Source organism: Halomonas lysinitropha, from assembly GCF_902500215.1.
Taxonomy (GTDB): domain Bacteria; phylum Pseudomonadota; class Gammaproteobacteria; order Pseudomonadales; family Halomonadaceae; genus Halomonas; species Halomonas lysinitropha.
Map to the genome: position 1 here is coordinate 1 of NZ_CABVOU010000046.1, position 56,544 is coordinate 56,544.

At 62.6% G+C, this 56,544-nt stretch carries 56 protein-coding genes and 1 riboswitch (1 of these 57 only partly in view); of the genes, 27 read left to right on the forward strand and 29 right to left on the reverse strand.

The window, feature by feature from the left end:
- The 11 genes from HALO32_RS15970 to HALO32_RS16020 form a co-directional block, all read left to right on the forward strand.
- On the forward strand, positions 1-455 hold a 455-nt coding region (locus tag HALO32_RS15970; protein ID WP_192576534.1), incomplete at its 5' end, for a class I SAM-dependent methyltransferase.
- Between the two features lie 44 nt (positions 456-499).
- A complete protein-coding gene (locus HALO32_RS15975) occupies positions 500-1,753 on the forward strand; it encodes a polysaccharide pyruvyl transferase family protein (protein ID WP_151444891.1) in 1,254 nt (417 codons plus the stop codon).
- Between the two features lie 5 nt (positions 1,754-1,758).
- Positions 1,759-2,736: a methionyl-tRNA formyltransferase gene (locus tag HALO32_RS15980; RefSeq protein WP_151444892.1), complete on the forward strand. Its 978-nt coding sequence runs from the start codon at positions 1,759-1,761 to the stop codon at positions 2,734-2,736.
- A 28-nt stretch (positions 2,737-2,764) separates the two neighbouring features.
- The gene (locus HALO32_RS15985; protein WP_151444893.1) at positions 2,765-3,745 is read left to right on the forward strand and encodes a GNAT family N-acetyltransferase; all 981 of its coding nucleotides are present in this window, start codon (positions 2,765-2,767) and stop codon (positions 3,743-3,745) included.
- Positions 3,742-5,130 (forward strand): polysaccharide deacetylase family protein, encoded by a 1,389-nt coding sequence (locus HALO32_RS15990; protein ID WP_151444894.1) that lies wholly within the window; start codon positions 3,742-3,744, stop codon positions 5,128-5,130. Before HALO32_RS15985 ends, HALO32_RS15990 begins: the two co-directional genes overlap by 4 nt.
- Positions 5,131-5,242: 112 nt before the next feature.
- On the forward strand, positions 5,243-6,262 hold the full coding sequence (locus tag HALO32_RS15995; protein ID WP_192576535.1) for a glycosyltransferase: 1,020 nt from the start codon (positions 5,243-5,245) through the stop codon (positions 6,260-6,262).
- Entirely contained in the window at positions 6,259-7,371 is a 1,113-nt protein-coding gene (locus HALO32_RS16000) for a glycosyltransferase (protein ID WP_225810101.1), read from the forward strand. Before HALO32_RS15995 ends, HALO32_RS16000 begins: the two co-directional genes overlap by 4 nt.
- Positions 7,371-8,444: a non-hydrolyzing UDP-N-acetylglucosamine 2-epimerase gene (gene wecB / locus HALO32_RS16005; RefSeq protein WP_151444897.1), complete on the forward strand. Its 1,074-nt coding sequence runs from the start codon at positions 7,371-7,373 to the stop codon at positions 8,442-8,444. Before HALO32_RS16000 ends, wecB begins: the two co-directional genes overlap by 1 nt.
- A complete protein-coding gene (locus tag HALO32_RS16010) occupies positions 8,419-8,799 on the forward strand; it encodes a glycosyltransferase (RefSeq protein WP_225810103.1) in 381 nt (126 codons plus the stop codon). Before wecB ends, HALO32_RS16010 begins: the two co-directional genes overlap by 26 nt.
- 2 nt (positions 8,800-8,801) lie before the next feature.
- Positions 8,802-9,563 (forward strand): glycosyltransferase family 2 protein, encoded by a 762-nt coding sequence (locus tag HALO32_RS16015; RefSeq protein ID WP_151444899.1) that lies wholly within the window; start codon positions 8,802-8,804, stop codon positions 9,561-9,563.
- Entirely contained in the window at positions 9,560-10,525 is a 966-nt protein-coding gene (locus tag HALO32_RS16020) for an NAD-dependent epimerase/dehydratase family protein (RefSeq protein WP_225810105.1), read from the forward strand. The genes HALO32_RS16015 and HALO32_RS16020 overlap by 4 nt, the downstream gene beginning before the upstream one ends.
- A 78-nt stretch (positions 10,526-10,603) precedes the next feature.
- Here the strand turns inward: HALO32_RS16020 and HALO32_RS16025 are convergent.
- Positions 10,604-11,793 (reverse strand): IS3 family transposase gene (locus HALO32_RS16025; RefSeq protein ID WP_407646891.1). Its coding sequence is split into 2 segments (ribosomal slippage): positions 10,604-11,544 and positions 11,544-11,793, totalling 1,191 coding nucleotides; the frame shifts between segments, so codons are not numbered across the junction.
- A gap of 204 nt (positions 11,794-11,997) precedes the next feature.
- On the opposite strand from HALO32_RS16025, the gene HALO32_RS18330 reads away from it, so the two are divergent.
- On the forward strand, positions 11,998-12,189 hold the full coding sequence (locus HALO32_RS18330; RefSeq protein WP_151445160.1) for an addiction module protein: 192 nt from the start codon (positions 11,998-12,000) through the stop codon (positions 12,187-12,189).
- A gap of 149 nt (positions 12,190-12,338) precedes the next feature.
- On the forward strand, positions 12,339-12,890 hold the full coding sequence (locus HALO32_RS16035) for a sugar transferase (protein WP_151444901.1): 552 nt from the start codon (positions 12,339-12,341) through the stop codon (positions 12,888-12,890).
- A 120-nt stretch (positions 12,891-13,010) separates the two neighbouring features.
- Here HALO32_RS16035 and HALO32_RS16040 read toward each other — a convergent pair whose 3' ends face one another.
- Genes HALO32_RS16040 through HALO32_RS16060 form a run of 5 tightly spaced genes read right to left on the reverse strand, consistent with a single transcriptional unit; the run spans position 13,011 to position 16,525 of the window.
- Entirely contained in the window at positions 13,011-13,421 is a 411-nt protein-coding gene (locus tag HALO32_RS16040) for a DUF2442 domain-containing protein (protein ID WP_151444902.1), read from the reverse strand.
- A complete protein-coding gene (locus HALO32_RS18335; protein WP_407646892.1) occupies positions 13,408-13,773 on the reverse strand; it encodes a DUF4160 domain-containing protein in 366 nt (121 codons plus the stop codon). Before HALO32_RS18335 ends, HALO32_RS16040 begins: the two co-directional genes overlap by 14 nt.
- Positions 13,773-14,195, reverse strand: a complete 423-nt coding sequence (hepT, locus tag HALO32_RS16050) for a type VII toxin-antitoxin system HepT family RNase toxin (RefSeq protein WP_151444903.1) — start codon at positions 14,193-14,195, stop codon at positions 13,773-13,775. The genes HALO32_RS18335 and hepT overlap by 1 nt, the downstream gene beginning before the upstream one ends.
- Positions 14,196-14,215: 20 nt before the next feature.
- On the reverse strand, positions 14,216-14,617 hold the full coding sequence (mntA, locus tag HALO32_RS16055; RefSeq protein WP_151444904.1) for a type VII toxin-antitoxin system MntA family adenylyltransferase antitoxin: 402 nt from the start codon (positions 14,615-14,617) through the stop codon (positions 14,216-14,218).
- A 42-nt stretch (positions 14,618-14,659) separates the two neighbouring features.
- Positions 14,660-16,525, reverse strand: a complete 1,866-nt coding sequence (locus HALO32_RS16060) for an SEC-C domain-containing protein (protein ID WP_151444905.1) — start codon at positions 16,523-16,525, stop codon at positions 14,660-14,662.
- 615 nt (positions 16,526-17,140) lie between these two features.
- On the opposite strand from HALO32_RS16060, the gene HALO32_RS16065 reads away from it, so the two are divergent.
- The 4 genes from HALO32_RS16065 (at position 17,141) to HALO32_RS16080 (ending at position 25,420) form a co-directional block, all read left to right on the forward strand.
- Positions 17,141-18,307, forward strand: a complete 1,167-nt coding sequence (locus HALO32_RS16065) for a nucleotide sugar dehydrogenase (RefSeq protein WP_151444906.1) — start codon at positions 17,141-17,143, stop codon at positions 18,305-18,307.
- Positions 18,308-18,603: 296 nt separating this feature from the next.
- A complete protein-coding gene (locus tag HALO32_RS16070; RefSeq protein ID WP_151444907.1) occupies positions 18,604-20,577 on the forward strand; it encodes a polysaccharide biosynthesis protein in 1,974 nt (657 codons plus the stop codon).
- Between the two features lie 136 nt (positions 20,578-20,713).
- The gene (locus HALO32_RS16075; protein ID WP_151444908.1) at positions 20,714-24,232 is read left to right on the forward strand and encodes a DEAD/DEAH box helicase; all 3,519 of its coding nucleotides are present in this window, start codon (positions 20,714-20,716) and stop codon (positions 24,230-24,232) included.
- 84 nt (positions 24,233-24,316) lie between these two features.
- Complete coding sequence (locus HALO32_RS16080; protein ID WP_151444909.1) at positions 24,317-25,420, forward strand: DUF4236 domain-containing protein; 1,104 nt, start codon at positions 24,317-24,319, stop codon at positions 25,418-25,420.
- 45 nt (positions 25,421-25,465) lie between these two features.
- Here HALO32_RS16080 and HALO32_RS16085 read toward each other — a convergent pair whose 3' ends face one another.
- The 9 genes from HALO32_RS16085 to argF form a co-directional block, all read right to left on the reverse strand.
- On the reverse strand, positions 25,466-26,515 hold the full coding sequence (locus HALO32_RS16085) for a proline racemase family protein (RefSeq protein WP_151444910.1): 1,050 nt from the start codon (positions 26,513-26,515) through the stop codon (positions 25,466-25,468).
- The gene (locus HALO32_RS16090; RefSeq protein ID WP_151445162.1) at positions 26,515-27,645 is read right to left on the reverse strand and encodes a zinc-binding dehydrogenase; all 1,131 of its coding nucleotides are present in this window, start codon (positions 27,643-27,645) and stop codon (positions 26,515-26,517) included. The genes HALO32_RS16085 and HALO32_RS16090 overlap by 1 nt, the downstream gene beginning before the upstream one ends.
- 329 nt (positions 27,646-27,974) lie before the next feature.
- A complete protein-coding gene (locus HALO32_RS16095) occupies positions 27,975-28,268 on the reverse strand; it encodes a helix-turn-helix domain-containing protein (protein WP_151444911.1) in 294 nt (97 codons plus the stop codon).
- Positions 28,269-28,294: 26 nt separating this feature from the next.
- Positions 28,295-28,618 (reverse strand): type II toxin-antitoxin system RelE/ParE family toxin, encoded by a 324-nt coding sequence (locus HALO32_RS16100; protein WP_151444912.1) that lies wholly within the window; start codon positions 28,616-28,618, stop codon positions 28,295-28,297.
- Positions 28,619-29,007: 389 nt separating this feature from the next.
- A complete protein-coding gene (locus HALO32_RS16105) occupies positions 29,008-29,811 on the reverse strand; it encodes a thiazole synthase (RefSeq protein ID WP_151444913.1) in 804 nt (267 codons plus the stop codon).
- A complete protein-coding gene (thiS, locus tag HALO32_RS16110; RefSeq protein ID WP_151444914.1) occupies positions 29,811-30,020 on the reverse strand; it encodes a sulfur carrier protein ThiS in 210 nt (69 codons plus the stop codon). Before thiS ends, HALO32_RS16105 begins: the two co-directional genes overlap by 1 nt.
- Positions 30,017-31,114, reverse strand: coding sequence for a glycine oxidase ThiO (gene thiO, locus HALO32_RS16115; RefSeq protein WP_225810107.1), 1,098 nt, complete (start codon positions 31,112-31,114; stop codon positions 30,017-30,019). The genes thiS and thiO overlap by 4 nt, the downstream gene beginning before the upstream one ends.
- Positions 31,115-31,176: 62 nt before the next feature.
- Positions 31,177-31,298, reverse strand: a riboswitch (TPP riboswitch).
- Positions 31,299-31,374: 76 nt separating this feature from the next.
- Complete coding sequence (locus HALO32_RS16120; protein ID WP_151444916.1) at positions 31,375-31,680, reverse strand: hypothetical protein; 306 nt, start codon at positions 31,678-31,680, stop codon at positions 31,375-31,377.
- 242 nt (positions 31,681-31,922) lie between these two features.
- Positions 31,923-32,843, reverse strand: a complete 921-nt coding sequence (gene argF, locus HALO32_RS16125) for an ornithine carbamoyltransferase (protein ID WP_151444917.1) — start codon at positions 32,841-32,843, stop codon at positions 31,923-31,925.
- A 192-nt stretch (positions 32,844-33,035) separates the two neighbouring features.
- Here argF and HALO32_RS16130 point away from each other — a divergent pair, with 192 nt between their 5' ends.
- A complete protein-coding gene (locus HALO32_RS16130) occupies positions 33,036-33,371 on the forward strand; it encodes a Grx4 family monothiol glutaredoxin (RefSeq protein ID WP_151444918.1) in 336 nt (111 codons plus the stop codon).
- Between the two features lie 211 nt (positions 33,372-33,582).
- Here the strand turns inward: HALO32_RS16130 and rnt are convergent, their stop codons facing one another.
- Positions 33,583-34,251, reverse strand: coding sequence for a ribonuclease T (rnt, locus tag HALO32_RS16135; protein ID WP_151444919.1), 669 nt, complete (start codon positions 34,249-34,251; stop codon positions 33,583-33,585).
- A gap of 142 nt (positions 34,252-34,393) precedes the next feature.
- Between rnt and HALO32_RS16140 the strand changes: the two genes are divergently transcribed.
- The 3 genes from HALO32_RS16140 (at position 34,394) to HALO32_RS16150 (ending at position 37,188) form a co-directional block, all read left to right on the forward strand.
- Positions 34,394-35,611 (forward strand): argininosuccinate synthase, encoded by a 1,218-nt coding sequence (locus tag HALO32_RS16140; protein WP_151444920.1) that lies wholly within the window; start codon positions 34,394-34,396, stop codon positions 35,609-35,611.
- Positions 35,612-35,692: 81 nt separating this feature from the next.
- Complete coding sequence (locus HALO32_RS16145) at positions 35,693-36,007, forward strand: HlyU family transcriptional regulator (protein ID WP_151444921.1); 315 nt, start codon at positions 35,693-35,695, stop codon at positions 36,005-36,007.
- Positions 36,008-36,060: 53 nt separating this feature from the next.
- A complete protein-coding gene (locus HALO32_RS16150) occupies positions 36,061-37,188 on the forward strand; it encodes a DUF294 nucleotidyltransferase-like domain-containing protein (protein WP_151444922.1) in 1,128 nt (375 codons plus the stop codon).
- A 3-nt stretch (positions 37,189-37,191) separates the two neighbouring features.
- On the opposite strand, the gene HALO32_RS16155 is transcribed toward HALO32_RS16150, so the two are convergent.
- Genes HALO32_RS16155 through HALO32_RS16170 form a run of 4 tightly spaced genes read right to left on the reverse strand, consistent with a single transcriptional unit; the run spans position 37,192 to position 42,588 of the window.
- Positions 37,192-39,933 (reverse strand): ATP-binding protein, encoded by a 2,742-nt coding sequence (locus tag HALO32_RS16155; RefSeq protein ID WP_151444923.1) that lies wholly within the window; start codon positions 39,931-39,933, stop codon positions 37,192-37,194.
- A gap of 23 nt (positions 39,934-39,956) precedes the next feature.
- Entirely contained in the window at positions 39,957-40,151 is a 195-nt protein-coding gene (locus HALO32_RS16160; RefSeq protein ID WP_151444924.1) for a hypothetical protein, read from the reverse strand.
- A complete protein-coding gene (locus HALO32_RS16165) occupies positions 40,148-42,217 on the reverse strand; it encodes a 3'-5' exonuclease (RefSeq protein ID WP_151444925.1) in 2,070 nt (689 codons plus the stop codon). The genes HALO32_RS16160 and HALO32_RS16165 overlap by 4 nt, the downstream gene beginning before the upstream one ends.
- On the reverse strand, positions 42,217-42,588 hold the full coding sequence (locus HALO32_RS16170; protein WP_151444926.1) for a response regulator transcription factor: 372 nt from the start codon (positions 42,586-42,588) through the stop codon (positions 42,217-42,219). Before HALO32_RS16170 ends, HALO32_RS16165 begins: the two co-directional genes overlap by 1 nt.
- 161 nt (positions 42,589-42,749) lie before the next feature.
- Here HALO32_RS16170 and HALO32_RS16175 point away from each other — a divergent pair, with 161 nt between their 5' ends.
- Positions 42,750-43,427 (forward strand): glutathione S-transferase family protein, encoded by a 678-nt coding sequence (locus HALO32_RS16175; protein ID WP_151444927.1) that lies wholly within the window; start codon positions 42,750-42,752, stop codon positions 43,425-43,427.
- 13 nt (positions 43,428-43,440) lie between these two features.
- Here HALO32_RS16175 and HALO32_RS16180 read toward each other — a convergent pair whose 3' ends face one another.
- The 5 genes from HALO32_RS16180 to metG all read right to left on the reverse strand — a co-directional run bounded on the left by HALO32_RS16180 (position 43,441) and on the right by metG (position 48,339).
- Positions 43,441-43,713 carry a hypothetical protein gene (locus HALO32_RS16180; protein ID WP_151444928.1) on the reverse strand — a complete coding sequence of 91 codons (273 nt, stop codon included), beginning with the start codon at positions 43,711-43,713 and terminating at the stop codon, positions 43,441-43,443.
- A gap of 80 nt (positions 43,714-43,793) precedes the next feature.
- Complete coding sequence (locus HALO32_RS16185; RefSeq protein WP_151444929.1) at positions 43,794-44,549, reverse strand: YdcF family protein; 756 nt, start codon at positions 44,547-44,549, stop codon at positions 43,794-43,796.
- A gap of 113 nt (positions 44,550-44,662) precedes the next feature.
- The gene (gene nth, locus HALO32_RS16190) at positions 44,663-45,298 is read right to left on the reverse strand and encodes an endonuclease III (protein ID WP_151444930.1); all 636 of its coding nucleotides are present in this window, start codon (positions 45,296-45,298) and stop codon (positions 44,663-44,665) included.
- A gap of 176 nt (positions 45,299-45,474) precedes the next feature.
- Entirely contained in the window at positions 45,475-46,287 is an 813-nt protein-coding gene (locus tag HALO32_RS16195) for an RnfABCDGE type electron transport complex subunit B (protein WP_267902501.1), read from the reverse strand.
- A gap of 9 nt (positions 46,288-46,296) precedes the next feature.
- On the reverse strand, positions 46,297-48,339 hold the full coding sequence (gene metG / locus HALO32_RS16200; protein WP_151444931.1) for a methionine--tRNA ligase: 2,043 nt from the start codon (positions 48,337-48,339) through the stop codon (positions 46,297-46,299).
- Positions 48,340-48,357: 18 nt separating this feature from the next.
- Here metG and HALO32_RS18020 point away from each other — a divergent pair, with 18 nt between their 5' ends.
- Positions 48,358-48,510, forward strand: a complete 153-nt coding sequence (locus HALO32_RS18020; RefSeq protein ID WP_192576536.1) for a hypothetical protein — start codon at positions 48,358-48,360, stop codon at positions 48,508-48,510.
- A 31-nt stretch (positions 48,511-48,541) separates the two neighbouring features.
- On the opposite strand, the gene HALO32_RS16205 is transcribed toward HALO32_RS18020, so the two are convergent.
- Together HALO32_RS16205 and HALO32_RS16210 are read right to left on the reverse strand one after the other, a co-directional pair.
- On the reverse strand, positions 48,542-49,285 hold the full coding sequence (locus HALO32_RS16205) for a Crp/Fnr family transcriptional regulator (RefSeq protein ID WP_151444932.1): 744 nt from the start codon (positions 49,283-49,285) through the stop codon (positions 48,542-48,544).
- Positions 49,286-49,510: 225 nt separating this feature from the next.
- Entirely contained in the window at positions 49,511-50,083 is a 573-nt protein-coding gene (locus HALO32_RS16210) for a hypothetical protein (protein WP_151444933.1), read from the reverse strand.
- Positions 50,084-50,589: 506 nt separating this feature from the next.
- On the opposite strand from HALO32_RS16210, the gene HALO32_RS16215 reads away from it, so the two are divergent.
- Positions 50,590-51,102, forward strand: a complete 513-nt coding sequence (locus tag HALO32_RS16215) for a hypothetical protein (protein ID WP_151444934.1) — start codon at positions 50,590-50,592, stop codon at positions 51,100-51,102.
- An 80-nt stretch (positions 51,103-51,182) separates the two neighbouring features.
- On the opposite strand, the gene thiI is transcribed toward HALO32_RS16215, so the two are convergent.
- Together thiI and HALO32_RS16225 are read right to left on the reverse strand one after the other, a co-directional pair.
- Positions 51,183-52,658: a tRNA uracil 4-sulfurtransferase ThiI gene (gene thiI, locus HALO32_RS16220; RefSeq protein WP_151444935.1), complete on the reverse strand. Its 1,476-nt coding sequence runs from the start codon at positions 52,656-52,658 to the stop codon at positions 51,183-51,185.
- A gap of 174 nt (positions 52,659-52,832) precedes the next feature.
- A complete protein-coding gene (locus HALO32_RS16225) occupies positions 52,833-53,111 on the reverse strand; it encodes a hypothetical protein (RefSeq protein WP_151444936.1) in 279 nt (92 codons plus the stop codon).
- A 431-nt stretch (positions 53,112-53,542) separates the two neighbouring features.
- Here HALO32_RS16225 and HALO32_RS16230 point away from each other — a divergent pair, with 431 nt between their 5' ends.
- From HALO32_RS16230 to HALO32_RS16240, 3 genes are all read left to right on the forward strand, one after another.
- A complete protein-coding gene (locus tag HALO32_RS16230) occupies positions 53,543-55,585 on the forward strand; it encodes a TolC family outer membrane protein (protein ID WP_151444937.1) in 2,043 nt (680 codons plus the stop codon).
- 63 nt (positions 55,586-55,648) lie between these two features.
- Positions 55,649-55,774 (forward strand): SPOR domain-containing protein, encoded by a 126-nt coding sequence (locus tag HALO32_RS16235; RefSeq protein ID WP_192576537.1) that lies wholly within the window; start codon positions 55,649-55,651, stop codon positions 55,772-55,774.
- A gap of 89 nt (positions 55,775-55,863) precedes the next feature.
- Positions 55,864-56,544: the beginning of a type I secretion system permease/ATPase gene (locus HALO32_RS16240; RefSeq protein ID WP_151444938.1), read on the forward strand. It continues 1,491 nt past the right edge of the window; only the first 681 of its 2,172 coding nucleotides appear in the window; it begins with the start codon at positions 55,864-55,866; its stop codon lies beyond the right edge, outside the window.

Sequence of the window (56,544 nt, forward strand, 5' to 3'; positions counted from 1 at the left end):
CTATAGGAGATGTTGGGTGCGGTACAGGAGTGCTGGTATCCAAGTTTAAAGATGCATTCCCTAACTCTACAATCAAGGGGTACGATTTTTCTGGTAATAAGATTCAACAATGTAATAAGTACTATAATATAGGGGAGAATGTTTTTTACATTCATAACATTTATTCCGAACTTCCACAACGATTCGATATTTTGGTGGCTACAGAAGTTCTGGAGCATTTGGAGTATCCAGAGGTGGCATTAGATAACCTGCTGTCCGGGCTTAATTATAAAGGGCGTTTATTTATAACTGTACCGAACGGAAGAGAAGATACCTTTAGTGGTCACATCCATTTCTGGAGCCCGGAAAGCTGGCGATTATTCATAAAGAAAAATATTAAAAATCCTTTCGATGTGGAAGTTGGCAATGTATTTAATAACAATTATGCATTAATTACTAGAGTGGATGTTGAGTAGTGAAGATACTAGTTATAGGTTTAACTTCCTCTAAGTGGGGAGGTATGGAGTTTCACAATCTAGGTAATTACGTCATCGCCGAGCCTTTTTTTGCCCACTTACGTGAGACATTCCCTGATGCGGAAATAGATACTTCCCTTCAAATGAGTGAAGAGTTTTATACGCGGCATCGTTTGAGAGGTCTGAATCATAATCGTTTCTGGATGTATGGGTACAGAACAGCTTTTGAAACAGCCATGGATAGCGTTCGTGTTTTGCTCTACAAGACATTTCGATCGACATGGTTTCTTAAAGGGAAATTGCTTAATGAGATCAAGAATTCTGACCTTGTGATTGATTTTAGCGGGGATATATACGGAGATAATGCAGGATGGAATAAATTTTTGGAAACAAATGCCCGTTTAATGTTTTGCTTAAGTTTAGGCAAACCAGTTGCTATGCTCATTGGCAGTCCCGGGCCATTTCAGTCATTTTGGAGACAATGGCTGGCAAAAAAAGTTCTCCCGAGATTGTCTTTGGTTACAAATCGGGAGCCATTGAGTACGGCCATGTTGGCTTATATTGGAATTAAGGGCAGCAATATAATATCCACAGCTTGTCCGTCAGTTTTGTTTAAAAAAAAGCCTTTTATGCACGATAGATCTCCAGAAGATTACGATAAAATATTTGGTTATTCACGCCCAATTGTTGGATTTATACTGTGTGGCTGGAATATGCCTTCTGGCCCTTATAATAAATGGCCAAGAGAGGATTCTGAGTTTAGGACATTTATCAAACTCATAGAGTATCTTCTACGGACTACGAATTATAGAATTTGTATCATGACGCACCAGAATGCAACGAATGCCGAAGGTGGTCTAGAAAAAGGAAACGATCATAGAATTATTGACAAGCTTTTCGAATTGTTGGGAGAGAAAGTCGATGGAGATAGAGTTTTTACACTGAAAGGTCTCTATGACGCGGGAGAAACTAAATTTATCATTTCGCATTTTGATATTCTGATTTCAGGTCGTATTCATGGTGCTGTACAAGGGCTCTCGCAGGGAGTGCCTACCGTGGTCATCGACTATGGGCATGAGCCAAAAGCCCACAAGATAGCTGGATTTGCGAGAGTCTATGGTGTGGATGATTTTGTTGCTGACCCTTTAGATTCAGACTCATTGATTAATGTCACTATGGATCTCATAAGTGAAAAAGATCGCACAAGAGAATATTTACAAGCGCGAGTCCCTAAGATTAAAGAAATGGCTCTCTTAAATTTCAGGCTCATACAAAAATTTGAGGTGGTAGATAAATAAGTAACATGCGTATTCTGATAATTACTCAAGGAGTATCGAGAATTGTTGCACCGCTTCTAAACAGCTCGCATGATGTTGTTGGTATCGTTGAATCAGCTCCTCGTGGTATAGATGAGTATAGTGTATCAATCCGTAGTAAAGTAAAATTAAGAGAGTTATTTTCTTCGATTGGTATAGTGCCTGCTTCCTTAGTTTCTTTGTGTAAGTATAATCAGATACCATATTTTCTGATGGGCTCTAGAAGTGGTCATGCTCTTAGAGAATGGGTGTCTGCATTATCGCCAGATATAATAGTCGTATACTCCATGTCCCAGTTATTGAAAAAGGAAATATTTTCCCTTCCAAAGTTTGGTGCTATAAACTTACATCCATCATATCTTCCTAAATATCGCGGCCCAAATCCAAATTTCTGGCAGTATTACTTTATGGAAATGGAGCCTGGTGTGAGTGTGCACTATATAGATGAATCGGAGGATGCGGGCGATATATTGTATCAAAAAAAGGTTCGTTTACCGCTAGGTATACGGTCTCATGACAAGCAAAATATACTGGTATCAGAACACGGAATTACGCTAATTTTAAAAGCGCTTGAAGTAATAGAAAATGGTACCGTAGACCGACTGCCTCAGCCTAAGAATAGTCCCACACCCCGCGCGAGGAACATCTCGAAGTCAGAACATAGTCAAATAGTGAAGTGGGAAGAGTGGCCCATCGAAAGGATTTGGCATTTAATGCGTGGGACAGAGCCTTGGCTAAATTGTATTCAACAACCTTCTGGTGTATTTAAAGGGCACCGTTGGATAATATCCAGATATGAAAAAGATTTTTCATCTAAAGTTAATATGGAAATGCATTTCGGGCAGGTTTTTAAAGATTGTACGGGATACTTTGTACTTTGTCGAGACGGAAAAATCCGACTGGAAAGAAGCTTTTCTCTTAAAGTCATTTTGAAAATATTAGCAAGGATGGTCTTTCGAATTTAGTACTTTAATCTACGTATTGGTAGGTATCATGAGTTGTAGGATTGTTGAGTCAAAAAGTGAATACCAAAGTTTCTGCCAGCGTGAGACTGGAATTCCGCTGTTTTCTCAGGATTGGTGGTTAAATGCAGTTGCTGGTCCAGATAATTGGAATGCATTGCTCGCGTTACAGGGTGATACAGTAGTCGGAACTTTGCCATTCGTTATAAATCGACGTCTGAATAGTATCTTACTTACTCAGCCTAAATTGACTCAGTCACTAGGACCGTGGGTTCGACCCAGCAGTGCAAAGTATTCGAACGCAATGGCAAAAGAGAAAGATATTCTGGGCGCTTTGGCAGATGGTCTCCCAAAATTTGATATATATCGTCAAAACTGGGACACGGCAAGAACAAATTGGTTACCCTTTTATTGGCGTGGATTCGAGCAGACTACTCGTTACACTTATGTGTTGACTGATCTCTCTGATCTGGACGCCGTTTGGCAAGGAACGCAGAGCGATATAAAGAGTAATATAAGAAAAGCTAAAAATCGGTTCGGCATCCGCATACGTTTTACAGAAGATATGGGCGAGCTTATTCCACTCATACGGAAGACTTTTGAACGGCAGAATATAAGACTTCCTTTTTCAGAACAATTTCTTCACCACGTTGACGAAGCCGCCGCTAGTAAAGGTAATAGGGCAATAATACTAGGGGAGGATGTTGGGGGGAGGCTGCACGCAGGTACCTATATCGTTTGGGAAGCTGATACGGCCTATCAACTTTTAAATGGATACGACCCCGACCTTCGCGAAAGCGGTGCTGGCAGTCTCTGTGTCTGGTCAGCGATACTAAAAGCAGCTCAACACGTTAATCGCTATGACTTCGAAGGTTCAATGTTGGAGCCGGTTGAACGTTTCTTTCGGGCCTTTGGAGCCAAACAAGTTCCATATTTTCAGGTATCACGCACACAGTCCCGACTATTGAAAACTGCAATCTGTTTGCGGTCATTAATTCGGTCAGGGAAATGACTTTCTTAGTCGAAACACCCGTTACCTTTGCGCCGGAGCGCGATTTTATCCTTGAGGTACTCTTTGGTGAATTTCTTGGGCTTTCCTGGCGCCGAGTTTCCAATGACAGAAAAGATATAAGCGTTATCCTGGGGGGGCAGCCTGGTGAGATTCGCCTGCCGGATGGGCTCTTTTCCTCTCAAGAGGCGGATTGGCTTACAGTCGGCTCTATGCCTGAGTCGCCACTCTCGCAGTGGGATACGCGTGACCTTGCTCAGGACATTACACTGGTTGATCCGATATTGCCGGTGATCTACGGCGACCGCTCACCTGTAGCCCATAGGGAAGGCGACACTATCAGGCTGCCACTGGATATCTTCGGTTCGGCCTTTTTCATGCTATCTCGCTATGAAGAGGCTGTCCGACCGGATCGGGACGTCCACGACCGATTTCCTGCAACAGCCTCGTTGGCCTACCAGGCGGCATTTTTGAAGCGGCCCATCATTGATGAGTACGTTGAGATTCTATGGGCTGCCATGCAGCGTCTTTGGCCCGGTCTGGAACGCAAGCCCACCAAGGCTCGAACAAGGGTCAGCTGCGATGTCGACAACCCCTTTTCCTTTACAGGTTCGCTGCCTCGAACGGGGCGCCGCTTGCTTGGAGACGTACTGAAGCGACGGGCTCTTAAATTAGCCATTCGCAACCTGCGTGGTAACTGGGCTGCCAGGCGTGGCAACCATGATCTCGATGCCAATTGGAATTCCCTTGACTGGATCATGGACGTCAATGAAGAGGCCGGACGGTCAGTGGCCTTCTATTTCATTCCCGAGCCTTCCGACCCGCGCTTCGACCGAAGTACCAGTCTCGACGATCCTCGGATGCGGGGACTGCTGCGTCGCATTCATGACCGTGGCCATGAGATCGGTGTTCATCCAGGCTATTCTAGCTACACAGATCCCTCGGTTATGGCGCGGTCGGTCGCGACTCTGCGACGAGTCCTAGGCGAGATGGACATCGAACAGGCACAGCTTGGGGGTCGACAGCATTTCCTTCGCTGGCAGACGCCAACCACAGCCCGCCTCTGGGAAGACAACAGACTCGACTACGACTCAACCCTGGGTTTCGCGGAACAGCCAGGCTTTCGCTGCGGTACCTGTAGGGAGTATCCCCTGTACGACCTCGAGGCACGTTGCCCCCTTCGTCTACGCGAACGACCACTGATTCTGATGGAGTGCTCCGTCATAGCCGAACGTTATTTAGATCTAGGGTATTCTGACGAAGCGCTGAAAATGATGCATGAATTGAGGGAAACTTGTTATTTAATGCGTGGGAATTTCACAATGCTCTGGCATAATTCGCACTTTGATAATGAAGCTGATAAAAAATTTTATTTGTCACTTTTGTAAATCCGGCCCCTCGATTTTCCGAATAAATCAATAAAGCATGCATATTATTTTTCATCACCCCCTCCCTCTTGATAAAAACTCCAAGTCCGCGAGTGGCATACGCCCACTCCGAATGCTGGAAGCATTTGAGAAACTTGGCTGTGATGTCGATCTCGTCACCGGCTACTCTGCTGAACGCAAGTGCTGTATTTTAAAAGTCAAGGAAAAAATTGGAAAAGGCAAAGTGTATGATTTCGTTTATTCGGAATCATCGACCATGCCTACCATTTTGACTGATCAACATCACTTTCCTTTGCATCCCATGATCGATTGGATGTTCTTTCGATTTTGCAACAAATCCAATATCCCCATTGGCCTTTTTTACCGCGACATCTACTGGCATTTCGATAGTTATGGCGAGGGTTTGAGTCCAATAAAGGTTGCCGTGGCGAAGATGGCTTATCGTTTTGATCTTTGGGTCTACCAAAAGACTCTTTCAAGGCTCTATCTTCCTTCCATGGAGATGGGGGCTTATGTGCCGAAGGTGGATGCTGAGATTATGGCGGCTCTTCCCCCCGGGCATACTTCGCCAAAATTATCAGACTCCAATAAAGTTAAACTTAGAGATGGAAATCTAAAACTTTTCTACGTGGGGGGGATGTCTAACCACTATCAGCTTCACAAGCTATTCCGGATCGTCGGAAAGATGCCGGATGTTGACCTTACCGTTTGTACTCGGGAGGCTGAGTGGCGAGCGGTACGGAATGGTTATCCTGAACTGACACCTAATATCCATATCATCCATGAAACAGGGGAGAGGATGGAAGCCCACTTGAAGGAATGCGATATTGCCGTTCTCTTCGTGCAGCCTCAGGAGTACAGGGAATTTGCGTCCCCGGTCAAGCTCTATGAATATCTTGGCTTCCACAAGCCGGTGCTGGCCAGCAAGGGAACCTTGGCTGGAAAGTTTGTTCATAATAACCAGGTAGGCTGGACACTTCCCTACGACGAAACGGCGCTTGGTCAGTTGTTGCGCCGCTTGATGGAGGATCCGTCCGAGATAATGCAAATTCGCGAGACTATTGGCGCTGTCGCCGAGCACCATACATGGCAGGCCCGTGCTCGACAGGTGATCAAGGATCTTGCACAGTGAGGATTGTCTTGCTCTCCGGCGCTTCGTCCATCCACACCATTCGGTGGGCCAACGGTCTGTGTGGCGCCGGTCATGAAATTCATGTCATTACCCAGCATTCGCAGGTGGACCCGTTTGATGACAACGTGGTGGTGCATCCTTTTCCTTTCCGCGGCGTCCCGGGTTACTTCACCATGGTGCCGAAGGTTCGCAGGCTGCTGAAGCAGATTAAGCCGGACCTGGTCAATGCCCATTATGCCAGCGGCTACGGGACGACGGCCCGATTGGTCAATTTTCACCCTTGGTTACTGTCGGTCTGGGGAAGCGATGTGTATGACTTTCCGCACAAATCGCCTTTGCATAAGTGGCTGGTGAAGAAAAATCTGCGCGCGGCGGATCATGTGGCCTCGACCAGTCATTGCATGGCAGAGGAAGTACGAAAACTGGCGCCTGAACTCGACGATATTGCCATCACTCCCTTTGGTATTGACCTGGAGGCTTATGCAGGGCTATATCCCGAGCCGCCAGTTCAAAAAAGCAAATTGGTGATTGGTACCGTTAAAACCATGAAACCAAAATACGGTATCGATACCCTTATCGAAGCCTATGCACTGGTGGTGAAAGCGCTACAGGCCAAGCCTGAGCTGAAAGCCCCTGTACTCGAATTGCGTCTGGTCGGTGGTGGCGAGCATACGCCTGAATTGCAAGCCCTTGCCGAGCGATTGGGCATTGCTGATAGTGTCACATTCGTTGGGCGTGTGCCTCATGCTCAGGTACCACAAGAGCTGGCGAAGCTGGATATCTATGTCGCTCTCAGCCGGTTGGACAGCGAAAGCTTCGGGGTGGCGATCATCGAGGCCGGTGCGGCAGGCCGCCCTGTGGTGGTTTCGGATGCGGGTGGCTTGCCGGAAGTGACCGTCGAGGGTGAAACGGGTTTCATCGTTCCACGTGAGAATCCTCAAGCTGCCGCCGATGCCATCGAGAAGTTGGTGATGGACGCTGAGTTGCGGTGCCGTATGGGGAGGGCGGCTCAGGCGCATGCGGCCAAGTACTACTCTTGGGATGCCTGCATCCAGACCATGCTGGGGGTCTATGACAACACCATTCGGAAACATCGATTGAGAGCATAATGCAACGCATCCTCACCATCATTGGCGCACGCCCACAGTTTATCAAGGCCAGCGTGGTCTCCCGGGCCATTAAGCAAACCAGCGGTATCGAAGAGGTCCTGCTGCATACCGGCCAGCACTTCGATGCCAATATGTCGGCGGTTTTCTTCGATCAGCTGGGTATTCCGCGCCCCGACATCCAGTTGGATATCCATGGGGGAAGCCACGGCGCGATGACCGGCCGCATGCTGGCCGAGATCGAACAGGTGATAATAGACCAAAAGCCTGATCGGGTGATGGTCTATGGCGATACCAACTCCACCCTGGCGGGCGCCCTGGCGGCGGCCAAGCTGCATGTACCGGTCGCGCACGTGGAGGCGGGGCTGCGCAGCTTCAACATGGCCATGCCGGAGGAGATCAACCGCATCCTGACCGATCAGATCAGTGACCTGCTGTTCTGCCCGACGGCAACCGCCGTTCGCAACCTGGAGAATGAGGGTTTCGCTCACAAACCGGCCCAGGTTCTCCAGGTAGGCGACGTGATGCAGGATGCGGCCCTGTTCTTTGCCAGGCGCGCCGAAGCGCCGGTCGGGCTCGATGTGCCGGATGCCTTCATCCTGGCCACCCTGCACCGTGCCGAGAATACCGACGATCCTCAACGGCTTGCTGCCATCGTGGAAGGGCTGAACCGCGTCCACCGTCAGGTGGCACCGGTGGTGCTGCCCTTGCATCCTCGTACCCGCGCCGCCATTGAGCGCAATGGCCTCAAGCTCGAAGTGACTACCATCGATCCGGTCGGGTATTTCGAGATGGTGTGGCTGCTCGACCACTGTGGCCTGGTACTGACCGACAGCGGTGGCGTGCAGAAGGAGGCGTTTTTCTTCGGCAAGGCCTGCGTGACGATGCGCGACCAGACCGAATGGGTTGAGTTGGTAGAGGCGGGCGTCAATGAACTGGTGGGTGCTGACCAGGAGAAGATTGCAGCGGCTGCCGAGCGCCATATCGGGCGCAAGGTGAAGGACAATGCCCATCTGTACGGCGGCGGGCAAGCCGCGCAGCGGATCGTGGATGAGCTGGTCAAGGCCGATTTATGATGCGAAGGTCCCGGAGGAAATGAATGAGTTCGATATCTATGTGGCGCTAAGTCGACTCGATAGTGAGAGTTTTGGCGTTGCTGTCCTGGAAGCGGGAGCCGCTGGACTTCCTGTCGTGGTCTCTGACGCGGGAGGCTTGCCCGAAGTTACCCTGGATGGTGTCACGGGGGTTGTGGTTCCCAGGGAGAATGCTCAGGCGGCGTCGGAGGCTATAGAAAAATTAGTTTACGACCCTGAGCTTCGTTTGCGCATGGGGCAGGCAGCGAGAGACCATGTGAAGCGTCATTACAGCTGGGATGTATGTGTATCCACCATGACGGACCTGTACGCTTCTGTTATCAAGAGCCAGCGATAACCATGGGGGACCACGATAAATCTCCAGATGTATCAATCATCACCCCCGTATTCAATGCCACCCCGCATCTTGAAGAAACCCTAAACAGCGTACTGGCCCAGAGCTCCCCCGACTGGGAGCATATTCTTATCGATGATGGCTCTCAGGACGGCTCGGCCGCCATAATCAAGCGCTATGCCGCTTCGGATTCGAGAATCACGCTGATCCGGCTTGAGAAGAACGCGGGAGCCGCGGTTGCCAGGAACGCGGGGATCGAGGCGGCGAAAGGGCGGTTCATCGCCTTTCTCGATAGCGATGACCTCTGGCTGCCTGAAAAGCTGTCGGCTCAGGTGGCATTCATGGAATCGACCGGCGCGGCGCTTTCGTATACCGGCTACGAGGTAATGAAAGAGGATGGCGAACGTACGGGAGAGGTAAGCACAGCGGCAGCGTCCTTAAGCTATCGGGATATGCTTCGCTACAACCAAATTGGCTGCCTGACGGCCATGTACGATACTCGGCAAGTGGGCAAGGTATACATGCCCGAGCTTAGGAAACGGCAGGACTATGCCTTGTGGCTCAGGATTCTCAGGCAGACGGGCACCGCGAGAGGCCTGGATCAGGTGCTGGCGCTTTATCGCCAGCGTTCCGGGTCCATCTCCCGCAACAAGCTGGATCTGATTCGCTACCATTGGCGCCTGTTCAGGGAGTTCGAGGAGCTGTCGGTGGCCCGGTCCGCCTACTACCTCGCGTGGAATATCCTCGGCAGGCTGGTGAAGAAATGAGCGATACGGAGTCGGTTGGCATCATGACGGTTCTGGTGACCGGCGCCAGCGGCTTCATCGGCAGTGCCGTGGTCGCGAGGCTGGAGGAAACGCCGGCGATGCGGGTCGTGGGGTGTTCACGGGCCGGAGGGAGGGTCCTTTGGGCCTCACCCGAGCTTTCGGATAGCGCGGATTGGTCGGGCCTCCTTGCGGGGGTCGACTGCGTGATTCATACGGCGGGTCGTGCCCATGTGTTGGCCGAGGAGGCGCAAGACTCACTCGCCGAGTTTCGCCGGGTCAATGTACTGGGGACCCTGCGCCTGGCTGGCCAGGCCGCTGCGGCGGGTGTGAAGCGCTTTCTGTTCATCAGCTCGATCGGCGTCAACGGCAACTGCAATACCCGCCCCTATACCGAGAGCGATACCCCGCAGCCCGCCGAGCCCTATGCGCAGTCCAAGTGGGAGGCCGAGCAGGGGTTGTGGGAGATCCAGCGGGAAACCGGCATGGAGGTGGTGATTATCCGCCCACCGCTGGTGTATGGGCCGGATGCGCCCGGTAACTTCGGCCTGCTCAGCAAGGTGGCGACCAAGGGCCTGCCCTTGCCCCTGGCGGGGATTCGCAACCGGCGTTCCTTCGTGTCCGTCTGGAACCTCGTGGATTTCATTGTGCTGTGTATCGATCATCCCAGGGCGGCAGGGCAGACCTTCCTGGTGGCGGATGGTGAGGATGTCTCCACGTCCGAATTGTTGCGCAAGCTGGCCCGTGCGGCCGTCAGGCCATCCCGCTTGTTCTGGTTGCCCGCCCCCTTGCTGAAGGCGGGAGCCACGGCGCTGGGCAAGCGGGGTATCTACGATCGCCTTTTCGATTCCCTGCAGGTGGATGCCCGCCATGCACGACGCACGCTGGGTTGGGTGCCGCCACTGAGCCTCGACGAGGGGCTGGCGCGCTGTTTTCGCCAGGCAGATGAAGGCCCTGTTTCGTGATTTGTGATCTTATGAACAAGCCAAACCCTCGCTCGGCATAGTCGGAACGTCGAACAGGCCTCCTGGAGTTATCCCGTTTCAGTGGAGAGGTAGCGGCTTATAAGAAACCGGTTCTCCAAAGAATCTCCTCTCGTAGTTGAGTGGTGATTGGTGGCCGATGCCGGAGTGGCGACGATGCGGGTTATACCACCCTTCGATGAATTCGAAAATTGCCTGTCGAGCCTCAGCATGATCCCGCAGGGAGCGGCGCTCAATGAGCTCACATTCGAGTGTGGCGAAAAAGCTCTCCGCCATGGCGTTATCATAGCAGTCGCCGACCGAGCCCATCGACGTCGCGATACCCGCTTCTCGACAACGCTCACTGAAGGCCAGCGAGGTATATTGCGCCCCTTGATCCGAGTGGTGGATTGCGCCGCGAGGCTTGCGTTGTGCCAGGGCCATCTCCAGCGCGTCCACCACCAGGCTGGCCCGCATGTGACTGGCCATTGCCCAGCCGACCACACGGCGACTGAACACGTCGATGACAACGGCCAGGAACAGAAACCCGGCCCACGTCGGCACATAGGTGATATCGGCCACATAAAGCTCGTCAGGCCGCTGTGCAGTGAACGTGCGATCCACCCGATCAGGTGCCGGCCGCCGGCGTTCATCGCGCTCAGTGGTCGTCATGAACCGCCTGCGGTGTACCCCCCGAAGCCCTGCCTCGCGCATCAGGCGGGCCACCCGTTTTTGGGCGACCTGCTCATGGGCTTCCTCACGCAGATCCTGCAGGATGCGTGGCGCTCCATAGGTGCCATGAGACCGCTCATGGAAGCGCCGAATCTTTGCCATCAACTCGGCGTCTCGCCGCGCTTGTGGCGATGGTGCGCGCTTGCGCCACGCGTAGTACCCGCTCGGGGAGACCTCGAGCACTCGGCACAGGGTGGCAACACTGTGATCGGCCCGGTTCATCTCGACGAACGCGTAGATTTCGGCGGCACGGCGTCGGTCTCCCGAGCGAACCAGGCCGCGGCCTTTGACAAGATCTCGCGCTCTTCGCGCAGGCGCTTGATTTCCCGGCGGAGATGGGACAGTTCCTCGCGTTCAGCGCTGGTAATGCCATCGCTGCGGCCACCATCATCGCGGTCGGCCTGGGCTACCCAGTTGCGGATGGTCTGGTCCGACGGTTCGAACTCGCGAGCCAGGTCTCGTGGATCCCGACCGCTGCGTACCAGGTCGATCATCTGTTGCCGAAACTCCGGCGTATACGGTGGGCGTGTTCTAGGCATGGTGGAAACCTCCTGCTATCAAAGCGTCAAGGTCTCCACTGATCCGGGTCAACCCCACTCCCACGAAGGGCGATATGGGTGGCGGGTGGTCTCCGGCATGGCCAAGCAGTGTAGCCAGACCTTCCTCTTTGGGGCTACCCTGAGACGGGTTCTTGCATTATGGCGATTTCTTGGAGATAGACCATGGTGACGGCATTAGGAGATATGAGTACACGAGAGAAGCTTCGTGCCATGGAAGCGCTTTGGGATGACCTGACTCGAGATCCGGAATCCGTCCCCGTCCCTGACTGGCATCGAGAGGAACTCGAAATAAGGTCAGCACGAGCGGAGGCTGATGGTGATGCTTTTAGTGAATGGGAAGCAGCGAAGCGGCGATTGAGAGAATCCTCGCGTTGAAAATCGAGATACTGGAAGAAGCAAACCCCTTGTCCGGCAGAGTCGGCCCCTTCTCGGGCTGTCGAGCGTTTTTTTGGCTCTTCGTCGAAGGAATGATTCGAGAAAAAGCTCGCGCGCTGTTTTCGCCACGCCGATGAAGGCCGTATGACGTGATTCGCTTCCTCGATGTGGTGTTTTCCGCCATCGGCTTGCTGATCGGACTTCCGGTATTGCTGCTGCTCACCGGTATCGGCTATTTCGATACCGGCTCGCCGCTGTTTCGCCAGGCGCGGGTGGGGCGCCATCGGCGGCCCTTCGTGCTGGTGAAGTTCCGCACCATGACGCCCGATACCGCATCAATGGCGACGCATCTGGCCGATTCCGCGTCGATCACCCCTTTCGGGCGCTTCCTGCGCCGCACCAAGCTCGACGAGCTCCCGCAGCTGTGGAACGTGCTCAAGGGTGAGATGAGCCTGGTCGGGCCGCGGCCCTGCCTGTACAACCAGGAGGAACTGATCGCCGAGCGTGCCAGCCGCGGGGTGTTCGAGGCCCGCCCGGGGATCACTGGCCTGGCCCAGGTCAACGACATCGATATGTCCACTCCGCGGCGGCTGGCGGAGATGGATCGGAAAATGCTCGATGGGCTGACGGTGGCGGCGTATTTTCGCTATCTCCTGCTCACCATGGCGGGCAAGGGGACGGGGGATCGGGTTAGGTCGTGAGGGTCGGTGTCAGTGGCTGCTACGCCTGGTGCGCTGTCGCTTACCAGGCCTACTGGCTGGAGTAGAAACGTCGAATCGGGCTTCTCATGAAATGCGGCTCTATCTTTACAGTGGGTTTCGCTATGCTTGCGTCTTGCGTGGTCGTCCCCCTTTCGCGCCATTGGCTCTGGAGGCATTGGACTTGGCACTGCTACGGCTACGGCCACCCGCGGCACCCATTTGACGGGCCATCCATTGATGGGAGCCAAACTGGCCTTCCAGCAGGGCGGGAACGTAAAGGTCAGCGTCGAGCTGAGGCCAGTGAAGTCCCAGGCCGGATGGCGAGATCTCGATCTCGGAGAGTGCCTCCGGCGTCGCTTGCGAGAGACCTTCTACCAGGCGTGGTGGAATGGCGAGCTCCAATCCGGAATGCAGCCGGATGATCAACCGCCTGGAGCGGCGATCGTAGCGGGCTGAAACGGCATGCGCATGTTCGCGTTCAGCCGCCATGCGTGCTTCTGCGTTTTGAATGGCTTCATCAGTAATTGCCATGAATTTCCCTCCATTTGGCACATAGCGCCAAAAGTTCTGCTGACAGGGCCGAAGCAATACGATTTAGCTCAGACGCCTTAAAGTGATAACTCTCGCGAAGATTGGGCGGGCCACTGGGGCAGTTCAGCACGAACACGGCTTCACTCCCCTTGCCAATGACATGGACATGCGCTGGGCGGTGGTCGTTGGGGTAGATGACAACCCGCAGGCCTTCAAATCGGAGAATGCTCGGCATTCGGGTAGTGTAGCAAATAAACCCAAGCGGATAGGTTTTTGCGATTCGGCGCCAGCGCCCGTTCCATGAAAAACCTAAGCCCGCTGGTGTCGAAACGTCGAGCAGGGTTGGGCACATCAAGACGCTGTAGGAGGATGCCCCCTCAGCTGCGCTTCCGCAAAATCCAGTAGTTTTTGGTATTCCTTCCGGCGAATGATCCCCTCGACGATGGTATGGTCGAGGTTCAGATAGTCATGTACCAGGGCATTACGCAGCCCGACGACCTTGTTCCAGGGGATCTGGCTGGTGTCGTGGTCCAGGCTGCGCAGCTTGTCGAAGGCCTTGCGTGCGTCGCTTGGGACCACGGCCCCCAGCGACTTCAGCCGCTGTTTAGTGATGCCGATGCAAGCCTCGGTCAATAGCTGAAGGTTACGTTCGGCGGCACGGTGGAGCAGGGCGTTCAGGCCCTCCGGTTTCAGGGCTGCCTGATGCAGCTGCTCCAGTTCCTCCGCCAAGGTGGCGAAATGCTCGCGCATGGCATCGATATATTCGGATTCCACGTCTGCGCCTCCTTGGCCTGTCAAGCAAAATGCCGTTGATGGTACTGGTGGTCGAGTTCCCACATCGAGGTGATGCGGTTCTCCTCGCGGATCAGGCGCAGGCGGTCATTGACCCGAAGCACCTGGCCGGTGCGAATCACGGCGTGGGCCAGGGGCAGAGGGGCGAGGTTGATATCCACGATCGACAGCCGGTCGTGCGGCAGACCCAGCCGGTCCTGCCAATCCTGTGACAGCAGCTCGGGGCGCAAGCGGCGCTCGAGCGGGGCCTTGGCGAAGTCGCGAAAGGCCACGGCGAGGTCATAGTCGCTGTCCGGCGAGGCCGTGCCTTTGGCGCGAGAGCCATAGAGCCATAGCACCGCGATATCAGTCTCTTCCGCCGCCATATCGACAAGGGCCTTGAGCATGGTGGATTGATGGGGCATCGAAACTCTCCTCCGGGGTCAGACCCTTCAGCGGATTGAGACTCATCCTGACACGGGTGGCAGGCGCTTCTTGGTGCTTTCGAGCCAGCCGATCATGCCGGGCGTTTCCAGGAACACATCGCGCATGTCTTGCCGGTAGTACCATGCCTGGTCATTACCGCCGATAACGATGCCGTTAGGATCCAGCTTGGGCTGCTTGCGTTTGTTGGCAATCAGGTAGTTGAGCACCTTGGGCAGCGCGGCATAGGCGCCCCGGAGTGCCTGCTCCGCCTCGTGAAGGCGGCTGAGCCTGACCAGGGCCAGTACCCGGCCGTAACGGGTTTCGGCCAGGTGGTCCTCCGGGTACTGCTCGGCGATGGCCAGGGCCTCGGCGTTGTGTCCGGCGCGCAACAAGCTGTTGATCAGCGGGGCGCGCACGCCGAGGTTGTCGTTGGGGCAAAGGGCCAGCACCTGCGACAGGCCTTCGATGCTGGCCTGGAGATCTGGATGTTCCAAGGCGCGCGCCATCATCTGCCGCAGCACGGGGCGGTGTTCGAGCCATTCCCAGGGGAGCTGGCCGCCGGCCGGCAAAGCGGCGAGGATATGATCGATCAGACGATCCACTTGCCGTGCCAATGCCTTGTTGAAAGCCGCTTGCTCGTCGTTGAGGGCGAGGCCGGCATGGGCGTCGAGCGCCTCGAGAAAGCTGGGATTCTGCAGCAAGTCTGGATGGTGACGAATGAGCGTGGGGTCGAGCGGGTCGATGCCATCCGGGTCGCTATAGAGCAGGGCGTTGGTCTTCTCCACTTTCGCCGCCGATATCATGACCCAGCGTGACTGGCCTTCGTCGCCATCCGGCGGGCCCGGCTCGAAGTGCACGGGGTGAAGCGCTTGGTCATGGGCTTTCTCGAGCAGTTTGGTGAGGGCGGTGAGGGTGGCCTTATCCGGGCCGAATAGCTGCAGGATGTTATCGTCCTGAGCGTCTTCTTCATCATCTTCAGCCATATCTTCGGGGAATGCCTTGAGATACGTCGAACTCGCCTGTTCCTCCAGCAACTCGATGGCCTGCTCGTCACCCAACTCTTGGGCCAGCAGTAGCCACTCCTGGGCGGTGCGCCGCGCATCATCATCAGCGCCCAATGCGCGCAGAGTCACGACCTTGAGCAGGCCATTCGTCAGGTTGTCGGGATCCAGATGCTCGGCGTAGAGCAGATGCGCGAGGGCATCAGCGGGACGGTCGTCCTCCAGCGCTCGGCTGCTTAACCACTGCAGCGCAGCGGCGGCGGCCATGGGCTTGAGGCCAGGGATGCGCTCGAGCATTGCCTTCTCGCCGGCGGTCAGGTGGCCCATGGCCTCATAGGCATCCCCGAGCAGATGTACGGCGTGAGTCTGCAGCTCCTCGACGAGCTTACCGCTGTCGAGCAGGGTCAGCAGCTGCTTGCGCGCCTTGCCAGGATGGCCCTGCTCGAGCTCGTGCTCGGCCACCAGCAGGCGAGCCCTGGTTGGCGCCTGCTTCGCTGCCGCCTGACGCTGCTGCTGGGTGAAGAGGTCGATGGCTATTCTGGTGATTGGCACTTCTTCGGCAAGGCCCATGGTATGAGCGCTCTCTAGCGGCTGGCAGCAGCGCTTGAACTTCTTGCCGGAACCGCAGGGGCAGCGATCATTGCGCCGCGGTTCCGGCAGCGTGGCGTTGCGAAACCCTTTGGAGGGTAGCGGCGTGGCATTCCATACCAATCGGCCGATTCCCCACCAGGGCATCTGGTCGTCAAACCACTTTGCCATTCCGCTATGCCTGGCAATCTCGCCGAGGGCCTGGAAATAGCGCTCGGCATCCTCGTGACGGAGGATGTGGCGAATGGATTGATCCAGAAAGGCATGGATGGCCTGTGCGAATTCAGCTGGGATCTCGGGGTGTTCGTCGGGTTGCATCGGCGTTCGTTACTTGAAGGCGTATGGATTGAGTTTGACGCGTTGAGCGTATCGTACCGCAGGCAGTTGTCGACGACGATAGTGGTGTACGCCACCGCCAGTAGGTAGGTGTTTGGGGAATGGGGATTGGCACGCCTGCTTCAGGAAAATCCAATAGCTGTTGGTATTCCTCCGGCTGATGATCCCTTCGACAATGGTATCGTCGAGGGGGGGAGTGTGTTCCAGGGGAGCTGGCTGGTGTCGTGATCCAGGATCCGCAGCTTGTCGAAGGCCTTGCGTGCGTCACTTGGCACCACGACTCCCAGTGAATTCAAACCCTGCTTGGTGTTGCCGATGCCTGCCTCAGTCAGCAGCTGAAGGTTGCGTTCAGCGGCACGGTGGAGCAGGGCATTCAGGCCCTCCGGTTTCAGGGCTGCCTGATATAATGGCTGCTCCAGTTCTCACCATGCTCTCTATTTGCCAGATCGACCAAGGCATGGAGTATGGTGGATTGATGCGGCATCGATGACTCTTGTGTGCTGTTGATCGGCCCTTGGCAGTCTATCTTAACTCTCCCTTCGGGGTCAGAGGTTGGCCCTGGGAAATCTCGCCCGCCAACGAATGAAGGATTCTTGCATGAAGATCGCCATTGCCGGCACCGGCTATGTAGGCCTTTCCAACGCCGTGCTGCTGGCTCAACACAATGAGGTGGTGGCGCTGGATATCGTCGCCGAGAAGGTGGCACAGCTCAATGATCGGGTCTCGCCCATCGAGGACGTGGAGATCAGCGATTTCCTGGCCAACCGGGACCTGAACCTCAGCGCGACGCTGGACAGGCAGCAGGCCTATGACGGGGCCGATATCGTGGTGATCGCCACACCCACCGATTACGATCCGCAAACCAATGTCTTCGATACCTCCAGCGTCGAGGCGGTGATCCAGGATGTGATCGCCATCAACCCGCAGGCGCTGATGGTGATCAAGTCCACGGTGCCGGTGGGCTATACCGTGGAGGCCAGCGAGCGCTTCGCCACCCGCAACCTGATCTTCTCCCCGGAATTCCTGCGCGAGGGCAGGGCGCTCTACGATAATCTCCATCCTTCGCGGATCATCGTCGGCGAGCGTTCCGAGCGCGCCGAAACCTTCGCCGGGCTGCTCAAGCAGGGCGCGGTGAAAGAGGCAATTCCCGTGCTGTTCACCAACAGCACCGAGGCGGAGGCGATCAAGCTGTTCGCCAATACCTACCTCGCCATGCGCGTGGCCTACTTCAACGAGCTGGATACCTACGCCGAGACCCACGGCCTGGATACGCGCCAGATCATCGAAGGCGTGGGGCTGGACCCGCGCATCGGCCACCATTACCACAACCCCTCCTTCGGCTACGGCGGCTACTGCCTGCCCAAGGACACCAAGCAGCTGCTGGCCAACTACAGTGAAGTGCCGAACAACATGATCCAGGCGATCGTGGATGCCAACCGCACCCGCAAGGATTTCATCGCCGAGCAGGTGCTGGCGCGCCGACCGGAGGTGGTGGGTGTGTATCGGCTGATCATGAAGAGCGGCTCCGACAACTTCCGCGCCAGCGCGATGCAGGGCGTGATGAAGCGTATCAAGGCCAAGGGCATCGAGGTGGTGGTGTATGAGCCGGTGCTGGAGGAGGACACCTTCTTCGGTTCGCGCGTGCTGCGTGATCTCGAGGCCTTCAAGCAGGAGGCCGATGTGATCCTCAGCAATCGCATGGCGGACGAGCTCGCCGATGTTCGCGACAAGGTCTACACTCGCGATCTCTTCGGCAGCGACTGATCCGTTTGAGGGGATTGGCATGGAATCTCGGAGTGCGAGTCGTTCTCAATAGTCGGTGGTAGCTTGTGGGAGCCGTGCTTGCACGGCGAATTTAGCTCTTGCTCGGTGGCTGTTTGTGGGAGCTGTGCTTGCACGGCGATTTCTGTGGCACGGCACCAATCGCCGTGCAAGCACAGCTCCTACAACTTTTGCCATAGTTGGTTGCCTGCTTCTTTTCGCGGTGCAAGCACAGCTCCCACAACTTCTGCCGGAGCGTGTTTGCTATCATCGCGTTGGTTCAGCGACAGGATATTGTCATGACTCGCACAAGGCGAATGCACCACCTGATCGCCGAGCTCAGCCGCACCCATAAGCGGCTGATCATGGTGCTGGCCGACCTGGTGGCGCTGCCCTTGGCGCTGTGGTCGGCCTATGCCCTGCGCCTGGCCGACTGGTGGCCCGAGCGGTATCTGGAGATTGCCTGGTGGCTGTTTTTCCTGGTGCCCGTGGTCGGCGTGTACATCTTCGCCCGGCTGGGGCTCTATCGCGCCGTGGTGCGCTTCATGGGGCCGCAGGCCATGTGGGCGGTGATCAAGGGTATCCTGATGCTGTCGGTGATGATGTGGGCCGCGGCGTTCGTGACTCGGCTGGAACCTTTCCCGCGCTCGGTGCCGATCAACTTCGCGCTCGTCAGCCTGGTGTATGTGGGCGGCACGCGGCTGCTGGTGCGCAGCTACTACTACTGGTTGATCAAGCACTATAGCCACAAGGAGCCCGTGGCGATCTACGGCGCCGGCAGTGCCGGGGCGCAGCTGGCCCTGGCGCTGGCCGGCGGCCGAGATTTCTATGTCGCCGCCTTTCTGGATGACGACCCGTCGCTGTGGAACAGCACCATCAAGGGCGTGAAGGTCTACGACCCTGCCGACTTCAGCTCCGTGGCCGAGGAGCAGGGTATCAAGCGGGTGCTGCTGGCCATGCCGGCGGCCACCAAGGCGCAACGCAAGCAGGCGCTGGACAGGCTCGCCGGCCTGCCGCTGCATGTGCAGACCGTTCCCTCCATGCCGGAGATCGTTGCCGGTGCGGCGAGCGTGGATCAGCTGCGCGAGGTGGAGTTGGAAGACCTGTTGGGTCGTGATCCCGTGCCGCCCCGTCATGAACTGATCGATACCAGTATCCGCGACAGGGTGGTGATGGTGACCGGTGCGGGCGGTTCCATCGGCAGCGAGATGTGTCGCCAGGCGATGCGTGGCGGCCCTCGAGCCCTGATCCTCTTCGAGGCCAGCGAATTCGGTCTCTACGCCATCGAGCAGGCGCTCGAGAGGATGCGTTTCGAGATGGGCGAGGCTTTCCCCATCGTGGCGCTGCTCGGCAACGTCTGCGACCGAAACCGGGTCGAGGCCGTGATCCGCCACTATGGCGTGCAGACCCTCTACCACGCCGCCGCTTACAAGCACGTGCCCATCGTCGAGAACAACGTCCTCGAAGGGGTGCGCAACAATGTGCATGGCACCCGGGTGGTGGCGGAAAGCGCCGCCAGCCTGGGGGTCGAGCGCTGCGTGTTGATCTCCACCGACAAGGCCGTGCGCCCCACCAACGTGATGGGCGCCACCAAGCGCATGGCCGAGCTGGTACTGCAGGACCTGGCGACGCGCTACGCCGCGAAAGAGGGCCACCGCACCGTTTTCTCCATGGTGCGCTTCGGCAACGTGCTGGGTTCCAGCGGTTCGGTGGTGCCGCTGTTTCGGCGCCAGATCGAACAGGGCGGGCCGATCACCGTGACGCACCACGAGATCACGCGCTTCTTCATGACCATCTCCGAGGCGGCCCTGCTGGTGATTCAGGCCGGCTCCATGGCCGAGGGGGGCGATGTGTTCGTGCTCGATATGGGCGATTCAGTCAGGATTGTCGAACTGGCCAGGCGCATGATCCAGCTCACCGGCCTGGAAGTGAAGGACGACGACAACCCGGATGGCGATATCGAAATCGTCTATACCGGGCTGCGCCCCGGTGAAAAGCTCTACGAGGAGCTGTTGATCGGCGATAACGTGGTGGGCACCCAGCACCCCAAGATCCTGCGGGCTCAGGAGGAGATCCTGCCGAATCAGCAGCTGGCCTCGCTGCTCGATGAGTTGCAACACGCCGAACGCACCCTCGACAGTCAGCTCGCCTGCGCGACCCTGAAACGCGGCGTAAGGGGGTTCGTGCACAGCGTCGAGATGTGCGACCTGCTCCCTGGAAGCCATCACCGGCAGGCTCCAGCGTCGGTCGAACCCAGCGGTGCGCAGGATTGACCGGGACGGAGCGTCGCAAGCGGCGTCCAGATCAGGGCTAGCACTGCCTTCGGCTGATTACCGGCCATGGCCTGTTGCGATTGCCTGACGTCTTCGGTCAAATAGCCTCCTCGTAACACCCTGTCGAGGAGCCCCCGTGTCCGATCCCCGCCTTGCCGATCACGCCAAAACGATGTTCGTTGCCCTCCATCAGGTCGACTGGCAGAGCTTCTTCGATGCGGGTTCGCTGGAGCGAGGCCGGCGCTATGCCAGGCAGGGACGGGTGCTGGATGGCGTGGGGCTGGAGCTCGATGGCGATATGATCGTGCTGACGGCGGAGGTCATGGGGAGCCGGAAGCAGGCCTATCATGCCGAAGTGGCGCTATATGCCGATGGCGCTGATGACGAGCTCTTTACCGACTGCAGTTGCCCGGTCGGCGTCGGCTGCAAGCACGCGGTGGCGCTGATCCAGACATTCCTCGACGAACTGGGGGCGGGCGCGCCAGCGGTGGCCGATGACATGTCGGCGCCCCCTGCGCAGCCCGGGGCGGCCGAGGCCACCGAGGATAATGCAACGCTGAGGCGTAGCTGGGAGGCCTGGCTGGCGCAGTTGGAGCAATCTGCTGGCCCGGTGCGGGAAGGCGAGCGTGTCGGCGAAACGCATCGCCTGGGGCTGTTTCTGGACACCACCACCCGCTACGGCATCGAGCCGGTGCTCAAGGTGTTGCCGGTGTGGCTGCGCCCCTCGCGCCAGAGCAAGCGCCACGGCGGCTGGGTTTCACCGCGGGTGATCGAGGCGCGGGGGTCGGGCGAGCTGGTGCCGGCGCCCGAGGGTGGCTGGAACCCCGAGCAGGAGGAGGCGCTCGACCTCTTGTTGCACGGTGAAATCGATTCCCTGTGGGGGAGCGATCATCGCCGCTGGGCGCTGCTATCCCACGCCTTCCAGGCGCGCGCCCTCTGGTCGCTGCTGGAAAGCGAGGCGCCGCCGCTGCTGTTCCTGCGCAAGCAGACCGGCCAGCAGCTCGAACCGGGACCCAGCTGCCAGCTGACACCGAGTTGGCAACCCGATGCGCAAGGTGTGCAGCATCTGCAGGCCGATACCTCTCCGCAGGGGCTGCTCTCGGCGGAGGCGATCATGGCTCGGGCGGGCCGCGGGCTCTGCTATCTCGACCCCGGGCATGGCCGTTTCGGTCGCATGGCGGGCGACCCCGCGCTGCTGGTGAGACTGCGTCGATCGCCGCCCTTGCCGCCCGAGATGAGCGACTGGCTGAATGATCGGCTGCGCAGGACCTCGTCGCTGGCCAGCCAGTTGCCTACGCCGAAGCGGGTCGAGGAGCGGGTACTGGAGGGAGTTCCGCCGCGCCTCAAGGTCACCATGCGGGTCGCCGAGGGCCAGCTGGGTTTTCGCGACGGCGCGCCCCTGCCGCGCTGGATCCGGGTCGGTGCCGGGGTCGTGAGCTTCGACTATGACGGCATCGAGGTGCCCCCCGAGCCGGGTGATACCGCCCAGGCCTTTCGTGATAGCCAGCGGCTTACCATCAAGCGCGATCCCGAGGCGGAGCTGGCGCTGATTCACGGCCTGCCCCCGGGCATGGTCACCCTGGAGCGGCTGCAGGAGACCGAGGCGGTGCCGGCCCATCTCGAACTGCCGCCCTGGACGCTCTTGCTGCCCATCCACGGCGTGCCGCCGACCCGTGCCGCCGAGTGGCCGACCCACCTGGCCGGTATTGATGGCTGGTGGGAGATGATTGCCAGGCTGCGCGAGGCGGGTTGCCTGGTGGAGCTCAGCGAAGCCTTTCCCCCCGAGCCGCACTATCTCGAGCCGGAGACATGGCACGGCGAACTGGAGCCGGCGGGCAACGGCTGGTTCGACCTGGCGCTGGATATCGAGGTGGAGGGGGAGCGCATGAACCTGCTGCCGATCCTGCGTCAGCTGCTCAAGGACCCGGATTTCCCGCTGGATCCGCCGGCAGACGAAGCCGAGCAAGCGAGTTGGTCGGTGGCGCTGGATGATCAGCGCCACCTGGTGTTGCCGCTCGCTCGGCTGCGCGGGCTGATGGCGCCGATTCTCGACTGGCTGAGCGACGAGAGCGACCCGGAGGCGGCCCTGCAGCTGCCGGTGACCGCCGCCGAGCGGGTGGCGCCGCTGGCCGAGCACGAGCGCTGGGCGGGGCGAGACGATGTGGCGTCGCTGGCGCAACGGCTCAAGGCGCTGCCTGCCAGCCTGCCGGCGCCCCAGGGCTTCGTGGGCGAGCTGCGCGATTATCAGGCCCGCGGCCTGGCCTGGCTGCGCTTTCTCTCCGAGCTCGACACCGGCGGCATCCTCGCCGACGACATGGGCCTGGGCAAGACGGTGCAGGTGCTGGCGCACTTGCTCGACGAGCGCACCCGCGACGTGCTGACGGGGCCGGTGCTGGTGGTGGCGCCGACCAGCCTGGTGGGCAACTGGTGCGCCGAGGCGGCACGCTTTGCTCCCGAGTTGAGGGTAGTGGCGCTGCAGGGCGGCAAGGCCCAGCGCCAGCGACAGATCGTGGAGGCGCTGCCCCAGGCCGACCTGGCGGTGACCACCTACCCGCTGCTGATCCGCGATCTGGAGCGGCTGCGCGAGATCACGTTCGGCCTGCTGGTGCTCGACGAGGCCCAGGCGATCAAGAACGCCGCCAGCCAGACGGCACGCGCGGTGCGCGAGCTCAACGCCGGGCGGGCGCTGGCGATGACCGGCACCCCGCTGGAGAACCATCTGGGTGAGCTGTGGGCCCAGCTGGATGCGGTGGCGCCGGGTGCACTGGGCAGCCAGCAGTGGTTCGGCCAGCATTTTCGCACGCCCATCGAGAAGGAGGGCGACGCGGCCCTGAGCCAGCGTCTCTCGCGACGCATCGCGCCCTTGATGCTGCGGCGTACCAAGCAGCAGGTGCTGGGCGAGCTGCCCGACAAGACCGAGACTCAGCGCGAGATCACCCTGAGCGGCACCCAGCGCGAGCTCTACGAGAGCCTGCGTCTGGCCCAGCATCAGCGGGTGCAGCAGGCCATCGCCGAGCGCGGCCTGGCCGGTTCCGGCATCGTGATGCTCGATGCGCTGCTCAAGCTGCGCCAGGTCTGCTGTGATCCGCGGCTGGTCAAGCTGGACAGCGCCAAACAGGTACGCCGCTCGGCCAAGCTGGACCAGCTGCGCGAGCTGTTGCCGCCGCTGATCGAGGAGGGGCGGCGCATCCTGGTGTTCTCGCAGTTCACCGAGATGCTCGGCCTGATCGGCCAGGCCCTGGAGCGCGATGGCATTCCCTATACCACCCTTACCGGCGACACCCCGGGCAAGACCCGCACCCAGCGGGTCGCGCTGTTTCAGCAGGGCGAGATTCCGGTGTTCCTGATCAGCCTCAAGGCTGGGGGCACGGGCCTCAACCTCACCGCGGCGGACACGGTGATCCACTACGACCCCTGGTGGAACCCCGCGGTGGAGGCCCAGGCCACCGGCCGCGCCCACCGGCTGGGGCAGCAGAATCCGGTGTTCGTCTACAAGCTGGTATGCGCCGGCACGGTGGAGGAGCGCATCCTCGCTCTGCAGGCGCGCAAGGCGGATCTCGCCGCTTCGATCCTGGAAGGCGGCGCCGAACGCCAGGGCGAGGGCCCGCTGTTCGACGAAGACGACCTGGCGCTGCTCTTTGCCCCCGTGGCATAGGGTGCCTGGCCGACATCCGCCGTTACGGAAGACGCGCAGTGCAGTACCCTGTCACTCGGGACCGATCATCAGGGAGAGGCCATCGTGGGGATTCGCTTCCAGCGCCGCATTCGTCTCGCACCCGGGGTGCGACTCACTACCTGCAAGCTGCGCCCCGGGCTCTCGGTCGGCCCGCCGGGCATTCGCTTGCAGCTGGCAAGCGGCGAGGGCGGCGAAAGTCAGCCGGTGTACCTCGATATCGCCGCCAACGGGGAGATCCGCTATCGCCATCCCGATGGCCGCCGGATCCTCGATGCCGAGGCTCGCGTGCTGCGGCGCCACGGGGAGGAGACGATACGCGCGGCGCTCGAGTCCCACTGTGAGCGCCTCAACGCCGAGCTCGACCGGCTCGACCGTCTGCATGAGCAGACCCCACCGCCGACGGCCACCGGCTATCAGCCGCGCAGCTACCCGGTGTCGCCTCCCGCGCCGGTATCCCGGGAAGCGCCCAGCTGGTGGCACGCCCTCCTGCCGAATGCCCGGGAACGGCTCGAGCGGGAGAATCAGCGCCGCGAGGCGTCGCATGCCGAGGCCTATCGTGACTGGGAGTGGCAGAAGGCCGCGTTCGATGCCCGCGAGTTCGAGCGTCAGCAGCGCGAGGAGGTGGCGGCCTGGGACGATCCCGATGCCATGCAGCAGACGCTGGACGAGCGGCTGGACGAGCTCGGCTGGCCTCGCGAGACGTTGATCGACTTCGAGCTGAGTGACGACCTGCGCACCATCGCCCTGGACATCGATCTGCCGGGCGAGGAGGCGCTCCCCGACCGTTACTGGACCATGCCGGCCAAGCGGCTCAAGCTCTCGCCGCGCAAGCTGGGCGCCACGCGGCAGCGCGAGCTCTATCGGCGCCACGTGCATGGCGTGGCCTTTCGGGTGCTGGGCACGATCTTCGCCCGGCTGCCGCGAATCGAACGCGCGCTGGTCGCCGGCTATCGGCAGGTCGAGGCGCCGGACGGCAGCGCTGCGCAGATCCAGTATCTCTTCAGCGCCAAGGTGTCCCGCGAATCGTGGGAACGCCTCGACTTCGAGCGACTGGCGCGACTCGATCCCATTGATGCCCTGGCGACCTTTCCCCTGCGACGCGAGATGGCCCGGTCCGGCGTCTTCCGCGACATCGTGCCCTTCGAGCTGGACTGGCGCTGGCGCTGAGGCTCGCCGGGCGCAACGCCGCACCTGTCGCTCATCTATCGGCGTTCAGCCGGACGCGGCCTGGGCGGCGCCGAGGATGTGGTGCAGGCCGTCGCAGCGGACCATCGGGTCGTCGCAGTTGACCACGATGTCGGAGCGGGCCAGTACGTAGCTCTTGCCGGTGATGGTGTTCTCCACCACCGTATGCGGCCCCTCCTGACGCATGCCGGTGAACTCGCCGATGAAGCCGGTCTCGCGCAGCGAGACGGTTTCCAGCCTGTCGCCGGGCTGGATGCGCCCTTCGTGGTGCATCAGCGCCAGGCGCGCCGAGGTACCGGTACCGGTGGTGCTGCGGCAGATCACGCCGGGATGCACATAGGTGGTCGAGCGCGAGCGATAGAAATGGTCGGCGACCTGCTCGATGGGGCCCATGAAGTGCAGGAAGGGCAGCGGACCGACGTCACCCAGGGTGTAGTGGGAGAAGCCGCGCTCGGCCTGGATCGCCTCGACGATCTGGTGGGCGCAGTGGGCCAGGTCGCGCTCCTCGTCCCGCGTCAGATCAAAGCCCAGCTCGGCGGCCTCCACCAGGGCGTAGAAGCCGCCGCTGTAGGCGATGCTGTAGGTCACCTCGCCCAGATGGGGCACATGGATGCTGGCGCGGTAGGTATCGATATAGCTGGGCAGGCCCCCGCAGGTAATCGTCTCCACCACGCCGTCCTCGACCAGCGCCTCGATCTGCACCAGGCCGGCCGGCGACTCCAGCTTGAAGCGCTGGCGGCCCTCCTGCTTGGGTACCAGCCCGCTTTCCAGCACCGCGGTGGCGGTGCAGATGGTGTTGGAGCCGGAATAGATCGGATAGCCCATCACCTCCATGATGATGTAGCCCACCTCGGCGGCGGGGTCGGTGGCGGGCACCAGCAGGTCCACCGACATCTCGGGGATGCCGTAGGGCTCCTCCAGCAGCAGCCTGCGCAGGCCATCGGCATCGTCGCGCAGGTAGTGCATCTGGTCCCTGACGGTGGCGCCGGGCAGGGGCTCGATGCCGCCGACCACGATGCGGCTGACATCGCCACCGGCATGGGTGTCGATCAGTTGCAGGGTCAGTTCCTGGCTCATCAGTGTCCCTCGAGGGCGAAGGGCGCGCCATGCTCGTCCCACTGGCTGTCGGGAACGATCACGATCTTGCCCAGGAAATTGCGGTCGCGGCTGACGAAGTAGCGCTCGGCCTGGTGCAGGTCGGAGAGCCGGAAGGCGGCATGCAGCACCGGCTTGAGTTCGCCGGAGCGGATCCAGGCGATCAGCTGCTCGGCTTCCTCGCGGGTGCCGTGGGAGACGCCGAAGATCTGCACCTGGTAGAGGTAGATGCGCGTCCACAGGATCTCCGAGATGTTGCCGCCGCTGGCGCCGGCGATGGAGAGCCGCGGGTAGGTGGTGCGCGCCTTCATGTCCTGGATCATGGTGTCGATGAAGCCGTCGGTCATCTCGCCGCCGACCAGGTCCATCACCGCATCGATGGGCGCGCCGCCGGTGGCCTCGAGCACGCGTTCGGCGAAGCCCGCCAGGTCGCCACGATCGATGACCGCCTCGGCGCCCAGCGCCTTGAGCGCCTCGGCCTTCTCCTGCTGGCTGACCGCGTAGGGTACTGCCCCGACGATGCGGCACAACTGGATCAGCGCCGTACCCACGCCACCGCTGGCGCCGCTGACCAGCACCCGCTCGCCTGCCTTGACCCCGGCGGAGGTCATCATATGGTAGGCGGTCTGGTAGGAGCACATGCCCAGGGCGGCCAGCTCGGCGTCGCTGAGCTCGGGATTGGGCACGTGGTGGAACTGGTCCGAGGGCACGGCGACATACTCGGCGAAGCCGCCGTCGGCGCCGTGGCCGTAGTAGTCCGGGGTCAGGTTGATATCGCGCCGGTCATCGGGATAGAGGTTGAAGTCGAGCAGGCCGCGCTCACCCAGGCGCGAGGCATCGACGCCTTCGCCCACGGCGGCCACGCGCCCGGCGATATCGGCCCCCTGGATGCGCGGGAAGGTCAGGGTGGGCTCGCCACCCATGGCAAAGGACGTCACCTCGCCCTTCTTGACCGGGTAGAGCCCCTCGCGGGCCTTGCGGTCGGTGTTATTCTTGGCCGTCGCCGTGACCCGCACCAGCACCTCGCCGGGTCCCGGCTGCGGGGTCGGCACGTCGTCGCGATAGACCAGCGCGTCAACATCGCCATGCCCGGTCAGCAGCATGGCGGCCATGGTGTCAGGAAGGGGCTGGCGGCTCACTGGAAACCTCCTTTCGTTTCAAAGAGATCAGCTAGTGCAGACGATAACAGACTTCCCCGCCATGACGTTATCCCCGCGCAAATTCTGATGAGAACGGACTGACGCCATGAACAACATCATGGTCATCGATGGCTACCGGGCCAATCGGACGCGGTGCGATCGCGATTGCCACAGAAACTGACTAGGGCGGATATCACGGCTTTGCCGCAATCCTGCTGATCGCCAGACGTATATAGAGTCCTCCCCGACAGGGCGGGGGGTGTCAGTTTTTCTACGTATAGAAAAGAGGCGTTTTGGTCACTTCAGACAGCCACTTCCTTCTCGTCCTCAATCTCCAGCTCAAGGCGAAAGTGGGCCGGTCCCGTCAGGTTGACCAGAGCGTCCAGGCTGAACTTGTTGATGCGGCCGTTCAGCAGGTCGTTGAGACGGGGCTGCGTAATGCCCAGGCGGTGGGCAGCCTCTGTCTGAGTGATTCTCCACTCCCTGACACGATCGGCGATCTTCGCCATGAGCTCGGAACGCAGACGCATGTTCAGCGCCTCCTCGGGAGTGTCCTCGATGGCGTCCCACACGCTGTCGTAATACTCGATGGCCATGATCTCACCTCGCTTGGTGACCGGGCTCAGGGCAGCTCTTTGTATCGCTGCTTACCCAGGTCGATATCTTTCTTGGCGGTCTGTTGGGTCTTCTTCTGGAAGCAGTGGAGCACGAATACCGCATCGCCCCGGTTTGCTAAGTAGAAAACCCGAAAGGCCCCGTTGTCTTCCCGAATGCGGATCTCCATGACACCACGGCCAACGCTTGGCATGGGACGGAAGTCATCCGGCTGGCCTCCAGCCTGAACTTTATCGATCTGAAACCCCGCTTCTCGCTTGGCTTCTAGAGGGAAGTCGCGCAGGCGGTCCTTCGAGTCTCCGACGAATGCGACGGGTTTCTTGCGCGCCACATCCCCCCCCCATTGGCTATCGCGGTTCTATATCAATGCAGATATAATAGACCTCTCAACCGAAAGGCTCAAGCTCAGCAGTTGAGGCTCCATCTAGCTTGACAGTGGGGGACGGCGTACAGGCCTTGGTCGGCGCGCTTGATCGCCGGCTTCAGGCTGGTTTCTCCGGCACTGACCAATGTCACGCCCAGTAAACGGCCAAGAAGTGGATCACTCCACGACCCTGCCGCCGGCATTCGCCCCGGTGATAACCTGGTCCGGTTACGTCAGCAGCCGGTAGAGAGCCCGCAACAGCTGAAAGGCATGATGCCAGGTGGCGTGGGCGGACGAGGGCTAGTCCCTCTCCGGCCCGATCATCGCCCTGAATTCGCCTGGTGGCCGCGTCGGGACTATGCGCCGTCGCGGTGCCAGAAGGGCTGTCCCACCGTGGGCGTGCTGGGGCTGGCGGTCTGGCGCTGCTGCATCAGCCCGGCCAGATGGGCCTTGCGCCCGGCGCGGATGGCTTCGGCAAAGGCCTCGGCCATCAGGGCTGGACGCTGGGCCTTTGCCACGGCGGTATTGAGCAGCACGCCGTCGAAGCCCATCTCCATGGCCTCGGCGGCCTGGGAGGGTGCCCCCAGGCCGGCATCGATGATCAGCGGCACGTCGAGGCGCTGGCGCAGGGTCGTGAGGGCATAGCGGTTCATCAGGCCGAGGCCGGTGCCGATGGGCGAGCCCCAGGGCATCAACGCCTCGCAGCCGGCGTCGCGCAGCCGCTGACAGAGGATCAGGTCATCGGTGCAGTAGGGCAGCACCTTGAAGCCCTGGTCGATCAGTTCCCGGGCCGCCTCCAGCAGGCCGAAGGGGTCCGGCTGCAGGTTGTAGTCATCACCGATGACCTCGAGCTTGATCCAGGGTGTGTCGAACAGCTCGCGGGACATCTGGGCGAGGGTGATGGCCTCCCGCGCCGAGCGGCAGCCGGCGGTGTTGGGCAGCAGCCGGCAGCCGCTGTCGCGCAGGATCTGCCAGAAGGCGTCGCCGTCGCCCGACGCGGGATTCTGGCGGCGCAGCCCCAGGGTGACCATCTCGCAGCCGGATGCCCGAATGGCCTCCTGCATCACCGTGGGTGAGGAATAGAGGGCGGTGCCGAGCAGGAAGCGGCTGGCGAAGGCCTCGCCGTAGAGCGTCAGGGTGTCATCCTGTGCAGCGTTCATCAGCCACCTCCCACGGGGGCCACGATATCGATGCGGTCGTCGTCCCGCAGGAGCTGTTCGGCGTAGCCGGAGCGGGGCACGAACTCGCCATTGACTGCCACGGCGACCCGGCGGTCGGCGTAGTGCCAGGCCTGCAGGGCATCCGCGAGCGAGGTGCCGGCGGGAAGACGGACGGGCTCGTCGTTGAGGCGCAGGGTGATCTCGTTCATGCAGCATTCTCCTGCGGCGGGCGTGCCGCCAGGGTATCAGCAAAGGGGCGGTCGCCGTGGCCGCGGATTCCGGCCAGCAGGTGGCAGACCACGGCGGGGGCCAGCAGGTAGCCGTGGCGGAACAGGCCGTTGGCGGTGATCAGCCCCTCCTGATGGGTGACATGGGGCAGGTTGTCGAGGAAGGCGGGGCGCAGGTTGACGCCCTGCTCCAGGATGCGGGCCTCGGCGAAGGCCGGCGACAGGGTATAGAGGGCGCTGCCCAGCTCCAGCGAGGACTGCAGCGACATGGGGGAACGATCCTCGCTCTCGATCTGGGTGGCGCCGATGACGAAGCGGTGTGCCGGCTTGGGCACCACATAGAGCTGGTAGCGAGGATGCATCAGCCGTACCGGCCGCGAGAGCTGGATCTCGGCGGTCTGGACGTGCAGGGTCTCGCCGCGTACGCCGCGCAGGCTCGGGTGGCGCGGCCGGGCGCCGGTGCCACGACAGTCGATGACCAGGTCGAAGTGCCGGCGGCCCTCGGCGGTGACGACCTCGCCGGGGAAGGTCTCCACCGGGGAGTGGGCACGGCACTCTCCGCCCAGGGCGCGGATCTCGTCCAGCAGGCGAGTGAGCAGGGCGCGGTTGTCCAGGTGGGCCTCGTCCGGGAGGAACAGCCCCTGGCGGAAGCCGGTTGCCAGGTCGGGTTCCAGGCATTGGATCTCCGGGGCATCGAGGGTTCGGCAGGGGGAGCCGCCGCCCAGGGCGTGATCGAGGTCGCGGCGGAACTGGGTGAGTTCGCCCAGGTCCTGGGGATGCGCCACCATCAGGCTGCCGTTCTGCTGCCACAGCGACGAGGCGTCGAGGGCCTCGAGCCAGCGTGGCCACTGGGTCAGGGCGAAGCGGCCCATATCGTAGACGCAGCGCTCGGAGATCGCCGTCTCGCACAGCGGGGCAACCATGCCGGCCGCGGTCCAGGCGGCGGCTGGCGGGACATCCAGGTCCCCGGCATCATAGAGGGTGACGGCGTGGCCGTCGGTGAGCAGCTGCCAGGCGACAAGACGCCCCAGCAGGCCGGCGCCGGCGACGGCGATGTGATCGTTGGAGGGTGTCAAGATATCGGCCATCCAGCAGGAGACATGGCGGATCAGGCGGGATGGCGGCAGGGGGCGAGCAGGTGTGGCACGCGCTTGTTCCCTCCGCAGGCATCAACCTGATCAGGTTCAACGGGTTCGGCCGTACCGATCTCAGCCCCCGTGTACGTCGCATTGGCGTACCGGGGCTCCCCGACAAGTCCTGCTAACATAACTAAAGATGCCCGGGCACGCAATCTCGTTGCATGGCCGGGCATTTCTGGGATGGTATCCGGTCTGGATCAGGCGCAGTCGGCGGCGCCCTCGCCGTACATGTCGAACATCAGCTCGCGGCCGAGGTCGGTCAGCACGAAGCAGTGATGATCGTTCCAGGTGGCGGCCCGGCTGGTCTCGAGGATGTGCTGGCAGGGTGCCCAGTCACGGTCGGCTTCGTCGAGTGCCTTCAGGTCACTGCGGTCGAGGCCGCGGTGCGGAACGGTGACTGTCTCCAGCACATGTCCCTGACGATAGAGCAGGGCGGCCATGGTGGAGAGGCACTGGCGCAGGCTACGTTGCATGCCGGCGGTACTGTCGCTGTCGTGTGTCATGCTGCCGCATCTCCTAGTTGAGTATGCTGCAGCGCATTATACACAAGACGAAGGTCGATGTCATACCAAGGTCTAAGATGCTTCGTGCAGTCGAAAGATGCTCGAAGCGAGAGGCGCCGGGGACAGGTCGTAGGGGAGGTCCTATGCCAGGGATGGCATCGGTAGCGCCCAGGGAGGGGTTCACAGCGCCTCCCCGAAGACCTGTCGTCGGATCAGCCTCGAGCGTTATTTACTATCTTCTCTCAGCCTTCCACGCGCCCCAGCAGCAGGAATTCGATCAGTGCCTTCTGGGCATGCAGGCGATTGCCGGCCTCCTGCCAGACCACGGCACGCGGGTCATCGAGCAGGGTGGTGCTGATCTCTTCACCGCGGTGAGCCGGCAGGCAGTGCAGGAAGAGCACATCGTCCTTCGCCCGGTCGAGCATGGCCTCGCTCACCTGGAAGCCGGCGAAATCCGCCTCGCGGCTGGCCTGCTCCTCTTCCTGGCCCATGGAGGCCCAGACGTCGGTGGTGACGAGATCGGCGTCCGTCACGGCCTGTTGGGGGTCGCGGAAAAGGGTCACCCGGTCGCCGGCGGCCGCGAGGATATCCTGTCGCGGCTCATAGCCTTCCGGACAGCAGATACGCAGCTGGAAATCGAACTGGCGGGCGGCGTTGATCCAGGAGTGGCACATGTTGTTGCCATCGCCGATCCACACCGCGGTGCGGCCCTTGACGCTGCCGCGCAGCTCGGTCCAGGTCATCACGTCGGCGAGCAGCTGGCAGGGGTGGTAGTCGTCGGTGAGGGCGTTGATCACCGGCACCGCGCTGGCCGCGGCGTACTCCTCGAGGCTGGCGTGGGAAAAGGTGCGGATCATCACCGCATCGACCATTTCCGCGAGCACCCGCGCGGTATCGCCGATGGGTTCGCCACGGCCGAGCTGGGTGTCGCGAGGCGAGAGAAACAGCGCATGGCCGCCGAATTGCGCCATGGCGGTCTCGAAGGAGACTCGGGTTCGGGTCGAGGACTTCTCGAAGATCATCGCCAGGGTGCGGTTGGCGAAGGGGGTGTAGGTTGGCCCGTGGGTCTTCAGGCCGTTCTTGATCGAGATGGCGCGCTGGATCAGGTAGCGCAGCTCGTCGGAACTCAGATCAAGCAGGGTGAGGAAATGGCGAGTGGCCATGGTATCGCTCCACGGGAAAAAACGACCATCCTAGCCAGGCCACGGGGGATGCGCAACGCGTTCGTCATCAGTAGAATGGCCCTCATCCATAAGGCCGACCAGCTTACTCGGGTATTCCCCGCACGCCGGACGGCTTCGATCCATCGAGGCCCGGTCTACCGAGACCCTGACACACGAGAAAAGGGAGATGTCATGAGCACCACCGTCGAGAATATCGAGCGCCAGATCGGCGAGAACCCCATCCTTATCTACATGAAGGGCACCCCCCAGCTGCCCCAGTGCGGCTTCTCCGCCCAGACCGTGCAGGCCCTGATGGCCTGTGGCGAGCGCTTCGCCTTCGTCAATGTCCTGGACAACCCGGACATTCGTGCCGAGCTGCCCAAGGTGGCCAACTGGCCGACCTTCCCGCAGCTGTGGGTCGATGGTGAGCTGGTCGGTGGCTGCGACATCGTGGTCGAGATGCACCAGAACGGCGAGCTGGAAAAGCTGGTCAAGGAGTCCGCGGCCAAGCACAAGGATGATGCCTGAGTAGCTACAAGCTACAAGCGCCGAGCCGCCAAGCTGTTCGGTGACGGCCTGCAGGTAGCGAGGCAGAAACGTGAAACCCCACCAGATCAACTTCTGGTGGGGTTTCTTGCTACTTGTTGCTGATTGAACTTAGCCTCCGCTTGGCCGCTTGGCCGCTTGGCCGCTTGGCCGCTTGGCCGCTTGGCCGCTTGGCCGCTTGGCCGCTTGGCCGCTATGGCTCCTCGTCCAGCCCCTGCTCTCTCTGGGCCAGGGCCCAGCCGCCCAGGTCCTTGTAGCGGTTGACCATGGCGCAGAACAGTTCGGCGGTGCGCTCGGTGTCATAGCGCGCCGAGTGGGCGGCGCTGTTGTCGAACTCGATGCCCGCGGCCCGGCAGGCCCGGGCCAGCACGGTCTGGCCATAGATCAGGCCGCCGAGGGATGCCGTGTCGAAGCTCGAGAAGGGATGGAAGGGGTTGCGCTTGATGCCGCAGCGGTTGACCGCCGCGTTGAGAAAGCCGTGGTCGAAGGCGGCATTGTGGCCGACCAGCACGGCCCGGGTGCAGCCATGGGCCTTGATGGACTTGCGCACCGGGCGGAAGATCTCGCCGAGGGCCTCGGCCTCGCTGACGGCGACCTGGCGGCGCAGCGGGTCATCGAGGCGGATGCCGGTGAAGTCCAGCGCTGATTGCTCCACGTTGGCTCCCTCGAAGGGCGTCACGTGGTAGGCGTAGGTGGCGTCGGGGATCAGGTTGCCCTCCGGATCCATGGTCAGCGTGACCGCGGCGATCTCCAGTATCGCGTCGCCCTCGGGATTGAAGCCTCCGGTTTCCAGGTCCACCACCACGGGCAGGAAGCTGCGGAATCGCTGCGCCATGAGTTCACGGGCGATCGCCTCGCTCATGCACCTCTCCTTGTCTGGGCCATCTGTCTCGAAACCGCGGAAGTCTAGCAGCTTGCCTTCAGTGAGTCGCGTCGCCGGTATTCGCTGCAGGCTCGCCGCGCTATAATCGGCGTTTTGCGAATGTTACGAGAGGAGCCTCAGCATGTCCGATGTCAAGAAGGTGGTGCTCGCCTATTCCGGCGGCCTGGACACGTCCGTCATCGTCAAGTGGTTGCAGGAAAGCTATGACTGCGAGGTCGTGACCTTCACCGCCGACATCGGCCAGGGCGAGGAGGTCGAGCCGGCCCGTGCCAAGGCCGAGGCGCTGGGCGTCAAGGAGATCCACATCGAGGATCTGCGCGAGGAGTTCGTGCGCGACTACGTCTACCCGATGTTCCGGGCCAACACGATCTACGAGGGCGAGTATCTGCTCGGTACTTCCATCGCCCGTCCGCTGATCGCCCGTCGCCTGATCGAGATCGCCAATCAGACGGGCGCCGACGCCATTTCCCACGGGGCCACCGGCAAGGGCAATGACCAGGTGCGCTTCGAGCTCGGCGCCTATGCGCTGAAGCCCGGTGTCAAGGTGATCGCGCCGTGGCGCGAGTGGGATCTCACCTCCCGCGAGAAGCTGATGGCCTACTGCCAGCAGCACGATATCCCGGTGGATTTCTCGTCCAAGAAGAAGTCGCCCTACTCGATGGATGCCAACCTGCTGCATATCTCCTACGAGGGCGGCATTCTCGAGGATCCCTGGGCCGAGGCCGAGGAGGAGATGTGGCGCTGGAGCGTGTCGCCGGAAGTCGCGCCGGATACCCCCACCTACATCGAGCTGACATACGAGAAGGGCGACATCGTGGCCATCGACGGCGTGCCGATGAGGCCCCATGAGGTGCTCGAGAAGCTCAACAAACTGGGCGGCGACAACGGCATCGGACGCCTCGACATCGTCGAGAACCGCTATGTGGGCATGAAGTCCCGCGGCTGCTACGAGACCCCGGGGGGCACCATCATGCTGCGTGCCCATCGCGCCATCGAGTCGCTGACGCTGGACCGCGAGGAAGCACACCTCAAGGATGAGCTGATGCCCAAGTACGCCGAGGTGATCTACAACGGCTACTGGTGGAGCCCGGAGCGTCGCATGCTGCAGGCGGCCATCGACGAGACCCAGAAGAACGTCTCCGGCGTGGTGCGCATGAAGCTCTACAAGGGCAGTGCCACCGTGGCGGGCCGCCGCTCCGACCAGTCGCTGTTCGACGAGTCCATTGCCACCTTCGAGGACGATGCCGGCGCCTACGACCAGAAGGATGCCGAGGGCTTCATCAAGCTCAACGCCCTGCGCCTGCGCATCGCCGCCGGCAAGGGCCGCAAGCAGGACTGAGCCAGACCTTCATGGCCTCCTCGACGCCGGCTTGCCGCCGGCGTCGTCGGTTCGAGGCCTACCCTCTGCGAGGAGAGCACGATGCTAAAGAAACTGTTTTCCGGCCTGCTTGGCGGTGATGACGGCAAGTCCGGCAACGCCGCTGCCGCCGACCCGGTGGAGTACAAGGGCTATCTGATCATCTCCGAACCCGCCGACCAGGGCGGCCAGTACCGCGTCAGCGGCTGGATCCGCAAGCCGTTGCCGTCCAGTGACGGAGAGGGTGGCGAGATGCTCGAGCATCGCTTCGAGCGCTCCGACATGCTGCCCGGTCGTGAGGCCTGTGACGCCCTGATGGTCAGCAAGGCGCAGCGTTACATCGATCAGGTCGGTGACGAGATGTTCTCGCCGCGCTGAAACGCGCCTTATACGTCAGGACATGCCGATCAATCCCTTGATCCGGAGTCTCCATGCGCCTGCTGCACCGACCTTCCCCCTGGCGAGCGCTCTTTGCCGACGACGCGCTGCCCGACCCCGGTGGCTGGCCAGGGTTGCTGGATCCGCTGCGCCAGGCGTTGGTGAGCCTGGGGCCCGCGCCCGACCTGGCCGAGGCCCATGCCTGGCAGGGCCAGCTGGTGGACGCCCTGGCGCGGCTCGACCTGCAGGCCTGGCGCATCAGCCAGCTGATCAGTGACCATAATGACTGGCTCTATCGGCGTGCCATCGAGCTCTCCCTGGGGGAGATGCGCAGCCAGGGGTGGGGACCGCCGCCGGTCGCCTTCTGCGTGCTGACCCTGGGGTCCGGAGCGCGCCACGAGAGCCTGCTGGCGCCGGACCAGGACAACGCCATGATCATCGCCGACTATCCCGACGAGCGGCATACCGAGATCGATGGCTACTTTCAGTCCCTGGGCGAGCGTTTTACCGAGCGGCTCGATGCGGCCGGGATTACGCTCTGCCAGGGGCATGTCATGGCCCGCTGGCCGATGTGGCGCAAGCGACTCTCGGAGTGGCGCACTCAGCTCGAGATCTGGACCGCGGAGCGCCGCGTCAAGCGCGTCCAGCAGGCCAACATCCTGCTCGACTTCCATCCGGTCCTTGGCGAGGCCGCGCTGGCTGAGGCCCTGACCGAGCACGTGGCCAGCCTGCTGCCGGAATCCCGCCTCTTCCTCGACGAGATGGCCAGCCTGCTCGATGACCTGCCGGTGGCCCTGGATCGACTTGGCCGGCTCAGCGGCGTCAGCGAGGACGCGCCCCATGAGCGGGCCATCAACCTCAAGCACCAGGGGATGCTGCCGCTGGTGAACGCCGTGCGCCTGCTTGCCTTGCGCCACGGGGCGCGCCCGCCGGATACCCGCTCGCGGCTGGTGGCGCTGGTGCTGCAGGCGGTGCTCAGCCCCGAGCGTGCCCAGGCCCTGACGGCGGCGTTAGAGCGGCTGCAGGCGCTGATGCTCGACGAGCAGCGCCTGGCGCTGACCGAGGGGCGCACCCCGGATGGCTGGGTGGACATCGCCCGGCTGGGGGAGGATCAGCGCCTGCTGTTGCGTCACGATCTGCAGCAGATCCGCGCGCTTCAGAGAATAGCGCGCAGTATTTAACTATCATTTGGGATTTTCCGCCGGCGCCTCGGGCAGTTCCATCACCAGGCAGGCGCCGCCCAGGTGTGGCGCTTCCTCGACCCAGAGTCGTCCGCCCAGGTGGGCGACGATACCGCGGCTGATGGGCAAGCCCAGCCCGCTGCCGCGCGGGCGGCCGCGGATCTCGCCACCCTCCTGCTGCTGGATCTGGTGGAACTTCTCGAAGACCCGTTCGCGTTCATCCTCGGCGATGCCGCTGCCGTTGTCTTCCACGGCGAGGCGGTAGTGGTCCTTGTAGCGTTCGAGGTGCAGCAGCACCTTCGGATCCTCGTCGGCGGCGAACTTGCCGGCGTTGTCGAGCAGGTTGATGATCACCTGTTCCAGGCGGTCCGGGTCGCCGATGACCATCGCCGTCTCGGGCGTGATCTCGACCTCCAGGCTCACTCCGCGGTCCTCCTGCAGCCGCTGCACCGCCTCCACGCTGTGGCGGGCCAGGGCGACCAGGTCCAGGCGCTGGGGCTCCAGGGTGAGGCGGCCGCTCTCGAGCCGCGCCAGGTCGAGGATCTCCTCGATCAGCCTCGAGAGCCGCTGGCTCTCGCGCACCACCACGTCGAGGAAGTGACGGCGCTTCTCGTCGGGCAGGTCGTCGCTGTCGCGCAGGATCTCGGCAAAGGCGCGGATCGAGGTCAGGGGCGTGCGCAACTCGTGGCTGACCATGGCCACGAACTCGTCCTTGAGGCGGTCCAGTTCGCGCAGGCGCTCGTTGGCCGCGCGCAGTTCCTCGCTGGTACGCGCCAGTTCGTTGGACTTCTGCTCCAGGCGACGATTGACCTCCAGGGTCTCGGAGGTGGTGTCGAGGATGCTGAGGATCGATTCGAGGTTCAGGGCTTCGCCGCGTACCACCGAGTCGATCAGCACCCGCGCCGAGGCGCTGCCCAGTGAGCCGGCCAGGGCCTGTTCGGCGCGGGCGGTCAACTCCGGTGGTGCGGGCTGGCTGTCGTCGGCGGCTTCATCGGGGTGGGCGGCGAAGACGCGCGCGGTGGCGGCGCCCCCCAGGTAGCGGTCGAGCAGGGCGCGCAGTTCGCCACGCGTGGTCTGGCCCTGCCACAGCGAGGTCTCCATCAGCCCCGGGTGCATGGCCTCGGTGAACAGCGCCGCCTGGGTCTGCTCCAGCGGCGACTGGCGGGTGAACAGCGAGATCCCCACCAGCAGACCGGCATTGGCCCCCAGGCTCCACAGCAGCGAGTGCGTGTAGATGTCCCAGCCCTCGAGCCCGAACAGCGCATAGGGCCGCAGCCAGGCGAGGCTCCAGGGGCCCTGGGCGAGGAAGCCGGCATCCAGCCAGCCTGACTGGGCAAAGCCCGGGATCAGCAGGGTCCAGGCCCAGATCACAAAGCCCGCGATCATGCCCACCCCGGCTCCGAGCCGGTTGGCGCCGCGCCAGTACATGCCGATCAGCAGCGCCGGGGCGAACTGGCAGGCGGCGGCGAAGGAGACCAGGCCGATGGTCACCAGGCTGTAGGCGTCGCCGATCAGTGCATGGTAGAGATAGCCGAGCAGCAGGATCAGCAGGATCGCCACCCGGCGGATGCGCAGCAGCCAGCCGGCGAGCTCGCCCCGGATGCTCAGCTGGAGATGGCGCGAGCGCAGCAACAGCGGCATCACCAGCTGGTTGCTGACCATGGTGGAAAGCGCAATGGTCTCGACGATCATCATGCCGGTGGCCGCCGAGAGCCCGCCGATGAAGACCAGCAGCGGCAGCCCTTCCAGCCCTGCCGAGAGGGGCAGGGTGAGCACGAAGCTGTCCGGGTCGCTGCTGACGTCACCCAGCAGCAGCCCGGCCATGGCGATGGGGATCACGAAGAGGTTGATCACCAGCAGATAGAGCGGGAAGAGCCAGCTGGCGCGCTTGAGGTGGCGCTCATCGACGTTCTCGACCACCAGCACCTGGAACTGCCGCGGCAGGGTGAGAAAGGCCAGAAAGGCTAGCACCAGCATGCCCACCCAGCCCAGGGCGCCGCCGGGCACCGCCTCCAGGCTCATCAGCCGGGTGAGTTCCGGCTCGGCGGCGACCCGGGCGAAGAGATCCGCCGGGCCGTTGAAGAGCACGAAGACGGTGAAGACCCCGACCGTGAGGAAGGCCACCAGCTTGACCAGCGACTCGAAGGCGATGGCCGCCACCATGCCTTCGTGGCGCTCGCTGGCGTCCAGGTGACGGGTGCCGAAGAGGATGATGAACACCGCCAGTACCAGGGCCACCCAGAAGGACTTGTCGGCCCAGAAGCTCTCGTCGGCCAGGCGCAGCTCGGCGGCCTCGGGATAGTTGACCAGCACGGCGTGGCTGACGGTGATGGCCTTCAATTGCAGGGCGATATAGGGGGTGATGCCGATCAGCGCGATCAATGCCACCAGGGCCCCCAGGCTCGAGCTCTTGCCGTAGCGGGCGCTGATGAAGTCGGCGATGGAGGTGATGCGCTGCGCGCTGGCGATGCGCACCATCTTGCGAATCACGAAGGGCGCCATCAGCATCGCCAGGGTCGGCCCCAGGTAGATCAGCAGGAAGCTGGGGCCATACTGGGCCGCGCGGCCGACGCTGCCGTAGAAGGTCCAGGCCGTGCAGTAGACGGCAATGGAGAGCGCATAGACGGTGGGCGACCCGATCAATGAGCGGCCCTGTTCGGCGCGGCGATCCCCCCAGGCGGCGATGACGAAGAGCAGCGCCAGGTACCCGAAGGCTACCGTCAGGACCACGACGCTGCTTCTCATGGGATATCAGCCTGCATCCGCCATCACTCCTTGTGCCGGCGTTCCATCAGCCAGGCCATCAGCGCGATCACGGCGCCCCAGGCCAGGAACAGGTAGACCACCAGCCAGCCTGGCCCCGCCGAGGCACCCTCGGCGATCAGCAGCAGGGGCGGCGTGAACAGCAGGGCCGCCAGCACGATCAGTGCGACCAGGCGCTCCTTCAGGCGTGGCGTGTTCACGAGGCGAAGGCATCCTCCTTGTCGAAGGCGCTGGCCTGCAGGGCCACCCCCTGCTCCAGGGTCTCGACGCCGCGCGCCTCCAGCCGGGGCAGCAGCGAGAGCCACAGTTCCGCGGTGACGCGCGCATCGCCCAGGGCGGTGTGGCGGGTGCCGGGCGGAAAGCTGAGGTCATAGCGGTCGGCCAGGCTGTCCAGGTCGTGGCCGTCGAGGCTGTCGTCGAGTGCCCGCGACAGCAGCAGGGTATCGAGCACCGGCATGTCGAAGTCCACGCCGCCGCCGGGTGGCTGGATGGCCAGCAGGTCGAAGGCGGCGTTGTGGGCCAGGATCACCGCCTCGCCGATGTAGTCGCGAAAACGCGGCAGGGCCACGTTGAGCGGTGGGGCCCCGGCCACGTCGTCATCGGTGATGCCGTGGATGGCCGTGCTGGCGGGGGGAATGGGCCGTTCCGGGTCGACCTTCAGGTCGAAGATATCGCTGGCCAGCAGTCGCGCATTGACGATGCGGCAGGCGCCGATGCTGACCACGGTATCGCCGCGGCGCAGCTCGAGCCCGGTGGTCTCGGTGTCGAAGGAGACGACCTCCAGGGTCCTCAGGGGGCGGGCCGCCAGCTCGGCATCCGGCGATGGCATCTCGGCGATGCCGAAGTCGTGGAACTCGGGACGCGGCGGGGTGCGCGGGCGCGGCGCACCGACGCGCTCGGTGGCCGGCAGTGGCAGGCGCAGCCGGGCGTGTTCGCCGTCCTGGTCGGCAAGGCTCCAGGCGTCGCTGGTGTGCTGGCGCAAGACATCGCTGACCCGGGGCGCCAGGGGCAGGGCGTCCAGCCGTTCGGCGCGCCACTCGTCGAGCATCTTCTCGCCCAAGGGGCGCCCCCGCCAGATCAGGTCGAGGTAGACGCGACGGTTGCCCAGGCAGACTTCGCCTTCCAGCTCGCCGTGGCCGGAATGGGCCGACAGCCGCGGCAGCAGGGAATCCAGCAATGCCAGCAGGGTCGGGGCATCGCCCTTCAGCCAGGCGGGCATGCCGATGGGGGTGACGCGCAGGGACTCGCGCTCCTGGCGCTCGTTGAGGGACGACCAGAGGTCGTTGGACCACAGCGGGACCAGTCGCTCGCCCTCGCGATGCATGTCTTCCATCAGCCGGCCCATGCGCTCGAGCTGGCTGGCCAGGGCGCGACTCTCCTCGTCGATCACCGCCTCCAGGCGTTGACCGAGCTCTCCGGTCGGGGCGTCGTCGCGCACGCCGACCAGGGCATCGGCGGCGCTGGTCAGGCTGGCGCTGTGGCGGCGCAGTACCGGCAGCATCTCGGCGATGTCGGCGCGGGCGCCCATCTCGCTGGTCCAGGCCGCCGTGGTGTCGGTCAGGGTCAGCAGGGTCTCGTGGTTGCTGTCGGGGACGCGACGCAGAATCACATGCAGCCAGCGTTCGTCGCAGGGGACCAGGATCTCTCGCGGGGCCCCGTCATCGGGCAGCTGGCCCAGCGCATCCTGAAGGCTCGAGATCGGCAGCAGGGTGTCGAGGCGCTTGCCGAGCCCCAGGCCGGGGTGGCCGTCGAACAGTGTCTCGGCGGCCTGGTTGAAGAGCAGCAACCGGCGATGGTGATCGCAGAGCAGCAGCGGGGTGTCGAGTACCTGGAGCAGGGTCTCGAGCTCCTGGCGGATGCGCGCGGCACTGCGTGCCCCCTCGGCATGGGCCGTGGCCAGGCGCTCGCGATCGGCCCGCCAGGCCTCGCGAACACGCATGAGGTCGGGTCCCAGCCCGCGCAGCCAGCCCTCGGGCGGGTAGTCCTGGCGGGCATCCGGGTTGGCCACCAGGCGGGCCAGCTGCACCTGAAGATGGCGCAGCGGAGTGAACAGCTGACGCTCGAGCAGCAGGCCGACCAGGAAGATGGTGCCGCCGCCGGAGAAGCAGCCCAGCCACAGCAGCAGCCGCGCCGTGCCCTCGAGCCCGGCGAGACTGTCCAGCCACAGGGCGAAGACGGCACCGCCGAAGATACTGATACCGCTGAGCAGCAGCCAGAGGCCGATCAGCCGCTGGCGACGAGGCAGCCGGGAACCACGCGTGACCATCAGGAGACCTCGGCAAGCAGCGTCTTGACCTTGTCGACCAGCGCCTGGGTCGAGAAGGGCTTGGTGATGTAGTCGTCGGCGCCCAGGGCCAGGCCCTTCTCGCGCTCCACCTCGCGCCCGTGGGCCGTGAGCATGATGATCGGCAGCCTGGCATGGGCGGGGTCGCCCCGCAGCCGCTCGAGGACGTCGAAGCCGCTGATGCCGGGCAGGCTGATATCCAGCAGGACCAGATCCGGGGGGGAGGCCTCTATACAGGCCAGGGCACTCTCGCCATCCTCGGCGGTGTCGACCTGGAAGCCGGCCTGTTGCATCAGAAATTCCAGGGACAGAACGATGTTGGCTTCGTCGTCCACCACCAGCACCTTGGACATGGTGCCCTCCTATGCGTGTGCGGTCTTTTTATGCAGGGTTACCGATCAGTCTAGTGGCAGGCCGTTCGGTGGCAAAGACGACCTTGGCAGGAGTCGAGGGCGTTGGCGTGCTAGGGTGCGGGAATCGCCCCCGATGGCCGGGGCTCATCGAGGAGGCCTGAATGATCAAGGTCCATCATCTGGAGAACTCCCGCTCTCAGCGAATCCTGTGGCTGCTGGAGGAACTCGGCGTCGACTACCGGGTCATCACCTATCCTCGCGATCCCGGCACCCTGCTGGCGCCCGCGTCGCTTCGCGAGATTCATCCGCTGGGCAAGTCACCGGTGATCAGCGACGAGGCTCGGGACGGTCGTGTTGTCGCGGAGTCCGGGGCGATCGTCGAGTATCTGGTCGAGCATTACGATGCGCCGGGCGAGCTGGTGCCGCCGGCGGGCAGTGACGCCCGCGAGCGCTACCGTTTCTGGCTGCACCACGCCGAAGGCTCGGCCATGCCGCCGCTGGTGATGCGTCTGGTGTTTGCTTCGCTCGGCCAGCCGCCGGTGCCGGCGCTGGCCAGGCCGCTGGGCCGGCTTTTTGCTCGCGGGGTGGAGAAGCAGTTGCTGGGGCCGCAGATCCGCCAGCTGTGCGACTACTGGGAAGCCGAGCTCGGACGTGACACCTGGTTTGCCGGGGAGGCGTTCACGGCGGCGGATATCCAGATGAGCTTTCCGCTGCTCGCCCTGGAAAACGGCGGCGGCCTTTCCGGTTACCCCAGGCTCAAGGGCTTCATGGCGGCCTGCCGCGAACGTCCGGCCTATCGCCGTGCCGTAGAGAAGGGCGGTGAGTTCTCGTTGGGATGACGTTGGGTTGTGCCTACTCTCGATGCTTCGGCCTTTGTCTCGGCCCCAGCGGCCCCAGCCATAGCCAGATCTGCAGGATCACCAGCACCGGCAGCCACCAGATCGGGGCGCCGGTCACCCAGTTGAGCACCAGGTGGATAAAGAAGGCCGTGACGCCGGCGACAAGACCCACCAGCGGGAAGAGCAGCGAGCGCTCGCGGCCGGGCCAGCGCGTCAACCGGCAAAGCGTGCCGATCAGGGCACCGAAGGCAGCGGTCAGCAGCAGGGGAATCAGCAGGTCCAGCATGTTGGGCCTCGTGTCGAGTAGGACGGAACGAAGCACCCAGCCTAGCGCCTCACGGCAGACATGGCGCTTCGACGTTGGGGTCAGTCGCCGCGGCGCAGCAGTCGGTTGCGCAGTGCCAGTTCGGCGCGTCCCAGCCATTCATGCAGGGCGCGAGTGCTCTGATGGAGGTGGTAGGCGCGGGGGATCCAGGCATGAACGCCCGGCGGTGAGGCGTTCGCGAACTCGGTCGGCGCGGCCGTGACGGCCAGACCGACACGCTCGAATTCCGCCACGGCCCTCGGCAGGTGCCAGGCCTGTGAGACCAGGGCGACATGCTCGATACCCTCGCCCCCCAGCATCTCGGCAGTGTAGCGGGCATTCTCGGCGGTGCTGCTGCTGCGTCCCTCCATCCAGCGCACGGGCACCTCGAAGACCTCGCGCAGCGCCGCGGCCATCAGGCTTGCCTCGGCGCTGTGCTCGTCATGCACGCGCCCGCCGCTGACCAGGATCGGCAGCCCGGTCTGGCGATGCAGGTGGGCGCCATAGGCCAGCCGACGCCAACTGGCATTGGAGGGCGCATCGCCCCAGCCGAATTCCGCGGAGCCAGGGTCACGTCCGCCACCGAGGATCACGATGGCCTGGGCCTGGCGCAGTTGGCCGGGGCCGGCCAGGGGAGCCGGTTCGAGCCCCTGTCGCAGGGCATGGCTGACCAGCGGGGTGGAGAGGGCGAGCAGGCCGGCCAGCCCCAGGGTAATCAGCAGGCCGCCGGTCAGATAACGCGCACCAAGAGCGAGGCCGACGAGGATCAGCAGGGCATTGATCACGGGTGGCAGCAGCAGATATTTCAGCGCTTCCATGGGCGGGTCTCATTGGCGGTCATGCTGCCAGTGAACCAGCCGGCGCGCACTTGTGCCAGCCGGGAGGCGTCAGGAGCCGTGTGCATTGTCGCTGAATCTGACATAAGCCCTTGTCACAACTCGGTCTTCTCGGGGTACTCGCAGAGGTCCTCGATGACACAGCTGCCGCAGCGCGGCTTGCGGGCCAGGCAGGTGTAGCGCCCGTGAAGGATCAGCCAGTGGTGGGCCTCCTGGCGAAACTCCCGGGGTACATGGCGCAGCAGCTTCTTCTCGACCTCGACCACGTCCTTGCCCTTGGCGATGCCGGTACGGTTGGCCACGCGGAAGATATGGGTATCCACGGCGATGGTGGGCTCGCCGAAGGCGGTGTTGAGGATGACGTTGGCGGTCTTGCGGCCGACGCCGGGCAGCGCCTCGAGGGCCTGGCGGGTGCGGGGGACCTCACCGCCGTGCTGCTCGACCAGGATCCGGCAGGTCTTCATCAGGTTTTCGGCCTTGGTGTTGTAGAGGCCGATGGTCCTGATGTGGGCCTTGAGGTCGTCGATCCCGAGATCGAGAATCGCCTGTGGCGTGTTGGCCACCGGGAACAGCCGGGCGGTGGCCTTGTTCACCCCCACGTCGGTGGCCTGGGCCGAGAGCAGCACGGCGGTGAGCAGCTCGAAGGGGGTGGACCAGTTCAGTTCGGTAGTCGGCTCGGGGGTCTGGTCGCGCAGCCGCGCGAAGATCTCTTGGCGTTTCTGGGCGTTCATGGCGTTCCGGGTCAGTGGCAATACCCGGGGCTGTTCCGGGGACAGGTCTACGAGGAGGCGCTGTGAACCCATCCTTGGGCGCTACCGACGCCATCCCTGGCGTAGGACCTCCTCTTTGACCTGTCCCCGGCGCCCCTCGCGTGGGTACTAGCTGATTTAGCAATCGTTGTTTTGTATCATTCGGCTGTGGCGGCCTGTTCCAGCGCCTTTTGCGCCTCAGCCAGCAGCCGTTCGGCTTCCGGCAGCTGGGCCAGGGCGGTGGCCTCGGCGTCGGCGTCGGCTCGGCGGCGGGCACTTTCCAGCTGATGCCTTACGCGTTTCAGGGCCTGCTCCGCGGCCTTGACGGCCATCTGTCTCTGCCGATCCTGGTGGGCACTGGCAGTGCTGCCCGAATCGGAAGCCGAGCCCGATTGCTGGCGCAGGCGAATCAATCGCTTCTGGCGATCCATGCGCTTCTCCCGTGCCTGGTGGGCCAGACGACGGTTGCGCGCCTCGAAGCGTTGACGACCGAGTTCGGCGCGGCGTGCCAGGTAGGCATCGCGCTCTCGATCGGTCTCGGCGGCCTCCCAGGCGGGGTGAGGCAGCAGGTCGATGCAGTCCACCGGGCAGGGTGCCACGCACAGCTCACAGCCGGTGCACTCTTCCACGATCACCGTGTGCATGCGCTTGGCGGCCCCCAGGATGGCATCCACCGGGCAGGCCTGGATGCACTTGGTGCAGCCGATGCACTCGGCCTCGCGGATCCAGGCCACCAGCGGTGCCTGGGCGGGCTCGGCCAGGGGTAAAGAGGGGCGGCCGGTCACTTCGGCGAGCCTCTCGACGGTGCGCTGGCCACCCGGCGGGCAGCGATTGATCGCCTCGCCTTCGACGATCGCCTCGGCATAGGGGCGACAGCCGGGCTGGCCGCACTTGCCGCACTGGGTCTGCGGCAGCTCGGCATCGATGGCCTCGATCAGCGTGGCCCGAGAGCTGATGTCAGTGTCCGTCACGACTGCGGCTCAGCGAACCCGCTGACCCGGCTCGGCGCCGGCATCCGGGCTCAGCAGGGTAATGCCATTGTCGTCGCCGGCGGCAAGCACCATCCCCTCGGACACGCCGAAGCGCATCTTGCGCGGTGCCAGATTGGCGACCATCACCGTCAGCCGTCCCTCCAGGGCCTCCGGCGCATAGGAGGCACGGATGCCGGCGAAGACGGTACGCGTCTCGCCGCCCAGGTCCAGGGTCAGCTTGAGCAGCTTGTCGGCCTTCTCGACATATTCTGCCCGGGCGATGCGGGCGATACGCAGATCGACCCTGGCGAAATCGTCGAAGCTGATCTCGTCACCGAGGGGCTCCTGGGCCAGGGGGCCCTGCGCCGTTTCCTTGAGTTTCTGCTCTTCCATCAGATCCTCCTTCGATGCGCTCATCATGGCATCGATCTTGTCGCGTTCCACGCGGGTCATCAGTGGCTTGAACTTGGCAATCTCGTGATCCACCAGCAGGGTGTGGCGACTGTGCCAGTCGAGGGTGTCGAGCTGGAGAAACGCGCGGGCCTGCTCGGCCATGGCCGGCACCACCGGCGCCAGGTAAACCATCAGCTGGCGGAACAGGTTGATGCCCACCGAGCAGATTTCCAGCACCTCCTGCTCGCGGCCCGGCTGCTTGGCCAGCACCCAGGGCTCGGCCTCGGCGATATAGGTGTTGGCCTCGTCGGCGAGTTCCATCACGCGGCGCATGGCGCGGCCGAACTCGCGGGCCTCGAAGTCTTCGGCGATGGCGTCACCGGCGGCGATGAAGCGAGCCACCCTCTCGGGCTCGCTGCAGTGGCCGGCGAGGCGACCGCCACCGAGCTTCTTGACGAAGCCGGCGCAGCGGCTGGCGATGTTGACCACCTTGCCTACCAGGTCGCTGTTCACCCGCGCCGCGAAGTCCTCCAGGTTGAGGTCCAGGTCGTCGACCCCAGAGGTCAGCTTGGCGGCAAAGTAGTAGCGCAGGTACTCCGGGTTGAGGTGGTCGGCGTAGGTGGCGGCCTTGATGAAGGTGCCGCGGGACTTCGACATCTTGGCGCCGTTCACCGTGACGAAGCCGTGGCAGTTGACCGCGGTGGGGGTACGGAAGTCGGCGCCGTGCAGCATGGCCGGCCAGAACAGGGCGTGAAAGTAGACGATGTCCTTGCCGATGAAGTGGTAGACCTCGGAGTCGGAGTCGGGTGCCCAGTAGCTGTCGAAGTCCATCCCCTGACGGTCGCAGAGGTTCTGGAAACTGGCGAGATAGCCGATCGGCGCATCGAGCCAGACATAGAAATACTTGCCCGGCGCATCGGGAATCTCGAAGCCGAAGTAGGGGGCGTCGCGGGAGATGTCCCACTCGTTGAAGCCCGACTCGAACCACTCCATCAGCTTGTTGCGGATCTGCGGCTGGACATGGTCATCGTCGATCCAGGCCTTGAGGAAATCGGCGAAGTCCGGCAGCTTGAAGAAGTAGTGGGTGGAGCTTCTCACCTCGGGGGCGGCCCCGGAGATCGCCGACACCGGGTCGATCAGCTCGGCCGGCGTGTAGGTCGCCCCGCAGGCCTCGCAGTTGTCGCCGTACTGGTCCTCGGACCCGCATTTCGGGCAGGTGCCCTTGATGAAGCGGTCGGCCAGGAACAGGCCCTTGACCGGGTCGAACATCTGCTCGATGTCGCGGGTGGCGATATGCCCCTTGTCGCGCAGCCGGGTGTAGATCAGCTCGCTGAAGTGGCGGTTCTCCGGGGAGTGGGTCGAGTGATAGTTGTCGAAGGCCACTCCGAAGCGGGAGAAGTCGGTCTGGTGGTCGCGGGAGACGCGTTCGATCAGCGCCTCGGAGGTAATGCCCTCCTGCTCCGCACGCAGCATGATCGCGGTGCCGTGGGCGTCGTCGGCGCACACGTAGTGGCACTCATGTCCGCGGCTCTTCTGGAAACGCACCCAGATGTCGGTCTGGATGTACTCCAGCAGGTGGCCCAGGTGGATGGCACCGTTGGCGTAGGGCAGGGCGCTGGTGACCAGGATCTTGCGCGGATGGCGTGCGGTGTTCGACATGTCGGCTCTGGAAATCCCATGAAAATCAGACCCCCGATTGTAGCCATCTTCGACGCCCACTGCACCCGGCGGGACGACACCGGGCATCGGTCGCGGCGGCGCCCCCTGCGTGTGCGTCGCCTTCCGGCCCATGCCGCGCCGCGGCTTCGCGTCGCTTCCTGCCTGGCCTAGGTGCGGCATCGCTCGACGTCGGCTCAGGGGGTCAGTGCCGCAGCCGCACCAGCCGCTCCCTCAAGCCGTCAACTTCATCGCTCAGGTAGTTGCCGTCGAACTCGGCTTCCGCGATCAGTCGCGGCGGGTCGTAGACCTCGATGTGGTGGCGATGCTTTTTCAGCACTCGATCCTGATCCAGCCCCTTGAGGATGCGATTGATATGCACCGATGACAGGCCCAGGATGTTTCCCAGCAGCCGCTGGGAGACGGGAAACTCGAAGGAGGCTAGCTCGACGCTTTGTATCTTCTCGAGTCGATAGAAGGTCTCGAGCATGAAGTGCAGTACCCGGGAGCGCGCGCTGCGGTGGATGCTGATCAGCATCCGTTCGGTGAGTAGGGCGTCCTGGCGGCTGATGTTGGCAAAGAGCGCGATCGCCAGGGGCGTGGAGGCCGCAACGATATCGACGATGTTCTCGTGGGGGAAGGGCTGGACGCTGCCCAGGGTGATCATGCTGGCTTGGCTGACATGCCGCGTGAAGGTGAATTCCTTGAGTCCGATGATGTCCCCTGGCAGCAGCAGCTCGATGATCCGCTGCTCGCCGTCCAGGGTGTGACGGATGGTACAGGCCCAGCCCTTCTGCAGGATGTACAACTCGCCGACCCTGGCGTTTGCGCGCCACAGCCGCTCATGCTTCTTCACCTTGGTCGAGCTCTGCTCGAAGCTGGCCAGCAGACGTGCCTCCGACGCATCGAGGTCGACATAGCGCTCCATGGTGGCTTGGAAGAGGCTCATTCCTTGTTCTCTCAATTCTTTTATTCCTATATACGGATTCAAACTGCCTCAATCCTAAGCTGACGCCAGGCTGGCGAGTATGAACCTTCAGTCTAGTTGTCCCCGCCGCGGAGCTCCAAGACGCATAATGTCGGCAACGGCAACGGCAACGGCAACGGCAACGGCAACGGCAACGGCAACGGCGGCCTGGCCGGCCCCTGCCGCGGCCAGGTGTCGTCGCTGTGGCTAGCATATGACCTCGCCTGGGGGACTGGGCGGGGGCGGTAACCGGTCCTCGGCCTCCTGGAGAATCTGGAGCTGAGCTTGGGCCTGGCCGATGCAGGCATTCAGCAGATGATTTAGGGCGGGGATGCCGTTGCACGCCTGCAGTCGTTCGTAGAAGCGGCGTGAGCGCCACTCCTCGAGCACCGCGCGGCTGAGCTCCCGGGCGGCTTCGTCACCGTCGAGGATGAAGAAATGCGCCCGCTGCAGGGAGTGGGGCCGTTGCAGCGCAGGAGGCTGCCAGGCCAGTTTGGCCGGATCGCGCAGCACGGGGTCGCGCATCGGCAGCGAAGCCGACACTTCGACCAGGGCCTGGACCCGTTGCTGACTCTCGACCGAGAGGGCCTCCATGAGCCGGCTGATGCCGGTCTGGAAAGTCAGGAAGCGCAGGGACAGCCAGCGATAACGATGGAACTCGTGGTGTTCATGGTCATTGACCTGTGCCAGGACCTCCTCGATCGAGGTGATAACGCCCGGCGGTTGGCTGATCTTCATGCGCGGGGGTTCGATGCGGGTATTGGCCATTGGGGTGTTCATGATTCGCCTCGCCTTGATGTGTTGAATCGAGGGCTAGGGGATCTGCGTACATGCCATGGCACGTGCTCAGGCTAGCCAGTCAGCCTGGCAGCGTCTGCTAACCTGGGTTAACGACGCGCGTTTTTTTACCCCTCGAAGCGGCACCGGAAGCACGAAAGTCCACCGAGCGTGGCCCCGTCAGCGGCACTTGTTTCGGGCTAGCCAGTCAGGCCGACAGCGTTTGATAACCTGAGTTAATAATGCGCAGTTTCTTAACCCTCGAGGCGGCGCCGGCGGTGCAAATATCCACCGGGCGTGCACGCGTCGACAGGAGGGGGCGATAGCGTTGAAGGGGCGTTATTGATGAGCTCCAAACACCGGCTTGCTGCCTCTCGGCGCCCAGAGTCGGTAGTGCGGAGGGGGGAGTTAAAGACAGGATAAGGTCGTGCAAAAATTGTCTGACAGTATCGGGGAGCCGGCGCTACACTTTACAGCGGAACAACTCCTTCGTTCGTGAGGGGATTAAGATGTCAACCGCGAAACAAGTGTCCAAGAGTCAACCAACGCCCGACGTGATGTCGGAAGCAACACCGCAAGTCACGCCCGAGGTGATGTCCGAAACCACCCCGGAAGTCACGCCAGAAGTCCCCGGGAAGGCCGACGCGACGCTGGCGAGTTCGCGCTTGGCCGTCACCGCCTTTCCGGCGAGTGTCGCCGAGGCCTCTCAGCCGGTGCTCGACTGGTGGGTGCATCACTGGATGGACGCCGCGCATCCGCTTTCCAGGCTGCAGCGCACCTGGGTGGAGTCGGTGTTCGAGGCCATCGAGGTCGAGACCGACTTTCTGAATGTCTGCGCACTCTCGAACGTCAAGCTATTGAACTGCCTTGCCGCGGCCAGACCCGTTGTGGGTTCTTCCTTCCTGCACAGCTGTTATCACGAGGTCGCCCAGGAGATGGCCGATGCTCATATGGCGCGACTGGGCAGGGTGGCGGAGCTTCCCGAGGACTTCAAGCAGCGGCTCTGGGAAGAGATCTGCTAGGGAGGTTGGCCTGTACCGTTATATCAACATCAGCGCCGGGCGGGGAACCGAGATTTCCCGCCCGGCGCTTGTGTCATGGCTCAGGAGGCGTGGCGCAGGACGCCGAAGTGGGACATGCCGCGATCCTTGAGGTGCAGGGCCTGCATGCGGCTCATCACCCCCTGGTCACAGTAGAGCAGGTAGTCGCGGTTGCGGGGCAGGGTCTCGGCCTGATCCTGCAACTCGTAGAAGGGAATCGCCAGGCAGGGGGTCTCGTCAAGCTCGAGCGGCGCCGCCTCGCGCTCTTCAGGAGGGCGGATATCGATCACGCTGACCGCCGGCATATCAACCAGCCCTGCCAGCGAGTCGACCACGGTCACCTCACCAGGCGCCTGCTGGCCTTCCAGCAGGCGGCTGGCGCGGGTCACGGTAGCGGCCTCGACGGCGGCGTCGAGGACCGTGAAATCGAAGTCGGCCTCGGCGGCGAGGATCTTGTCGGTGGGTGCCCGGGTATGGGGGCGACGCGAGATGACGCCGCAGTATTCGGGCATCTGCTCGGCGAAACGCGCCGTATCGAGTCGGCGGGCCACGTCGATGATCTCCTGCTTGTCCTCGCTGACCAGCGGCCGGAGGATCGGCAGATCACTGGCCGCATCGATCAGCGCCAGATTATCAAGGGTCTGGCTGGAGACCTGGGCGATGGCGTCGCCGGTGACCAGCACCGGGATGCCCTTGCGGGCGGCGACGCGACTGGCCGCTCTTACCATCATGCGCTTGAGGATCACCCCCATCAGGCCATCGGGAATGCGGCGCAGGATCTCCGCCACCACGCCTTCGAAGGGCACCGAGGTAAAGTCGACGTTGTGGGAGGCGCTGTAGCGTTGCCAGAGGTGGTGGGTGACCTCGCGCACGCCTTTCTCATGAGCCGGACCGCCCAGGTTGAAGAACAGATAGTGCGTCTTGACGCCGCGGCGCAACATTCGCCACGCCGCCACCGGCGAGTCGAACCCGCCCGAGACCAGGGCCAGGGCCTGTCCCTGTACCCCTAGCGGGTAGCCCCCCAGGCCCGGCCGGCGCGAGCGGATCAGCTGCAGCCGTTTGTGAGTCAGCTCCACTGACACCACCACCTCGGGGTGCGACAGGTCGACCCGCGCCGAGGGCTCGGCCGCGAGCAGGGCACTGCCCAGATGACGTTCGAGATCCACGGAGGTGAAGGCGTGGTCGCCCCGGCGCTTGGCCCGGACCCTGAAGCGACGGCCGGCAATGGCGCCCTTCCAGTGCGGCACGATCCAGTTGGCCGCCTCGTCGAGCGAGGTGCAGGGCACCGCCTCGGTGTCCAGCACCTCGTGAATGCCGGGGATGCGGGTCAGCGTTTCCTCCATCACCCTTACCCGTTCGGCGGGAAGGGCCTCGGGCAGGCTCACGAGCAGGGCGTCCCAGCCGCCCTTGACCCGCACGCCCTCATCCAGCTGGCGCAGGGTATTGCGCACATTGCTGGTCAGGCAGCGGACCATGTGCTGACGGACGGAGCGGGACTTGATGGTGATTTCGGGATGGAGCTTGAGCAGATAGGTCATTCGACAGGCAAAACGGCAACGACAAGGGGCATCATTCTACCAAGGGCAGGGCCTCGAGGGCAGGGCAGGAACGATCCGCACGCTGCGAAGAGTTGGCATAGGAAGCTGGCCGGAGCTCAGCCTCTCCCAGCAAGGAGCCGGGAGAGGCGAGGCTGGCAACAGAGGCGGCGGGCGTCAGTAGAGTGCCTGCTCTTCCATGACGACTTCCTTGAGCAGCTCCAGGAAGAGCCGGTCGGCCTCCGAGTGCTCCTGGGGATCCTCGGGGATGTGCACGCTGGTGGTATCGGAGATCTCGTTGGCGATCCGTGCCATCACTCCTTCGCCCGGTTCGGCGAGCTGACGGCGGGTGATATCCAGTGACTGCTCGAGGATCTTCGGATCCTGCAGAAGTTTCTTGATGAAGCCCCGCAGCTCATTGATCACACGGGTCTTCTGGATTTCCGATGAGGCCATGACGTTCTCCTTGGGGTGACCATACCGTTTCGCAGAGACGATACCACGTTGGCGGCGGACGTGGCTTGCCGACGAAAGTGCCGTCGCGTCGGATGATGGTGCCCCTTGTAAGAATTGTCCTACATCAAGCGTCGGTAATCTCTTGCCCGCCATGCTCGTCTCGCCATTGGACAAATTCTCTTATTCAGTTACGCTGATTTACAAACGGACACACATCTGCGACCGGAGGTTGTGTCCTATACTCTAGATCGTCTCTGGGCCAACCCGCTGTTGGTTTCAGGGGGTCGCTGTAGGAAGTCGGGAAAGGATGCGCCATGGGGTCTGAACGCTTGCCCCCATGGGACCCGCTCAACAACAAGAACATTGTCACATTTCCGAGCAGGCCCGGCCGTTCAGTGGCCAGGTTACTTCCATCATGAAAGGGAACATCCATGAAACACTTTACCGATCCCTCAACAAGCAGTAATCGTGTTCGTCGTATTGCCGGCACCTTGGCCCTGGGATCTTCCCTGTCGCTGCTACCTCTTGCCGCGGCCGTGGCTCAGTCGCTGCCGGCAGGGCTGGCAGCGCCGGGGAGCACCGACCTTCGGCAGGTGGTCCAGCAGGCGATCTCGACCAACCCCGAGGTACAGGCCGCCTGGAACGGTTTTCGAGCCTCCGGCAACGACATCGGGGTAGCCCGTGGCAACTATCTCCCCAGCGTTGATGTCTCGGCGGGCGTCGGTGTCGAGGATCGAGAGCTCGATGGCCGCGGCAGCTACGACACCAACTTTGCCGAGCTGACCATCACCCAGATGCTCTGGGATGGCCTCGCCACCGCCAGCGAAGTCGAGCGCCTCGATCGCGCCGAACTGGTGAGCTATTACGAGCTGCTGGGGGCCAGCGAGGACGTGGCCCTGGAAGCGACTCAGGCCTATCTGGACGTGCAGCGCTACCGGGAGCTGGTTCGCCTGGCTCAGGACAACTACCGTGAACACCTGCGCGTCTTCGACCAGATCGAGGAGCGCGTGCGCTCAGGGGCCGGCCGCGGCGTCGACCTGGAGCAGATCAGCGGTCGCCTGTCGCTTGCCGAATCGAATCTGATGACCGAGGCGTCCAACCTGCACGATGTAACCGCGCGCTACCAGCGCATCGTGGGGGATCTCCCGGCCGAGAATCTGGCCGAGGCTCCCCAGATGGATGAGCGTCTCCCGGGAGATGTCAGTCGCGCGGTCGATCTGGCCTTCCAGGGCAATCCCGAATTCCATGCCGCCATCGAGAACATCGAGGCCTCCCGTGCCGAGCAGCGGGGTACCCGTTCGGCCTTCCAGCCGCGACTTGACCTGCGCGGTCGCACCGGCACCTACGAGAACAGTGACGGCAGTTTTGACGTCATCGCCGATGGCGAACGCCGGGATCGACACAGCATCGAGCTGGTGGCGAGCATGAACCTCTATCGCGGCGGCAGCGACCTGGCGTCCTTCCGTGCCGCGAGCGACCGAGTCGAGCAGGCCGTCAACCAGCGGGAGCAGGCCTGCATCAACGTGCGACAGACCACCCAGATCGCCTATAACGATACCCAGCGCCTGCGTGAGCAGATGCAGTATCTCAACGGCCATCGCCAGTCCATTGATCGGGTTCGGGGGGCCTACCAGCAGCAGTTCGACATCGGTGAACGCACGCTGCTCGATCTTCTGGACAGCGAGAACGAGTATTTCGAGGCCAGCCGCGCCTATGTCAACGCCGAGTACGATGTCGCCACGGCCGATGCCCGTACCCTGGCCGCCATGGGGCAGCTGATGCAGACGCTGGAAGTCCGGCGCGATGGCCTGCCGACCCTGGCAGAGCTGGGTAGCAACGGTGTGGAGATTGATCCGGATGCGATCTGCCCGGCCCAGGGGCCCAGCGGCTTCACCCTCGAGGATCTGGTCGGTGACGTCGAGGCGCCGCAGCGGGCTCCCGATGTGACGCTTTCGGCCGACACCCTGTTCGAGATCAACAGCGCCGAGCTGAGCAGTGAAGCCCGTTCCGAACTCGATGCGCTGGTGATCGATATCCAGCGCATCGACAACCTCGAGCGTGTGTTCATCGCCGGGCACGCCGATATCACCGGTAGTGATGCCATCAACGACCCGCTCTCCCAGGCCCGTGCCGACAGCGTCGCCAGCTATCTGGTCAGCCAGGGGGTCGCCCGGGGGCTGATCGAGACACGGGGCTATGGCTCTCGGGAACCGGTGGCCAGTAATGCTTCGGTAGAAGGGCGGCGCCTGAACCGTCGGGTCGAGGTGACCCTGGAGCGTGTCGGGGAGAACCTCGACCTGAGCGGGCGTGCCTACGATGGCGGCAGCGACCTCGAGGGCGTGGGCAGTGACATGGCGTCGGCTGCCTGGACTGCCGCCCCTGCCGGGCTTTATAGCGAGGTGGATGCGCAGGTCGACGAGCCGGTGACCCTGGCGCGTCAGGAGGGGTCATACGTGCAGGTTGCGGCCCTGTAGCGCGAGACGCGGGCCGACAGCCTGGGTGAGCACCTCGAAAGCGGGCTCGACCTACCGGTCAGGTTGCACTCAGCGGGGGCGCTGCATCGTGTCCAGCTTGGTCCGATTGATGCTCCCGCGCAGGTCCAGGCTCTTCGTCAGCGCCTCGAGGCGATGGGGTATGACGAAAGCTACGCGGTGCGAAGCTGATTCTGATGTGGTATACCAGCAGGTCCCACCTGCCGGTTTGACTCGCCTCGTCGTCATCGCGGCGGGGCGTCTTGATATTCGAGGTGGCTGTGTCGCAGAGAGAAGACCTAGACCCGGGTCCGGGACCCTCCCGCACGGCGGTGCACGATGAACTGCTCGAGTGCCTGCAGACCATTGCCCTCTATCATGACCGGGAGGCTACCGCCGAATCCCTCTCCGCAGGCCTGCCGTTGGAGGAGGGCAAGCTCACCCCTTCGATATTTCCTCGCGCAGCCGCTCGGGCCGGGCTGAGCGCGCGTCTGGTCAAGGATCGTCTGGTACAGCTCAACCCCGAGCTGTTTCCGGTGGTGCTGTTGCTCGAGCCGGGGCGCGCCTGCGTGCTGGTGGCCCTCGACGTGAAGGCGCGTCGGGCGCGAGTGATCTTCCCCGAGCTGGGCGATGCCGAGACCGAGGTGAGCCTGGATGGCCTGCAGTCGAGCTACAGTGGCCAGGCCATCTATGTGCGTCCGCGTTTCCGCTTCGACGCCCGAGGCCCCGAGGTCAACCGGCAGCGTTCACGCCACTGGTTCTGGGGGGTGATCCGCGAGAACCGCAAGCTCTATCGCGATGTCATCATCGGTTCGGTGCTGATCAACCTCTTTGCAGTGGCAATGCCGCTGTTCGTGCTCAATGTCTATGACCGGGTGGTGCCCAACCACGCCACCGAGACGCTCTGGGTGCTGTCGGCGGGTATCTTCATCGTGCTCTGCTTCGATCTGGCCATGCGGCTG

Coding starts and splice junctions, on each gene's coding strand:
- HALO32_RS16205 (WP_151444932.1), bottom strand. CDS start 49,285: ATGAGCCTCTTCCAAGCCACCATGGAGCGCTATGTCGACCTCGATGCG.
- metG (WP_151444931.1), bottom strand. CDS start 48,339: ATGTCGAACACCGCACGCCATCCGCGCAAGATCCTGGTCACCAGCGCC.
- HALO32_RS16155 (WP_151444923.1), bottom strand. CDS start 39,933: ATGAGAAGCAGCGTCGTGGTCCTGACGGTAGCCTTCGGGTACCTGGCG.
- HALO32_RS16215 (WP_151444934.1), top strand. CDS start 50,590: ATGTCAACCGCGAAACAAGTGTCCAAGAGTCAACCAACGCCCGACGTG.
- HALO32_RS16010 (WP_225810103.1), top strand. CDS start 8,419: ATGAGCTGGTCAAGGCCGATTTATGATGCGAAGGTCCCGGAGGAAATG.
- HALO32_RS16015 (WP_151444899.1), top strand. CDS start 8,802: ATGGGGGACCACGATAAATCTCCAGATGTATCAATCATCACCCCCGTA.
- HALO32_RS16085 (WP_151444910.1), bottom strand. CDS start 26,515: ATGAGCCAGGAACTGACCCTGCAACTGATCGACACCCATGCCGGTGGC.
- HALO32_RS16095 (WP_151444911.1), bottom strand. CDS start 28,268: ATGGCCATCGAGTATTACGACAGCGTGTGGGACGCCATCGAGGACACT.
- HALO32_RS16150 (WP_151444922.1), top strand. CDS start 36,061: ATGCGCCTGCTGCACCGACCTTCCCCCTGGCGAGCGCTCTTTGCCGAC.
- HALO32_RS16180 (WP_151444928.1), bottom strand. CDS start 43,713: ATGCTGGACCTGCTGATTCCCCTGCTGCTGACCGCTGCCTTCGGTGCC.
- HALO32_RS16040 (WP_151444902.1), bottom strand. CDS start 13,421: ATGGCAATTACTGATGAAGCCATTCAAAACGCAGAAGCACGCATGGCG.
- mntA (WP_151444904.1), bottom strand. CDS start 14,617: ATGCCCCATCAATCCACCATGCTCAAGGCCCTTGTCGATATGGCGGCG.
- HALO32_RS16090 (WP_151445162.1), bottom strand. CDS start 27,645: ATGGCCGCCATGCTGCTGACCGGGCATGGCGATGTTGACGCGCTGGTC.
- HALO32_RS15980 (WP_151444892.1), top strand. CDS start 1,759: ATGCGTATTCTGATAATTACTCAAGGAGTATCGAGAATTGTTGCACCG.
- HALO32_RS16020 (WP_225810105.1), top strand. CDS start 9,560: ATGAGCGATACGGAGTCGGTTGGCATCATGACGGTTCTGGTGACCGGC.
- HALO32_RS18330 (WP_151445160.1), top strand. CDS start 11,998: ATGAGTACACGAGAGAAGCTTCGTGCCATGGAAGCGCTTTGGGATGAC.
- HALO32_RS16170 (WP_151444926.1), bottom strand. CDS start 42,588: ATGTCCAAGGTGCTGGTGGTGGACGACGAAGCCAACATCGTTCTGTCC.
- rnt (WP_151444919.1), bottom strand. CDS start 34,251: ATGAGCGAGGCGATCGCCCGTGAACTCATGGCGCAGCGATTCCGCAGC.
- HALO32_RS16225 (WP_151444936.1), bottom strand. CDS start 53,111: ATGGCCTCATCGGAAATCCAGAAGACCCGTGTGATCAATGAGCTGCGG.
- HALO32_RS16070 (WP_151444907.1), top strand. CDS start 18,604: ATGACTCGCACAAGGCGAATGCACCACCTGATCGCCGAGCTCAGCCGC.
- wecB (WP_151444897.1), top strand. CDS start 7,371: ATGCAACGCATCCTCACCATCATTGGCGCACGCCCACAGTTTATCAAG.
- HALO32_RS16105 (WP_151444913.1), bottom strand. CDS start 29,811: ATGAACGCTGCACAGGATGACACCCTGACGCTCTACGGCGAGGCCTTC.
- HALO32_RS16185 (WP_151444929.1), bottom strand. CDS start 44,549: ATGGAAGCGCTGAAATATCTGCTGCTGCCACCCGTGATCAATGCCCTG.
- HALO32_RS18335 (WP_407646892.1), bottom strand. CDS start 13,773: ATGTGCCCAACCCTGCTCGACGTTTCGACACCAGCGGGCTTAGGTTTT.
- HALO32_RS16145 (WP_151444921.1), top strand. CDS start 35,693: ATGCTAAAGAAACTGTTTTCCGGCCTGCTTGGCGGTGATGACGGCAAG.
- HALO32_RS15995 (WP_192576535.1), top strand. CDS start 5,243: ATGCTGGAAGCATTTGAGAAACTTGGCTGTGATGTCGATCTCGTCACC.
- HALO32_RS16065 (WP_151444906.1), top strand. CDS start 17,141: ATGAAGATCGCCATTGCCGGCACCGGCTATGTAGGCCTTTCCAACGCC.
- HALO32_RS16060 (WP_151444905.1), bottom strand. CDS start 16,525: ATGCAACCCGACGAACACCCCGAGATCCCAGCTGAATTCGCACAGGCC.
- HALO32_RS18020 (WP_192576536.1), top strand. CDS start 48,358: ATGAAAATCAGACCCCCGATTGTAGCCATCTTCGACGCCCACTGCACC.
- HALO32_RS16230 (WP_151444937.1), top strand. CDS start 53,543: ATGAAACACTTTACCGATCCCTCAACAAGCAGTAATCGTGTTCGTCGT.
- thiS (WP_151444914.1), bottom strand. CDS start 30,020: ATGAACGAGATCACCCTGCGCCTCAACGACGAGCCCGTCCGTCTTCCC.
- HALO32_RS16130 (WP_151444918.1), top strand. CDS start 33,036: ATGAGCACCACCGTCGAGAATATCGAGCGCCAGATCGGCGAGAACCCC.
- HALO32_RS16210 (WP_151444933.1), bottom strand. CDS start 50,083: ATGAACACCCCAATGGCCAATACCCGCATCGAACCCCCGCGCATGAAG.
- HALO32_RS16175 (WP_151444927.1), top strand. CDS start 42,750: ATGATCAAGGTCCATCATCTGGAGAACTCCCGCTCTCAGCGAATCCTG.
- HALO32_RS16140 (WP_151444920.1), top strand. CDS start 34,394: ATGTCCGATGTCAAGAAGGTGGTGCTCGCCTATTCCGGCGGCCTGGAC.
- HALO32_RS15985 (WP_151444893.1), top strand. CDS start 2,765: ATGAGTTGTAGGATTGTTGAGTCAAAAAGTGAATACCAAAGTTTCTGC.
- HALO32_RS16120 (WP_151444916.1), bottom strand. CDS start 31,680: ATGACACACGACAGCGACAGTACCGCCGGCATGCAACGTAGCCTGCGC.
- nth (WP_151444930.1), bottom strand. CDS start 45,298: ATGAACGCCCAGAAACGCCAAGAGATCTTCGCGCGGCTGCGCGACCAG.
- argF (WP_151444917.1), bottom strand. CDS start 32,843: ATGGCCACTCGCCATTTCCTCACCCTGCTTGATCTGAGTTCCGACGAG.
- thiI (WP_151444935.1), bottom strand. CDS start 52,658: ATGACCTATCTGCTCAAGCTCCATCCCGAAATCACCATCAAGTCCCGC.
- HALO32_RS15975 (WP_151444891.1), top strand. CDS start 500: ATGGAGTTTCACAATCTAGGTAATTACGTCATCGCCGAGCCTTTTTTT.
- HALO32_RS16165 (WP_151444925.1), bottom strand. CDS start 42,217: ATGGTCACGCGTGGTTCCCGGCTGCCTCGTCGCCAGCGGCTGATCGGC.
- HALO32_RS15990 (WP_151444894.1), top strand. CDS start 3,742: ATGACTTTCTTAGTCGAAACACCCGTTACCTTTGCGCCGGAGCGCGAT.